The 57,671-nt window shown below is 54.5% G+C and carries 53 protein-coding genes and 1 pseudogene (2 of these 54 running past the window's edge); 17 read left to right on the top strand and 37 right to left on the bottom strand.

What is annotated here, in order from left to right:
* Nucleotides 1-756, top strand: the 3' portion of a protein-coding gene (locus tag SynMEDNS5_RS01085) for an autotransporter outer membrane beta-barrel domain-containing protein (RefSeq protein ID WP_186583929.1). 22,377 nt of this gene lie to the left of the window's left edge; 756 of the gene's 23,133 nt are visible here — the last part of the coding sequence; its start codon lies off the left edge, out of view; it ends in the stop codon at nt 754-756.
* A 16-nt stretch (nt 757-772) separates the two neighbouring features.
* Here the strand turns inward: SynMEDNS5_RS01085 and SynMEDNS5_RS01080 are convergent, their stop codons facing one another.
* From SynMEDNS5_RS01080 to SynMEDNS5_RS01065, 4 genes are read right to left on the bottom strand one after another with little or no spacing between them, the layout of a single operon-like run.
* Complete coding sequence (locus SynMEDNS5_RS01080; RefSeq protein ID WP_186583928.1) at nt 773-1,522, bottom strand: YdcF family protein; 750 nt, start codon at nt 1,520-1,522, stop codon at nt 773-775.
* On the bottom strand, nt 1,462-1,749 hold the full coding sequence (locus SynMEDNS5_RS01075; protein WP_255440223.1) for a hypothetical protein: 288 nt from the start codon (nt 1,747-1,749) through the stop codon (nt 1,462-1,464). The genes SynMEDNS5_RS01080 and SynMEDNS5_RS01075 overlap by 61 nt, the downstream gene beginning before the upstream one ends.
* A complete protein-coding gene (locus SynMEDNS5_RS01070) occupies nt 1,715-1,894 on the bottom strand; it encodes a HEPN domain-containing protein (RefSeq protein WP_255440222.1) in 180 nt (59 codons plus the stop codon). The genes SynMEDNS5_RS01075 and SynMEDNS5_RS01070 overlap by 35 nt, the downstream gene beginning before the upstream one ends.
* 20 nt (nt 1,895-1,914) lie before the next feature.
* On the bottom strand, nt 1,915-2,808 hold the full coding sequence (locus tag SynMEDNS5_RS01065) for an N-acetylmuramoyl-L-alanine amidase (RefSeq protein ID WP_186583927.1): 894 nt from the start codon (nt 2,806-2,808) through the stop codon (nt 1,915-1,917).
* Nucleotides 2,809-2,861: 53 nt separating this feature from the next.
* On the opposite strand from SynMEDNS5_RS01065, the pseudogene SynMEDNS5_RS01060 reads away from it, so the two are divergent.
* A pseudogene (locus tag SynMEDNS5_RS01060) lies at nt 2,862-3,644 on the top strand (dTDP-glucose 4,6-dehydratase); the annotation flags it as partial.
* Nucleotides 3,645-3,690: 46 nt separating this feature from the next.
* Here the strand turns inward: SynMEDNS5_RS01060 and SynMEDNS5_RS01055 are convergent.
* Nucleotides 3,691-4,140, bottom strand: a complete 450-nt coding sequence (locus SynMEDNS5_RS01055) for a TA system VapC family ribonuclease toxin (RefSeq protein WP_186583926.1) — start codon at nt 4,138-4,140, stop codon at nt 3,691-3,693.
* Nucleotides 4,140-4,379: a CopG family transcriptional regulator gene (locus tag SynMEDNS5_RS01050; RefSeq protein ID WP_186583925.1), complete on the bottom strand. Its 240-nt coding sequence runs from the start codon at nt 4,377-4,379 to the stop codon at nt 4,140-4,142. Before SynMEDNS5_RS01050 ends, SynMEDNS5_RS01055 begins: the two co-directional genes overlap by 1 nt.
* A gap of 356 nt (nt 4,380-4,735) precedes the next feature.
* On the opposite strand from SynMEDNS5_RS01050, the gene SynMEDNS5_RS01045 reads away from it, so the two are divergent.
* Both SynMEDNS5_RS01045 and SynMEDNS5_RS01040 read left to right on the top strand, forming a co-directional pair.
* Entirely contained in the window at nt 4,736-4,864 is a 129-nt protein-coding gene (locus SynMEDNS5_RS01045; RefSeq protein WP_255440360.1) for a ribbon-helix-helix protein, CopG family, read from the top strand.
* Between the two features lie 11 nt (nt 4,865-4,875).
* Nucleotides 4,876-5,061 carry a type II toxin-antitoxin system PemK/MazF family toxin gene (locus tag SynMEDNS5_RS01040; RefSeq protein WP_186583923.1) on the top strand — a complete coding sequence of 62 codons (186 nt, stop codon included), beginning with the start codon at nt 4,876-4,878 and terminating at the stop codon, nt 5,059-5,061.
* Nucleotides 5,062-5,759: 698 nt separating this feature from the next.
* Here the strand turns inward: SynMEDNS5_RS01040 and SynMEDNS5_RS01035 are convergent.
* The 18 genes from SynMEDNS5_RS01035 to gmd all read right to left on the bottom strand — a co-directional run bounded on the left by SynMEDNS5_RS01035 (nt 5,760) and on the right by gmd (nt 26,534).
* On the bottom strand, nt 5,760-7,721 hold the full coding sequence (locus SynMEDNS5_RS01035) for a nucleoside-diphosphate sugar epimerase/dehydratase (protein ID WP_255440220.1): 1,962 nt from the start codon (nt 7,719-7,721) through the stop codon (nt 5,760-5,762).
* Between the two features lie 8 nt (nt 7,722-7,729).
* Nucleotides 7,730-8,713 (bottom strand): glycosyltransferase family 4 protein, encoded by a 984-nt coding sequence (locus SynMEDNS5_RS01030; RefSeq protein WP_255440219.1) that lies wholly within the window; start codon nt 8,711-8,713, stop codon nt 7,730-7,732.
* Between the two features lie 332 nt (nt 8,714-9,045).
* Nucleotides 9,046-9,663 carry a sulfotransferase domain-containing protein gene (locus SynMEDNS5_RS13245; RefSeq protein ID WP_186583921.1) on the bottom strand — a complete coding sequence of 206 codons (618 nt, stop codon included), beginning with the start codon at nt 9,661-9,663 and terminating at the stop codon, nt 9,046-9,048.
* Nucleotides 9,664-9,867: 204 nt separating this feature from the next.
* Complete coding sequence (locus SynMEDNS5_RS01020) at nt 9,868-10,545, bottom strand: sulfotransferase family 2 domain-containing protein (RefSeq protein ID WP_186583920.1); 678 nt, start codon at nt 10,543-10,545, stop codon at nt 9,868-9,870.
* Nucleotides 10,545-12,311, bottom strand: coding sequence for an ATP-binding cassette domain-containing protein (locus tag SynMEDNS5_RS01015; RefSeq protein WP_186583919.1), 1,767 nt, complete (start codon nt 12,309-12,311; stop codon nt 10,545-10,547). Before SynMEDNS5_RS01015 ends, SynMEDNS5_RS01020 begins: the two co-directional genes overlap by 1 nt.
* A gap of 95 nt (nt 12,312-12,406) precedes the next feature.
* A complete protein-coding gene (locus SynMEDNS5_RS13240) occupies nt 12,407-13,273 on the bottom strand; it encodes an NAD-dependent epimerase/dehydratase family protein (RefSeq protein ID WP_370593552.1) in 867 nt (288 codons plus the stop codon).
* Nucleotides 13,263-14,168, bottom strand: coding sequence for a hypothetical protein (locus SynMEDNS5_RS01005; RefSeq protein WP_186583917.1), 906 nt, complete (start codon nt 14,166-14,168; stop codon nt 13,263-13,265). The genes SynMEDNS5_RS13240 and SynMEDNS5_RS01005 overlap by 11 nt, the downstream gene beginning before the upstream one ends.
* A gap of 1,092 nt (nt 14,169-15,260) precedes the next feature.
* Complete coding sequence (locus SynMEDNS5_RS01000; RefSeq protein ID WP_186583916.1) at nt 15,261-16,013, bottom strand: FkbM family methyltransferase; 753 nt, start codon at nt 16,011-16,013, stop codon at nt 15,261-15,263.
* The gene (locus SynMEDNS5_RS00995; protein ID WP_186583915.1) at nt 16,010-17,125 is read right to left on the bottom strand and encodes a hypothetical protein; all 1,116 of its coding nucleotides are present in this window, start codon (nt 17,123-17,125) and stop codon (nt 16,010-16,012) included. Before SynMEDNS5_RS00995 ends, SynMEDNS5_RS01000 begins: the two co-directional genes overlap by 4 nt.
* Nucleotides 17,126-17,197: 72 nt before the next feature.
* Nucleotides 17,198-18,334 carry a hypothetical protein gene (locus SynMEDNS5_RS00990; protein WP_186583914.1) on the bottom strand — a complete coding sequence of 379 codons (1,137 nt, stop codon included), beginning with the start codon at nt 18,332-18,334 and terminating at the stop codon, nt 17,198-17,200.
* Between the two features lie 9 nt (nt 18,335-18,343).
* Complete coding sequence (locus tag SynMEDNS5_RS00985) at nt 18,344-19,636, bottom strand: glycosyltransferase (protein ID WP_186583913.1); 1,293 nt, start codon at nt 19,634-19,636, stop codon at nt 18,344-18,346.
* Entirely contained in the window at nt 19,633-20,628 is a 996-nt protein-coding gene (locus SynMEDNS5_RS00980) for an NAD-dependent epimerase/dehydratase family protein (RefSeq protein ID WP_186583912.1), read from the bottom strand. The genes SynMEDNS5_RS00985 and SynMEDNS5_RS00980 overlap by 4 nt, the downstream gene beginning before the upstream one ends.
* Nucleotides 20,609-21,496, bottom strand: coding sequence for a hypothetical protein (locus tag SynMEDNS5_RS00975; protein ID WP_186583911.1), 888 nt, complete (start codon nt 21,494-21,496; stop codon nt 20,609-20,611). The genes SynMEDNS5_RS00980 and SynMEDNS5_RS00975 overlap by 20 nt, the downstream gene beginning before the upstream one ends.
* A gap of 90 nt (nt 21,497-21,586) precedes the next feature.
* The gene (locus SynMEDNS5_RS00970) at nt 21,587-22,276 is read right to left on the bottom strand and encodes a sulfotransferase family 2 domain-containing protein (RefSeq protein ID WP_186583910.1); all 690 of its coding nucleotides are present in this window, start codon (nt 22,274-22,276) and stop codon (nt 21,587-21,589) included.
* A gap of 2 nt (nt 22,277-22,278) precedes the next feature.
* Nucleotides 22,279-22,962: a sulfotransferase family 2 domain-containing protein gene (locus SynMEDNS5_RS00965; RefSeq protein ID WP_186583909.1), complete on the bottom strand. Its 684-nt coding sequence runs from the start codon at nt 22,960-22,962 to the stop codon at nt 22,279-22,281.
* A 15-nt stretch (nt 22,963-22,977) separates the two neighbouring features.
* A complete protein-coding gene (locus tag SynMEDNS5_RS00960; RefSeq protein ID WP_186583908.1) occupies nt 22,978-24,171 on the bottom strand; it encodes an NAD-dependent epimerase/dehydratase family protein in 1,194 nt (397 codons plus the stop codon).
* Nucleotides 24,172-24,414: 243 nt separating this feature from the next.
* Entirely contained in the window at nt 24,415-25,389 is a 975-nt protein-coding gene (locus SynMEDNS5_RS00955; protein ID WP_186583907.1) for a GDP-L-fucose synthase, read from the bottom strand.
* Entirely contained in the window at nt 25,386-26,534 is a 1,149-nt protein-coding gene (gene gmd / locus SynMEDNS5_RS00950) for a GDP-mannose 4,6-dehydratase (RefSeq protein WP_186583906.1), read from the bottom strand. The genes SynMEDNS5_RS00955 and gmd overlap by 4 nt, the downstream gene beginning before the upstream one ends.
* Before the next feature lie 117 nt (nt 26,535-26,651).
* Between gmd and SynMEDNS5_RS00945 the strand changes: the two genes are divergently transcribed.
* The 7 genes from SynMEDNS5_RS00945 (at nt 26,652) to SynMEDNS5_RS00915 (ending at nt 36,143) form a co-directional block, all read left to right on the top strand.
* A complete protein-coding gene (locus SynMEDNS5_RS00945; protein ID WP_255440217.1) occupies nt 26,652-28,055 on the top strand; it encodes a polysaccharide biosynthesis/export family protein in 1,404 nt (467 codons plus the stop codon).
* Nucleotides 28,055-29,824, top strand: coding sequence for a Wzz/FepE/Etk N-terminal domain-containing protein (locus SynMEDNS5_RS00940; RefSeq protein WP_255440216.1), 1,770 nt, complete (start codon nt 28,055-28,057; stop codon nt 29,822-29,824). The genes SynMEDNS5_RS00945 and SynMEDNS5_RS00940 overlap by 1 nt, the downstream gene beginning before the upstream one ends.
* A gap of 8 nt (nt 29,825-29,832) precedes the next feature.
* Nucleotides 29,833-30,888: a UDP-glucose 4-epimerase GalE gene (gene galE / locus SynMEDNS5_RS00935; protein WP_186583904.1), complete on the top strand. Its 1,056-nt coding sequence runs from the start codon at nt 29,833-29,835 to the stop codon at nt 30,886-30,888.
* On the top strand, nt 30,888-32,234 hold the full coding sequence (locus SynMEDNS5_RS00930) for a hypothetical protein (RefSeq protein WP_186583903.1): 1,347 nt from the start codon (nt 30,888-30,890) through the stop codon (nt 32,232-32,234). Before galE ends, SynMEDNS5_RS00930 begins: the two co-directional genes overlap by 1 nt.
* The gene (locus tag SynMEDNS5_RS00925) at nt 32,231-33,067 is read left to right on the top strand and encodes a glycosyltransferase family 32 protein (protein WP_186583902.1); all 837 of its coding nucleotides are present in this window, start codon (nt 32,231-32,233) and stop codon (nt 33,065-33,067) included. The genes SynMEDNS5_RS00930 and SynMEDNS5_RS00925 overlap by 4 nt, the downstream gene beginning before the upstream one ends.
* Nucleotides 33,054-35,216, top strand: a complete 2,163-nt coding sequence (selD, locus tag SynMEDNS5_RS00920; RefSeq protein WP_186583901.1) for a selenide, water dikinase SelD — start codon at nt 33,054-33,056, stop codon at nt 35,214-35,216. Before SynMEDNS5_RS00925 ends, selD begins: the two co-directional genes overlap by 14 nt.
* A gap of 75 nt (nt 35,217-35,291) precedes the next feature.
* The gene (locus SynMEDNS5_RS00915; RefSeq protein ID WP_186583900.1) at nt 35,292-36,143 is read left to right on the top strand and encodes a sulfotransferase; all 852 of its coding nucleotides are present in this window, start codon (nt 35,292-35,294) and stop codon (nt 36,141-36,143) included.
* On the opposite strand, the gene SynMEDNS5_RS00910 is transcribed toward SynMEDNS5_RS00915, so the two are convergent.
* The 9 genes from SynMEDNS5_RS00910 to SynMEDNS5_RS00870 are packed head-to-tail and all read right to left on the bottom strand — an operon-like array spanning nt 36,125 to nt 47,648.
* Nucleotides 36,125-37,264, bottom strand: a complete 1,140-nt coding sequence (locus SynMEDNS5_RS00910; protein ID WP_186583899.1) for a hypothetical protein — start codon at nt 37,262-37,264, stop codon at nt 36,125-36,127. The genes SynMEDNS5_RS00915 and SynMEDNS5_RS00910 overlap by 19 nt on opposite strands.
* Complete coding sequence (locus tag SynMEDNS5_RS00905; RefSeq protein ID WP_186583898.1) at nt 37,261-38,094, bottom strand: hypothetical protein; 834 nt, start codon at nt 38,092-38,094, stop codon at nt 37,261-37,263. The genes SynMEDNS5_RS00910 and SynMEDNS5_RS00905 overlap by 4 nt, the downstream gene beginning before the upstream one ends.
* Nucleotides 38,084-39,211, bottom strand: a complete 1,128-nt coding sequence (locus tag SynMEDNS5_RS00900; protein ID WP_186583897.1) for a hypothetical protein — start codon at nt 39,209-39,211, stop codon at nt 38,084-38,086. The genes SynMEDNS5_RS00905 and SynMEDNS5_RS00900 overlap by 11 nt, the downstream gene beginning before the upstream one ends.
* A gap of 28 nt (nt 39,212-39,239) precedes the next feature.
* Complete coding sequence (locus SynMEDNS5_RS00895) at nt 39,240-41,627, bottom strand: UvrD-helicase domain-containing protein (protein WP_186583896.1); 2,388 nt, start codon at nt 41,625-41,627, stop codon at nt 39,240-39,242.
* A 25-nt stretch (nt 41,628-41,652) separates the two neighbouring features.
* Entirely contained in the window at nt 41,653-42,543 is an 891-nt protein-coding gene (locus SynMEDNS5_RS00890) for a sulfotransferase (RefSeq protein WP_186583895.1), read from the bottom strand.
* A gap of 2 nt (nt 42,544-42,545) precedes the next feature.
* Complete coding sequence (locus tag SynMEDNS5_RS00885; RefSeq protein ID WP_186583894.1) at nt 42,546-44,042, bottom strand: hypothetical protein; 1,497 nt, start codon at nt 44,040-44,042, stop codon at nt 42,546-42,548.
* Nucleotides 44,039-45,289, bottom strand: a complete 1,251-nt coding sequence (locus SynMEDNS5_RS00880; RefSeq protein ID WP_186583893.1) for a CCA tRNA nucleotidyltransferase — start codon at nt 45,287-45,289, stop codon at nt 44,039-44,041. Before SynMEDNS5_RS00880 ends, SynMEDNS5_RS00885 begins: the two co-directional genes overlap by 4 nt.
* Before the next feature lie 4 nt (nt 45,290-45,293).
* Nucleotides 45,294-46,376, bottom strand: a complete 1,083-nt coding sequence (locus tag SynMEDNS5_RS00875) for a glycosyltransferase (protein WP_186583892.1) — start codon at nt 46,374-46,376, stop codon at nt 45,294-45,296.
* Nucleotides 46,377-47,648, bottom strand: coding sequence for a hypothetical protein (locus SynMEDNS5_RS00870; protein WP_186583891.1), 1,272 nt, complete (start codon nt 47,646-47,648; stop codon nt 46,377-46,379).
* A 75-nt stretch (nt 47,649-47,723) separates the two neighbouring features.
* Here SynMEDNS5_RS00870 and SynMEDNS5_RS00865 point away from each other — a divergent pair, with 75 nt between their 5' ends.
* From SynMEDNS5_RS00865 to SynMEDNS5_RS00855, 3 genes are read left to right on the top strand one after another with little or no spacing between them, the layout of a single operon-like run.
* A complete protein-coding gene (locus SynMEDNS5_RS00865; RefSeq protein ID WP_186583890.1) occupies nt 47,724-48,710 on the top strand; it encodes an SIS domain-containing protein in 987 nt (328 codons plus the stop codon).
* Nucleotides 48,710-49,273 (top strand): HAD family hydrolase, encoded by a 564-nt coding sequence (locus SynMEDNS5_RS00860; RefSeq protein ID WP_186583889.1) that lies wholly within the window; start codon nt 48,710-48,712, stop codon nt 49,271-49,273. The genes SynMEDNS5_RS00865 and SynMEDNS5_RS00860 overlap by 1 nt, the downstream gene beginning before the upstream one ends.
* The gene (locus tag SynMEDNS5_RS00855; protein WP_186583888.1) at nt 49,266-50,135 is read left to right on the top strand and encodes a sulfotransferase family protein; all 870 of its coding nucleotides are present in this window, start codon (nt 49,266-49,268) and stop codon (nt 50,133-50,135) included. Before SynMEDNS5_RS00860 ends, SynMEDNS5_RS00855 begins: the two co-directional genes overlap by 8 nt.
* Here the strand turns inward: SynMEDNS5_RS00855 and kdsB are convergent.
* Together kdsB and SynMEDNS5_RS00845 are read right to left on the bottom strand one after the other, a co-directional pair.
* Nucleotides 50,126-50,944, bottom strand: a complete 819-nt coding sequence (kdsB, locus tag SynMEDNS5_RS00850) for a 3-deoxy-manno-octulosonate cytidylyltransferase (RefSeq protein ID WP_186583887.1) — start codon at nt 50,942-50,944, stop codon at nt 50,126-50,128. The genes SynMEDNS5_RS00855 and kdsB overlap by 10 nt on opposite strands.
* A complete protein-coding gene (locus tag SynMEDNS5_RS00845; RefSeq protein WP_186583886.1) occupies nt 50,944-51,648 on the bottom strand; it encodes a hypothetical protein in 705 nt (234 codons plus the stop codon). Before SynMEDNS5_RS00845 ends, kdsB begins: the two co-directional genes overlap by 1 nt.
* An 81-nt stretch (nt 51,649-51,729) precedes the next feature.
* Here SynMEDNS5_RS00845 and kdsA point away from each other — a divergent pair, with 81 nt between their 5' ends.
* From kdsA to SynMEDNS5_RS00830, 3 genes are all read left to right on the top strand, one after another.
* Nucleotides 51,730-52,581, top strand: coding sequence for a 3-deoxy-8-phosphooctulonate synthase (gene kdsA, locus SynMEDNS5_RS00840; RefSeq protein WP_186583885.1), 852 nt, complete (start codon nt 51,730-51,732; stop codon nt 52,579-52,581).
* Nucleotides 52,578-54,374, top strand: coding sequence for a hypothetical protein (locus SynMEDNS5_RS00835; RefSeq protein WP_186583884.1), 1,797 nt, complete (start codon nt 52,578-52,580; stop codon nt 54,372-54,374). The genes kdsA and SynMEDNS5_RS00835 overlap by 4 nt, the downstream gene beginning before the upstream one ends.
* A gap of 346 nt (nt 54,375-54,720) precedes the next feature.
* Entirely contained in the window at nt 54,721-56,190 is a 1,470-nt protein-coding gene (locus tag SynMEDNS5_RS00830; RefSeq protein ID WP_186583883.1) for a hypothetical protein, read from the top strand.
* Here SynMEDNS5_RS00830 and SynMEDNS5_RS00825 read toward each other — a convergent pair.
* Together SynMEDNS5_RS00825 and SynMEDNS5_RS00820 are read right to left on the bottom strand one after the other, a co-directional pair.
* Complete coding sequence (locus tag SynMEDNS5_RS00825; protein WP_186583882.1) at nt 56,157-57,026, bottom strand: sulfotransferase; 870 nt, start codon at nt 57,024-57,026, stop codon at nt 56,157-56,159. The two genes, SynMEDNS5_RS00830 and SynMEDNS5_RS00825, sit on opposite strands and share 34 nt — an antisense overlap.
* Nucleotides 57,026-57,671 carry the 3' portion of a glycosyltransferase gene (locus SynMEDNS5_RS00820; RefSeq protein WP_186583881.1) on the bottom strand. Its footprint extends 464 nt past the window's final position, so the window shows 646 of its 1,110 coding nt (coding positions 465-1,110); the start codon falls outside the window, past its right edge; its stop codon occupies nt 57,026-57,028. Before SynMEDNS5_RS00820 ends, SynMEDNS5_RS00825 begins: the two co-directional genes overlap by 1 nt.

Below are 57,671 nucleotides of genomic sequence, written 5' to 3'. Positions count from 1 at the left end.
CGCTTTGACAACCTCTGGACCACCACCGGTGAACCCAACACCTTTGGCGAAACAGAAGGCTGGAGTGGCATGCTCTACGCCAAGCAACGCCTCGGCTCCGCCACCTGGCTCACAGGCACCTTTGGCGCTGGTGGCTTTAACACCGACATCACACGCCAAGTCAATATCCCCGGTTACCCAGCCACTGAAAACGCCACCAGCAACAGCACCGCTCTCGGCGGCACTCTCCAAATCAGCCAGGTCATCAACACAGGCAACCGCGGCAGCCTCATCCCCTCACTCGGACTCAGCTGGTTGCAACTCAACCAAAACAGCTACTCCGAATCCACTTCCTCCAACAACCGCGCCTACCAGCAGCCAGGCAACCCCCTCATCGCCTACCCCGATCCAGGCAAGGCCAGCTACTCACTCCGCTACGACAACGTCTCCTACAGCTCCGTTCCTCTTGAGCTCGCCCTTGAGTTCAAGCAACCCTTCCAAACCAACGGCATGACCGTCATCCCACGCGTCTCCGTTGGTTATGCCTGGGATCTCGGTAACACCAACCGAGACCTCACCGCACAATTCACTGCCGCTCCAGGCTCCTCGTTCACCGTCGCAGGTGTTACTGCTCCTTCCTCTTGGTGGAACATCGGTCTTGGACTTGATGTCGTCATGAACGACAAGCTCAGCCTCTACGTCAACGGTCTCGGTCAGCTCTCTCCTGGCAGCACTGAATCCATCAACTACGGCGGTGGCTTCCGCTGGAAGTTCTGATCTCTCCTTAGGTCTCTCACCAAGCGCGATAAACCAACCGGCCCAACAGCTCACGCAAGGAGCGGGAGCTTTGATCGAGCGCATGGGCCGAGGGCAGCCACTGGGTGGGATCACGCCAGAGGGGGCCCACCCAGGCGCCCCGGGCCTGGAAATCCACCGGGAAGGGCTGCACCTCCAGGCCCTGGCGCTCGAACAGACGCTGGGCGCGGCGCATGTGGAAGGCACTGGTGACCAGGAGAATGGGCGCGCGCGCGGGGAGCAACCGTGCGATGGCGGCAGCCTCGTCCGCCGTGTTCACCACAGGCGGCGTGCTGGCCATGGCGGCCGCGGGAATGCCCAACTGCTGGGCTTCGCGGAGGTAGTGCTCACCCTCCGGGGGCTGACCCGGGCGAAAGGGACTGGCCCCACCGGTGAACAGCAACCGTGGCGCCTTGCCGGCGCGATAAAGATCGAGGCCTGCCAGGAAGCGATCCGGATCATGCCACTCGCTCACCCGGGCCGTCCCTGGGGCGGGATGGCGGCCGCCACTGAGCACCACGATCGCATCGGCGCTCGGCGCCGCCGTCACTGCTCGACGCTGCCAGGGAGCCTCGAGCCAATGCCAGAGGCCTTGGCTCACCACCCCAAGGGAGAGGACCCAAAGCAACAGCAGGGCAGTGATCACGGGCCAGCGCCAACGGCCGATCAAGCCGATCAGCAGCAGAATCAGGCTGAGACCGAGGGGTAGTAAGGCGAGCGGCAGCAGCTTGCTGAGCAGGTAAGCCATGGGGGCATCCGAGAGCCGTCATTCAGGCGTAGCTCCAGTTCAGCAGGGGTGAGCACCAGGGCATCACAACTGAGGGGAAGATCAGCCAGCGGCCATTGCTGCAGACGCTCGACTTGACCGCCGCCGAAGGCGGCCGTGCCCCGGCCGTAGCTGTCGAAAACACACCAGATCTGCACATCCTGAAGCACCTGCTCAGGAGCTGGCCAGCGCCAGACGGATTGCTTCATGGCCCCAGCTCTGCTGGCCGTTGTGGAGATGCAGAGCCTTCAACGCCTTTTCAACCGATGGATGGGAGGCAAAACAAGCCCATTCGTGGTGGCCGGCCTCCGCACTGAGACTGGCCTGATGCAACCGATCAGCCGAACGATTCATACGACCATTCCGAACCGGCTTCAGCCACCTCTGCGCTCACCCAGCACCAGAGGGTCGTAACGCACGGAGATGCCGAACTCCTCAGCGAATTCGAGCACCCGGCACCAGGCGCGATCACCACTGGGGGCTGGCCTGATGATGCCGGTGAGAATCACCGGGGCCTGGCCGGTCTGCAGGGTCATCTCCACCAGGGGCCAACCCACCGACGCCTGCACGGCGTCGTCGCGGTAGGTGGGGGCGACATCGAGCGAGCCGATCAGGATGCGGCGCAGGCTGGCGTCCCAGGCGTGGGGGATGTCGTAGCGGGCGAGCAGATCAGCAGCGATGGCCCAGGAACGGCCCTGGGCGTCGATCTGCACGGGCAGGTCAGCGCCGCGGGCCTGGATCGTGGTCTCGCCCTTGAAGGCCAACCGCGGGTCCGCCAACGGGTCAGCGCGCAGCAGGGCGCGGATGCGCTCGCGCAGCTGATCGCCGCCATCGCTGGGGCCGCTCTTCTCGAGCTGCAGCAGATCCCAACGCTCGCCGGTGCCGCCCCAGATCATCGGACCGTAGTTGTCGTGCATCACCCGACCGTCGCGGTTGGAGGCGGCTTCGGCGTGGGTCATCACCGAGCGGATCGTGATGTCGCTCTCGCTCCACCCCCAGCTGCGGGCGATTGCTGCGGCTTCCGCGCAGAGGCTCTGGAGCTGGGCGGACGTCGGCGGCTGAGTCCAGGGGTCGGGGATCCCGCCCATGCAGGCGCAGGAGAGGGCGACGCTGTTGCGGTTGCGGGCGTAGGTGTGGGCCGGCAGATCCACGCTGTAGGCATGCAGGCGATGGACGCGGCCATCACCGTCGATGATCGAGTGGTAGTGACCGGGGCGGATCCAGTCGTAGCCGGTGGCAGTCCAGTGCAGGTAGATGACGGCAGCCATGGGGAGCAAAGACCTCAGACCCAAGGTGGCCGAGCGCCCAGGATCCGTCGACAGGGCATCAGAGTGGGATTGGGGCTGTTCATGCGCAGCTTGAACAGCTGGGCGAGCGGGCCAGCACGCCAGAGGAAAGGTGCCGCCACCAATTGCTGCGGGTGGACCTGGCGGATACCCAAGCAACGGAGGAAGCGGTGCGCCTGGCCGACCCGGACCTGGGGCTGCACCTTGCGGCTGAAAGCCATGTGGACCGCTCGATCAGTGGCCCGGGAGCGTTGCTGTCTAGTAACGATAACGGTACGCTTTCGTTACCAAAGGCGGTGCAGGCCATTGGGAGCAGCTGCCGGAAGAACGCCAGCAGCGCTTCCGCCTGCACCACATCAGCATCGATGAAGTGTTCGGTTCGCTTGGCGCGAGCGGGCGCTTTTCAGAGACCACGGCCTACGACCCGCGCAGCCCACACTCGGCCAGCAAGGCCGCCAGCGACCACCTGGTGAATGCTTGGCATCACACCTATGGCCTGCCTGGGCGCGCTGGGGCGCAGCTACTGCGTGGGCGGCTACGGCGAACGCACGAACCGGCAGATCGTGGAACTGATCTGCAACAGCCTGGACCAGGCACAACCCAAGGGATCCCCCCACACCCAACTGATCAGAACAGTGAGGGATCGCCCCGGCCACGACCGCCGCTACGCGATCGATCCCAGCCGCATTCAACGCGAACTGGGCTGGCAACCTCGCCACAGCCTGGAGATGGGGCTAGCCGAAACCGTGCAGTGGTACCTGACGGAGCACGACTGGTGCCGCAAGGATCCAAGCATCAACCTTTCCGGATTCGAGTGAAACGCCGATCAAGCTGATTGGACGGCATGACGCGGATGCCACTGATTCACACCTGGGAATCAATCAGGCAAAGCGCGCCGCCACCCCCAGGCACCGCACATGTACTCAATCGTGCATCAAAGCTCATCAGGCAACCCCCTTGGTGCACGGCCAGGGCCAGCAAGTAGGTGTCGGTGATCTGGCCGTGATGAAGAAGCAGCTCAGCCTGCAGCTCGCCATCAGTGGACCACGAGAGAAGGTCAGGCCAGAACTGGTGGCCTGGATGGGAAAGCATCCCCTGCAGCAACGGCATCACCGAAGCCGGACCACCGGGGCTGTTGGGATAGCGAGGATTGCTGAGGATGCGCAGCAGGGCATTCTGCGTTAGTGGACATGTCGCCCAGCCATGGCTGGCGTTGGCCTGGAACCAGCGATGGGCAGGCTCGTGATGCACATGCTGGGGATCCAGCAAGGCGATCAACACGTTCACATCCAGCAAAGCAATCGGCGCGTCCATCAGCGATCCTCATCACGCAGCTGATTCACCAGATTGAGGTCAACCACGCCACCTGAGGACTTGATCGGCAAGAGAGGCAACCCGGACCGCTCCGATGGCGGCTCCTCCAGCCCAGCAGGGCGGCGCAACGCCTGGCGCGCCAATTCACTGATCACCTCACCAACACTGAGGTGCTGCTGGCGGGCGAGAACGCGTGCAGCATCGAGCACATCGTCGTCCAACTGGAGCGTGGTACGCATCAAACATCACTCATCTGACATCACGCTAGCCTCAGCCACATCAGCGCCAACAGGCCGCCCATGAGGAGAGTGATCCAAACCTGGAGTCGAACAACAAATCCCTACCCACACCGGGCCATCCACGACGCACTCAGAACAACGGGAGGCTCAAGGGCCACCAGACCAGGGCTGCTTTTACAGGTGACCAGGAGGACATCGACTCCCACAGCAGATCGACAAGGTGCTGGGCGGCGACAACCAGGCGCCAAGGCAAGACGCTAGAGCGTTGGACAGAGTGTTAGATGCCTTGAGATTTAAGAGATCTGATGGCCATCGGTGTATGGATTGAACCGGAGCTGGAGTAGCAGCTCAACCAGCTGGCGCGCAGCATGGGCAAAAGCCGCAGCGCTTGTGTGCGGGAAGCCATCACGCAGTATTTGGAGCGCTTCAGCACCAGCGATGAAGCGCTGCGTCAATCGGCCTTGATTGCGGCCTTGTTCTGCTGAGGGGGCTGATCGTGACCGTTGCCAGTGCTGGGGTGTATTCCGGCAAACCAAGGCCGGCGGTGGTGGTGCAGGCCAACCGCTGGCTCCAGGGCCATCCGAGCGTGACGCTCTGCCCAATCATCAGCACCCTGCTGGATGCACCGCTGCTGCGGATTCCCGTGGACCCCAATGACAGCAATGGGCAGCTGAAGCCTTAGCAACTGATGGCCGACAAGCTGTTCACAGCACCGACGGCCGCCATCGGCACTGTGGTGAGGCAGCTCGAAACCCCAGCCTTGGCTGAACTGGATCTGGCCCTGCGCAGCTGGCTCGAGTTGAGCTGAACCACTCGATGTCACAGGCCTGAGCGACGCGGCAGGGGGTGATCAAGGGAATGGACTGCAGGCCCTGAAGCCAGAGGGCAAATTTCAGGCGTCGCTTGACAGGAAGCAGGTATTAGCCACCACGGCCTCGCAGTTGAGCAGAGACTCTTTCTGCCAGGGCAGCCGAGGAATCACGGACTGGAGCACTTAGCAGACGAAAGCATGAAGGAGCTCCCCTCGGAGCCGCAAACAGCTGCAGCCTTGGAGCGGCCTTGTCACCCTCACAACCAGTGCGCCAAAATCAGCGACTACGCTTTATGCGCATAAACGCATAACAAAGGCACAAAAAAAGTAGTTTTATATCCACAACCCCTGCTGCGTGCGGGGCAACTGGGATTTGGCGGACTTACCAGCGGGGTGAACTTTGCTCAGCAGCTCTATTTCCCGTTCAGCAACGGCAAGTTTTTTGAAGTTTGAACAAAAAACGGGGCAAGCAGACCCTCAGCTCTCAGACCTGAGCGGAGGGACACGGCGCGCAAGGTCGCAAGATTCATCATTCGACTTCCTGTCGCATTATCTCCCTAGAATACTAATCAAGCCTGGCTGTCGTTTGCGCACAGAGCTACTGAAGACAAGGGCTTTGTATGAGAACCGCCGCGCTGCCATTCGGGCACCATCTCCGCCAGCAAAGTCAGCGCAGCTTCCACATCCTGCGCGGCAATCGCAGCGTCAAGCAGATCCAATCGACGGTACAGCTCCTCTGGCGGCAGGGCTCGTTCCTGGGCACGGAAGATCAGGGGGTGCTTCGTGGGTTCGGATTCGGCATCGATCAGCAGTTCTTCGTAAAGCTTCTCGCCGGGGCGGAGGCCGGTGCAGACAATTTCGATCTCACCGCTGGGGTTCTGAGCATCGTGAAGTGATAGGCCGCTGAGGCGGACCATCTGCTCAGCCAGGGCTTTAATTCGGACCGGTTCACCCATATCCAAAAGGAAAACATCACCGCCCTTGGCGAGGGTGGCAGCTTGGAGCACCAGCTCGGCCGCCTCCGGGATCGTCATGAAATAGCGGATGATCTCCGGGTGAGTGAGGGTGATCGGTCCACCGGCGGCGATCTGCTTGCGGAACAGGGGCACCACCGATCCCGACGAGCCCAGCACATTGCCAAAGCGCACCATCGCCAAACGGGTGCTGGTCTGGCCAACGACCTTGGCTCGCTGAGAAAGCTCAAGCGCCGAGGCCTGGACCACCAGCTCGGCCAGGCGCTTGCTGGCTCCCATCACATTGTTAGGGCGGACTGCTTTATCGGTGGAGATCAGCACCAGTTCGCTAACGCCCGCGGCAATGGCGGCCTGACACACCACCCGGGTGGAGCCAACGTTGTTGGCGAGACCCGCCAGCGGATTCGCTTCCACCAACGGCACGTGTTTGTAGGCAGCGGCGTGGAACACAGTCTGTACACCACGGTCTGCAAAAAGCCGCTGCACCAGAGCAGAATCAGCAGCACTGCCGAGCACCGGCAACATCTTCACCGAAGCGGGCAACTGCTGGCGCAGCTCCTGATCCAGGGCATAAAGCGATGGTTCACTGCTCTCGAGCAGGATCAAAACCCTGGGGGCTAGCTGCAGAATCTGACGACAGAGCTCCGAACCAATTGAGCCTCCGGCACCGGTGACGCACACCACCGCATCGCGCAGGCCGGGGCCGAGCAGTTCTGACATAGGCGGTACGGGATCACGGCCGAGCAGATCTTCAATGGCGACGGGGCGGAGCGCATCGATTTGGGCCCTTCCAGAGGTGAGGTCATCAACAGAGGGGATCTGCAACACCGGGATCGCCTGGCGTTGCAACTCAGCCACAATGCGGCGGCGTTCACTACGGGGTAGGGAGGGGATTGCCAGCAACACTTGATCGAGCTGGTTCTGGATCTGGCTCAGAACTTGGGGCGGCTGAATCGGGATGCCGTTAATCGTGCGCTTCCAGAGACTTGGGGCGTCATCGAGGAAGGCGACGATCTGGTGGTTGCCAGCCAGGCGGAGGGCAGCAGCAAGCTGGGCACCGGCCTCACCAGCGCCGTAGATCGCAACATGCACCATTTGCCGCTTATGCGCCACCGAGCGCAATGACAGGAGCAGATCACGCAAAGCAAAGCGCACGATTCCGGTGAAGCCGGTGAGCAACAACCAGAGCAGGATCCAGCTGCTGCGGGGCGGCATCGGCAGGCGCAGCATCACGCCGATGCCCGCCAACAGCAGCACCAACAATCCATTGCGACCGGCAAGGCGGTAAAGAGCCCGGCTCCCGACGTAGCGCGTGAGGCCTTTGTATTGCCCAGTGAAGGCATACAGCGGCAGGCCGACCAGCAACGCCGCTGGCAGCAACCACAGGCCGGCAGCCTGAAAACTGGGATGGAACGGATGGGCCAGCCGCAACCAGAAGCTGAGCCACACCGCTAGAGGCAGAAGCAGGGAGTCGGTGCCGATCAACAGCAGCCTGCGGGCCCTGGGCGGAAAGCGAACAACTCGTTCGGCGACTTTGGTCGAATAGGAACGTGACAACTCAGGTTTCAAGAGCGAGATGCCACAACAAAAGGAACAGCCACCTGTTGATCCAACCAGATGCCGATAAGGAGCTCAAGGACGGCAAGAGGGGTGACCCAAGGCAAGCCACCCCAGAGGAAGGCCATGGCGAGTACTGCAGTGGCAGCAATGTAAAGACTGGAGACGCGGGAATGGGACCAGCCGGCCTGATTTAGGCGCTGGAACAGATGCAGGCGATGGGCCTGGAATATCCGCTGTCTGTCAAACAGACGACGCAACACACATGAGCAAGCATCGCCGAGGAGCGGAGTGCATGTAAGCAGCAGAGCTAGAGCATGGTGCCAGTTAGGAGCTTTAAGAACTAAAGCTGCAAACACAGTCCCCAAAAATGTGCTACCAACATCTCCCATAAATACTTTAGCTGGAGACCAGTTCCAAATAAGGAACCCCATCAACGAGCCCACTAAAGCCCAGATTGGCCATGGAGCAACAAGTTGAATAGAGCATACAGAAATTAGAACAATCATACAACCTGCTACTAATCCATCGAGGCCGTCCATGAAATTAGTAAAATTGATGACCGCAGTCACAGCGAACAGCAGAAACAACAACGTGGGATAAAAATAAAACGAATGAGCCAGAAGCGGGCTACCCAGGCTTACTAAAAAGGCTGTCAACAGTTGAACGACGTAACGAAATCCAGCCGGGAGGCTTTGAAGATCATCAATAAAGCCCACCAAGGAAAGCGGAAGTCCCATCAATGGCACTAAAATGAATTCGTAAGAATTGCTATGAGAGCTGTAATTCGCCACAAAAGCTATAAAGCTTGCTGAAATCGAAACGAACACAAAGACTGCACCGCCACCACGTGGTGTTAAACGAGAATGGGAACTACGAGAATTTGGTTGGTCAATGAGCCGAAATCGGAATCTAGGAATTAAAAAAGCCAACAAAATCCAAGAAGCAAAGGCGCTTAATAAAATAGAAAGCAAAAGCGTAGGGAAGGCCAAAGAATAAAGTTACAATAAAGTTCTTACAAATAGATAGTCGTTAATTGGCCAGTAAAAGCGTCTAAACGAATAATTATAGTAGAAAACTCAAGGGAAGTATAGACGAAGAAACAAGAAGTCAAGTACGTAGGCGTTACAAGCAGAATTGATAAGATACAAGAAAAGCATCAACAAAGCACAAGATCAAACAATATGAATATATATGACGCATGTGAATCGCTGGAATAGATGTTGAACAAAGCATGAAGAATAAACAAAGAAAAAGTTACTCAAAAGCCAAATGAATCATGGATAAAAACAAAAATTATCCAATGGCAGCAAAATATAAGAATTTATTTAGCCCAATACCTAGATGAAATTGAATTAAATACATCCGACTTAAATCTCCAATCATCATAAGCATTGTAATCAGACTCAGAAAAAAACTTCTGATACGAAGGCTGTCTCTCTGATGAGACAAAGGGCACATGTGAAGAGGTAAAACTACTATTAAAACTTGGCCTACAATCATAACGATAGTAAATATCTTGAATTTTATAATATGATTGCTTAGAATGACGGGCACATAAAGATTCCAGAACAATTGTAGGAAGCTTTTCAGCATAGAAAATCAATGCTAGATCCGATACAATAGAATAGAGATCTAATAAGATCTGCTCGTAGCAGATAAAAATAATTTTTGAATTTCTTGGAGTATTTAAATATGAGCGATAAAATTTCTCATATAATTTAAGGCCAAAAGGAGACTCAAAGAAAAAGTATGAAAAACTTATAGATGATGAAACTCTCCCCTGGGACAAAAGCTGATCATAGTAAGAAGAGATCGCAGATAAAGGATTCCTATATAAACAAATTACGTTTTTAAATGAAGTCATGAAACACTTGTGGGTTTTAATAATAGGTTTATTAGCATAAAAGAATGAAAGCAATGATTGATCAATCAAATACATTTGAGAAAGAAGATGAAAGCAATGAAGGTCTAAAAGTTAGAGGATCAATTGGCCTAGGAAAATGATAAATGGATTGATATACATCTGACAAAACATTAGAGAAAAAAGAGCCCCCAGACTTCGGATACTCTGCAAGAATTAATTGAGACTGAAAGTTTGCAAATGATAGTAAAAAATTTTGCGAGGAAGAAAACAGGTAAGATTTCATTGAGAAGAATAAAAGAGATAATCTTTATGATAGAAAAATGAGACTAAGAAACGAAAAGAATTTGTTTTAGGATGCGGCTTTGAAATACTCTTTCTTTCATGAGTAATCGAAAGACAACCAAATTTTTGAAGGAATAAATCTAGCTCAAATATATCCAAAATAGAAAAAGTATGGACTCTAATATTCGCAAAGTTAGCTGGGAGTTTTACAAAATCTAACTGTGATCTAAGATGCAAGTACTGGGGATAGACAAAACGTTTAACCTTATGAAGAGAATCCGGAAGGAGTACATCAACAAAACGGACGAAAACAAACTGCAAGCAAAATAAATACTCTTTCAAAGCAGATGTATAATTTAATTGATTCACCCATGCCTTATTACGTGCATAATAATGAGAGACTAGGCGATCATAAGGATCCCTGACAACACAAAAAAAAGTAAAGTCATTGGGGTTATGATTAAGAACGACTAGATGTTTGATAATTTTATTAATACTCCAATGCTGCATATCAGAGCCAAAAAGAGAATCATAGGATTGAGAATTTGCGCCAGCTTCCAAAATTGACTCATCGGCACTTTTTTGAATAATGACACCCATGGATTTTTCAACAGAAGTCCCAGCACATTTTGGAATGTGCACAAACACAAGTTTTTTATTATAATCAACAGGCATTATGATGAACCCAAAAGGCCTGAAGAAGTCAACTCATAAGACTTGGTAGCATATTTCAATAATCCTCGATTATGGGTGATGGACATAAATAGTTTTGTGTGGGACAAACTTTTAAGGTTTTGGAAAAGCATAGTTTCAGTGTATGGGTCAAGAGCGCTAGATGGCTCATCCATTAATACAATAGATTTATCTTTATAAAGAGCACGGGCAATCCCTAGGCGTTGTCGCTGACCACCACTGAGTAAGTTACCATTCTCGCCAACATTTAAATAGAGTCTATCTTTTGCAAAATCCTCAAGACAAGCCAACTCCAGACAATTAACAACTTTATCTACATCAATATCATCAAGAGACTGATCAAAAGCAACATTTTGCAAGATGGTTGAATTCAACAACATTGTTTTTTGAGGAACGAATGCCAATTGAGGCAAATAATTAAAACTACTAAAATCATGGTCAGTAGAATCAAAAAGACAATTGTTGTACAAGATATTTCCAACAGTTGGCAATTGAAAGCCTGCTATTAAATCCAGCAAAGTACTTTTTCCAACACCAGATTCACCCGTAATAATAAGAAAATCTCCTTTATTCATTGCAAGAGAGACATTTTTAAATATAAAATTGTCATCAATGGCAAAACCACATTGTTGAATCATTACATATAAAAGTGGCTCAGCATCAACGGAACATTTGAAGGTATTAAAACTACGATGCATTGTTAATTGGCAGGCTTGATCTTTTTGATATTTCAAATGATAAAGTAAAAGCTGTAGCGACTTGCTATTAGAATTAAGTGAAGACCAAGTTGCATAAAGTTCTGTAATCCTTGGCATTAATTTCTGCATAGAAAGCCCATATACACCAAGCAAGGGTATAAAATAAGTAGAACTATCCCTAAAAGAATCATCAGCAAAAGAAAGAAATATAAGAAAAAACGAGATGCTAATCATTACAAGTAATTCTAATAATGGCTTGGTGTACGAACCAAGAAATTTATTGACCGCTCTTGCTTTGCGCAAATTCGTATCAACCAATGCAAACTTGTTAATAAACCACGAAGAATCATATAGCATAATTTCTCTTTTAGAATTAAAAGAAAACTGCAAAATATCAATTGAAGAAAATAAATTTTCTTGAATTATAGAACTATTTGCTCGCAACCTAAAAGTATTAATCCAAGCAAAACCAAAAAATATAAAGGTAAGCAGGAGGAGGATAATAGAGGTGGATAAAAAATTAAAAGAAAGCAAAAAGATAGTTATAAACGCTATCGATATAAGATTTGAGAAAGCATTTAAAGTATCATTAAGGAAATTCGTTGTATGTGCAATCGAATTGGTAGCAAGAGAAATCATCTCCTTACTAGTAATCTTAGTAAAATAATTTATAGGAGATACTATCCAATATTCGTATAAAACATGACTTATTTGTGATCCAATTGTAGAACACACTAAGGGGAACAGTTTTTTATTTAAGATCTTTAGTGCACCGCTCAAGGTGTTCAAGAAAAGAAACAATAGCCCAAGCTTAAGCCCGGTACTAAAATATATTCCAAATAAACTATCATTTTGTTGATATGTATCTAAAAAGTTATCGTTCGTAATCGACTTAATAAGGGGAAGTGAAATTTCTAAGGCATACAAATCCGCAAACGTGGACAAAAGGGCAAGAAGTAAAACTAAAAAATACTGTACTTTATACTTATTAGGAATAAAAAAGTAAAGTACGCGTAGCTTCTGGCATGATTTAGAAAGCTTAGAAAGCATAAAGAGATAATGAATGAATTTTTGTCGTAATTTGAACTGAGAGAGTCACCTGATGAGCAGAGAACAATGGTGAAAAACTAATATAGTAAAATTAGCTAACATGTAACTATATAAGAGGAATTAAACTTACTTGTTAAAGATTTGAATAGTCCAGTGCGATATATAAAATTATTTTCTTTTAAAATTGGTGAATCGCAATTACGGAATGGAAGCATTAGATCATGCTTAATGTCACTTACAAAACGATAAGTCGAAACCGGGGGGTAAGGAAGATTTGTAACATTTAGGCACTTGTCAGAGGTGATTTCATTCAAGAGCGTGGCAACAAAAGAATTAATAGGGAGAAAACTTCTTAAATTACTATTTGAGAAAATACATAGTGGAAAACCCTTTCTTATTAGACGTCTTAAAGTATCATAAGATCCCGGAGCATTAGGTCCGTATATCAATGGAGGCCGATAAATAGTAAGAGGAAATGAATATAAAGAGTGAGCATTTAAGAGCATTGACTCAATAAAAAGTTTTTGAAGTCCATAGTTCGTATTCGGGGAGACAGGAGATGTATTAGATACAAAACTAGCATCAAACAAACGATCTCCAAACACTGCTATAGAACTGATAGCTATAAAACGAGTTTGAGGGTGTAATGAGCAATATTTAATAAAATATTCAGTTATAAGACATGTTGATCCACGTACCAAGGATGATTTGTATTTAGTATTATGAGCAGAAAATGCAAAATTAATTATAACTGATATATCTAGTGTTTCAAGGATAGACCTATAATCACCCAAAAGGAGGCGAGATGTATCTAAAAAAATGTCTGCTAACAAAACAGGATATCGGGAGACGGCGATAATCTTAAAACTTTTAGATAGTGGAGATGAAAGGAAACTTTTTAGAAATGAGGATCCTAAAAAACCCGAAGCACCTGTGATCAACAAATAAGGTTTATCTTGCATTTGAAATTCGCGCGACTAAGCGTAAGTAACTTGATAATGATTGATGCTTTGAAAATTTACTTTGGTACAATTCACGACAATTAGCCCTCATTGTAGCAAGCGATTCTTCAGTTAATGCAGCTAAAATCTCAGGGAAAAGATGTATGTTTATTTCATTAAGAACTAGGCCTATATTGTATTGACGAATAAGCGTGCAAAGCTCTTCATCACTACCTAAGTACAAAATCGGAAGCCCTCTAGATAGATATCCGAAGAACTTACTTGGATAAACGATTCCACTAAAAGATTTGGACATAGAAACAATACCAAAATGGAATCTTGCAAGATATTCATTATAATTAGAAGAGGGAATAAAATTAGTGAATTCAAAGTTTCGAGGGTGATGAATATTCGCAAGGTTGTGCTTAAGCTGATTTAAGGCTGAACCCGAAGCAGCAAATTCAAAGAATACTGGCAGATGATGGGAATATCGAATTACTTTAGAAATAAAAGCAGAATCATGTGCAGAACCAACGTTTCCAGTATAAATAAAATTACAGGATTTTGATAAATCAGAAGAACTTAATATTGGTTCTTTTATATTTTCTAAAGACTTATCAAGACCCAGTGCCCAATTTGATATAATGGATATTTTATTATCTGGAACATTATAATTGTTAAGTCTATATTTCATAGACTCTCCTAAAACAACAAAATGAGTACAAGAAGAAAAGAAAAACTTATAAATTGTCCTAAAAGGAAAAGCAATATAGGTTAAATAAAATTTTGGCAAATAGGCAAATATGACATCGGGATAAAGATCCTGAACAATGAAAAGCCACTTAAACTGATTGCAAAATTTACTTAGAGCTACAAATATTGGTAAAATAGAAGGGTTTGATTGAGTGATAACCAATTGATAGTGATCACTATAAATTATATATAAATACTGCAAACAAAATAAGAAAGAATTTATCAACCTGAATATTATTTTGTTTTTGCCATAGGGTAATTGAAAAGCGTAGACCACTTTAAAAGACTTTGAAAAGCAAATTGGATAATCTGGTAAAACTTTGTTATGATATGCCTGAGAAGAACATAGAATAGTTAGATCATAATCATGATTGATTAGTGAACTAATTATTTCTTTAGGAATTTCGGTTCCAACCCATGTGTCGCCGTAAACAAATTCCTCAACATACAATATATTTTTCATAGCTTGTTAACATGTAAGCAATTAGAAAGAGATAGCAAAATGAACCGTATATATATTCGAAAGAAAACTATAAAATAAAATAGAGCATTCGCATAAAAACTCTTATCGGTTTTATGATTTCGAAAAGCTTTGATAGTTTCTTTGAATAAAAGATTAGGTTTTTTTGAGGAAATACCAGTAAGATCAAATCTTGCCCAGGTATAATCAGCCTGAGATAAATAAGTAAATGTAGGCAACCTAAGCAATGTTAAATAATTATCGTAATCTCCACAGATTATATAAGATTCATTGAATAAATGTGTCGTCAAAAGTGATGTAGAATAAATTAAAGATTGGTGAACTGATGGCATCCTGTAACTAGTAAGATTATTCGGCAAAACTGGAGATCTTTTTACATATTGATTAGACAAGAAATTAAATTGTGACCAACTAAAAGAAATCATGTCAACTGAACTACTGCTTAGTAAATCAATGATACACGAGTATTCAGCTGGCTTTATGCAAAGAAAATCACCAGCATTTAAAAAAGTCAAGTATTTGGATTCCGTACGTAAGATACCCTTGTTCATGGCATTGTAAATACCACTATCGCACTCTTGAATAATAGATATATTATTACAATTACACAAATGACCCAAATTAGAACGATATTCAGAACCGTCAATTACCAACCAATTGATTTTATGTTGAGCGTAGAATAAAAAGGGTTTAAGTGAATTATAAGAAGCAGAAAGAGAAGAGTAATCATCTCTATGCACGGTAATGATTGTAAGAAGATTCATTTTACCGAAATCAGAGCTCGAACCATAAGTAGCGTTTAAATGGCTTCATAGGTGGCCTTAAGGCATGTTGGTAGCGACTATTGACATAGATTAGATCACACTGCCACATGGAGAAGCCATAATTACATTTATCAACTAAATCAAATAGTATAAAGTTATGGTCGACTAGAAAAGAATTTAGTTTAGAAAAATTATACCAGGAAGCTTCGATAATTACAACAGAAGCTTTAGAAATAACCATTGATGAGCCTAATAAAATTAATAGCTCAGATCCATCGACATCGATTTTCAATAAAAAATTTTCTTGTAAATCGTTATGATAGACATCAAGGGTAGTTTTTTGTATTTTTGTACATCTTTTTATATGAATATTATCGACTAAAACAGGTTCTGAACAAATTTCAGAATGAGTCGTTAAACTAGAATTATAAAGTGATCTTTCAACCAAGTAGGAAACACCTGAACAATTTGACAATGCAACTTGATGTAAGACGTTAGAAGTCTTTGCATAGCTCAATCTTATTGATTTCGAGAATTTCTCGACGGGTTCAAAAAGTATGTGGTGAAGTTTAGGGAATAGATTAATGAGTTCAATCGTATTATTTTTAACACCCACGTCGACTATTTGTGTAATAGGAATTTTCAGCTTAATTAATGCCTGTAGTGCAGAGGTTTTGCTAGAAGAAATCAAAAGTCGAGCTAAGGGCCTTAGTAAAATTGATTTAAGAGCATGCTTTACTCTACTTGAAAAAAGAATATTCATTTTAGAGAAAAAATAGAGAAAAGGTTTGATTGTATCTTTTTTATAATCACTATCATACTCCAAGCGATTCGAATAAAAGAATATCTAAATGAATCAAGAGTAGACATTTGAGATAAAATTATGGGTGTTGAAGGAAGTTTTGTTTTGTAGCTAGAGACCCATAGTGTGGAGTCACCGGGAAAATAACGGGAGAGTAATCTTATAGAAGATTCACGATAATAAGATTCATAGTCTTCAACTTGAGCGAGCGTTGGTAATAATTGATCTTTTGAATTGAGTATTTTTTGAATAAATGAGATAAGCCCAACGCGAGCATCATTACGCTCATACTCTTTAAATGGTGGGTATAGTTTGTTCAAAAAATACAAATACCTCATTTGTGAAACAGAAAGCGAGGGGTTAGAAGCTCTATGTCTTTGAACAGATTTAAAGTCATTATTCTCTATACCAATTGAGAATAAAAAGTCTTCAATCAAGTCATTCTTATAGAAAGATTCACCTTGAAATCTTCGGAGTTTAAATTGTGAATGACTAAAATTTGTTTCCCATAATCTACATCTTTGTTCATGATCGCAGAGAGATCTCGAAAATTCGGAAGAAGCATTAGGGATACGATCTAATTTATTTATTCGACTGCCTACCTTTAGATTTTGGCTTATGCAAGATATCATATATGATAGTGGCTCTCTAATATACATGATTATAGTAATATCATCAAAAAGGTTGCTGAGAAACTCTGATAAGCTTTGGATGTTGTTTGGCGATTGCAAAAACGAAGAAAACTGTTCGGAAGATATAATAAATGTAGGATTATCAATAGTTTTGCAAATAAAATCAATTTCATTTGTGAATTTATCTAGAGTATCCTGACAAAAATCATAATAATCACGATTACTCATGACTGAAAACTTGAATGAAATACTCCTATTCAACATATCCCCTGGATCTCCAAAGCAATATGGCAGAATAGCCTGGTTGTTGTTCTTATAAATTAAAGATTGAGGAATAAAATAATTTTTAGTTTTAAGGTTGTCAGCATTAAGCTTTAACCATGATTGGATATAAGATGTTCCGGTTTTATTCGTCCCTAGATGTAAAATTAGTTTAGACATGTCAATTAGTTCGACAAAAGGGTAGAAAAATTAAATAAGCTTGGGCCTGAAGTCAGGCGCTTCATATTATCGTTAAATACGTGATGATTTATTCTTTATAGCAATGGAAATAGCTTTGTTGCACAACAAAAGCAAAGGATAATTATAAATTGAAAATGATCCCGAGCTCATAAATGATACTAAGAAGGCAAAGGACAAGCCAGGAGTTGTAAAGGGGGAAAGAAGTAATAAATACATAGATATGATAAATATACTCCCAAAAAACCATCCATAAGCAACAAGGTAAAGCAAAAATCCATTTAAAGCCCCTAGGTCTTTACTACTTGCCAGTCCGCTGATGGAGAAAAGTGTAATATCCGGTACTTCAAGTCTAGTTGTCATAGCTTGCATTGATTTAATATAAGTCAAATAGTTAGAAGGCAAAAAGAATTCAATGTTGGTAAAAAATAAAATTCCTGATACTATAAGCATTATTGCTCCTAATTTAACAATTAATTTCCAGGGAAGGCCAGGCGAGGCAATAAGTATTTTTAGTTTTAGGTTTGATTTTTTTATTATTTGAAGTGTAATGATTAAAACTATATATGGAAAGTAAATCAGAGCTAACTTGCTTCCTGTAAAAAGAATTAAACAAATATTTATAAGTAAAGATAAATATATTCTTAATGATGGTTTTTTAGCCGTACGCCAGTGAAAAAGAAAAAATTCATTCACTATTATAAGAGCATTGACCATTGGACCATTTTCAATAAATAATCCTGGTAACCGTGACATATTTGGAATGAAACCTAAAAGAGTTGGACTACTCTTTGCACCAAATAAAAATGGTTCAATGCTAAAATTTTTGATAAAAAACTGTATTGTGCATAAAGTAGCATTTGCGTAAGTAAATAGAGTCAGCAGCTCTAATAGTTTTTTAAATGTATATCGGGGTACTATATACAGAATTTGCGGAAATGCAAATAATAATGCAATAGTATACAAGCTACTCAGAATTGGATTTCCTGATAATAGAGAACCTATAATTCCAGAAGAAAGTGCTATCCAATAAAAAATTGGTAATTTAGTAAATACATAAGAACGGAATTCAGGTGAATTTACTAATGAAAATATCGTGGTAAGCCATAGTATAAAGACATTAGGAAGAAAGGGTATTACCCTTACTCCTCCGAGAAGAACATATGCTTTAAATAATGCAGATATTTTCAAGATACGACTTTAGTGATAAGAATCAAGACAGGATTGGTATGCAAGCTCATATTTTTTTGAAATTTTAGGTGGTGAAAATTCATTAATTACGTATGTCCGTGAACTTTCTTCTAAAGGACGTCTTAGATTAGTTTCAAGTAAATAACGAGAAATAATTGATGCGAGTTCATATGAGTCAAATGGCGTTGCTAAAAAACCAGATATATTCGTTTTTACAATATCTGATAAACCGCCTGTCTTAAAACCAAATACTGGTAATTTACAGCTCAAAGCCTCTAGAGCTGTATTAGGGAAATTGTCAACACGCGAAGTGACCATAAACAAGTCGGAAGCAGAATAATATTCGCGTACTTTCTCGTAATCTGATGTGTATTGAAAACATACATGTTCAAATGGCATATTTATATGATTAGGAATTTTTTTGCACCCAAATATAAGTATTATAATGTTGGAGTAATTTTTATTGCTAACAATTTCCTTTAAAAAATTAAGAGTTTCCAGGAATATATCAAAACCTTTTCTTTTATCATTAAAATCATGACAACCGAAACAAATAACTTTTGAATCCGGATCTATACCGAGACGAAAGCGAGATTTAAACTTATCTAATGGATACCATTTTGCAGTATCTATAGAGTTTGGAATAACGTGGAGAGTTGCATTTCGGAAGATTGAAGAAGCTCTTATTTTTGAACTTAGCCATGTACTTGGGGTTACAAAATGAAATTTTTTTTCCGATAAATAAGTAATTTTTCTTCTATATGTATCAGAAGATAGCTTTAGCAATGCATCAGGAGCGAAAAATTTTAACCTGCTTACAAAAGATTTATTTGATTCAGTCTTCAAGTCATCAGTCGAATAAGAATAATGCTCCGAACCAGAATATATCCACTCATCAGCTAGTTTCCATACTATAGGATATTTTAATTTCGCAATTGATTCAATTGTCAACAGGTCAGATCCTAGCCAATGAAGATTTAGAAGATCTGGTTTAAGTGAATCAATAAATTTATTAGATAAGAAATTGTACTTAGCGGTGGAGTGATACATGCGTGAGTATTTACATAGCCAGTGAAGTTGCGAAAGCGGCGAATGATAGCTATAAATTTTGCTGAATTCTTTTATATAGAATTGAAATGATCTTGGTATCTGTATAACATTTTCATCGCCTGTCGTTTTGTATTTAACCAGCATTTTTATATTTACCAAAGTTGAATTATCACGAATGATTTTAAAGGATCTATAACCTCCTATCCCTGCACCATTTAATCCGTCATATGCGTTAATGTATAAAACTCTCATCTTTTAATGATCCTACTTGATAAATACCAAGCGTAAAACTCCGCTACCCCTTTTTGAATTGATATAGTCGGCGAATATTCAAGAGCTTGTAATGCTCTTGAATAGTCTGCAAAATTTACTTCTACTTCTCCTTTTCTCTTGGGCAGATATGTTACTTTGGGTTTGCGATCAGAAGCTTTAATAAAATAATCGCAAAGTTGATTCAGAGATGTTTGCACACCGCTTGACAGGTGAAAACAGTTGTACGCTCTTAAACTATTACTCAACAAACCATGACATCCTGATATGATGCCCATGCATATGTCATATACATTGACATAATCTCTTGTAGATGATCCATCACCGTAGATAACTATTTCTTGCTCATCTAGGAAAGCATTGGCAAACTTATTAAATACACCTTGTTTATGAAGACAATATGGACCGTATACATTCCCGAATCTAAAAATACATGCATCAAGATCATATACGTGAGAAAAACTTTTTATATACCCTTCACAAGCAAGCTTGCTTGATCCGTAGGGAGATATTGGTGATGGCAAACTCATTTCGTCGACAGGGGGCTCTGTATTTCCCATTAGTGCACCCCCTGTTGATGAAAATATAAGTTTATTACAACTTGAATTTCGTAAACAATCGAGAATATGCAAAGTTGAAACAACATTAGAGTTAAAGTTGTCAATTGGAAGCTCAATAGATTGAACAACATTTCCTTTTGCCGCCAGATGAATGACAATATCTACTTTATCGAAGACTTCTGTAAGATCGAGGGTAGATATAGATGCTTTTATCCATGTAATACGGCCCTTTTCGATATTATTATTAGGAAGAAAAGGATCGTTTAAAGTGGAAGAAGACAAGTCATCAATTATGTAAAAAATGGGTTTAATAAATTCCTTTTCTAACAATAACATTAAATTATAGCCTACGAAACCCGCTCCACCGGTAATGGCGAATTTAACACCAGACTTATTAAGCTTTGATTTTTTCATAGTTAGATAGCTCTCTGATTGCATGTTGGAGTGTTGGTACAGCCTTCGATGGATAGGCCATTAGTTGTGGTTTTAAATTTGTTAAAAATTGTACATAATGTGCGTAAAGAGATTTTGCATTGTCAATTTCTTCTAAATTTAAGAATTTCGATAGTAAATGAGATTCTTTGTTTTGATCGACTGATAGATCACAGTTGATATCTTTTAATGCTATCTGGCGATTTTGCACTGCTAAGAAAGCATGTAGCTTCAAACGATTGGGTAGGATCCCATTCTCCAACATTTGTTTGGCAATTTGTTGGTCAGACTGTTTAAGACTTTTGAAGCGACTGAAAAATATTTTTAACAAAGTATCTTCGATGCTTCTACTCCAATAATGAATAAGAAAAAAGTTTGAGCAGTTGGTGGGAACAATAGGATGTTTTCTAGTTGTCAAGACGCCATAGACACGCTTCAGATATGAGTACCTTGTTTTAAACTTATGATCACCCAACAGTCCTTTTATATTTTTAGTTACACACAATGGCTTTGAAGTATGACCCAAAAAGCAAATTTTTCTATCATCAAGAGCATTATCCAGTGGATTCATTAGCCAAGGAATACTGAGTGAATCTATTTGAATATAATCATCTAGGCAGCCATCGCTATTTAGGCATACGAAATATTCATCTGAATCAACCATCAGCGTATATTTAGCCCCCGATTTGCGTAAATTTTTTACCTGAAAATATTTTATGGCTTCATTTGGTGGGATATGTAATGGAAGAAGGTATGAATAAATAGATGTTAAGCCCTTAGATGCAAAGCTTTCTAGTTCATCTATTTCTTCTTGTGTTTGGCAGCACACATGAAACTGAGATACACCCATGTTCTCATAATGCATAATAAATGACTGCCAATAAGGTGAATCTATTGTGCAATAACGAGTTAGTATTTGAGTGTTTTTTAGAATCATAATTCAGCGAGTCAAGCTTTTGATAAATTTATAGTCATCACTGTACATTTTTTTCAATTTGCATATGGCATTATCGCTAATCCAAAGAAAATTTTGTAAGCTAGATTTTCTTGTATGTATGTTTTCAAGAGTTGCATCGAAAGTAGTTTCTAAAAAAGGTTTTAATTTCGATGACATCTCATCTGTAAAGAAGTAATTTGTAAAATATTGTGGGTCATAGCCAAAGTGCCGCACTTGAGGGCAAAAATGATAAAAAATATATGATCTTTGCAAGTCATTATTATACGGCAAAATTCTTTTTATATTATTTTTAAATTTGAATTGATAAGACTCCAAAAAGTTAATAAAGCCAGGTACATCGTCGCATGCTTTCATTTGTCTAATATGTTTCCACCGATCTTCTCTAATAAGTTTATCTACAAAGCAGCTCTTGAATCGTCTGATGGGTTCGCGAATTATGCATGCCTTATGAATTGCTGAAGGGTAATTTACGAAGTAAGAATGTTTATAGCCTATTTCGTCAACTATTTTGCGGAATTCATGATCTCCTTTGATGTAATTGCCCGCCAAAAGGTTCTTATTAGGGTCTGAAGATGTCAAGCACATTATCAGCCATGTACGAAGAGTGGTTCCACCTGCCTTTGGCGCATCGTAGATTGCACATCTATGTTGATGGGAATAAATATGACCCATTGTTATGATTCAAATCGCTGAGCTAGTTTCCAGTATATAGATATGTCTTCAGCATAGTATTTTGACAGGTTTTTTTGTGCGCGTCGAGAGACTTCGTAATGTTCAATCTTTCGTGAATGCTCGACTTTTGTGTTAGACGGAATCTCTGATAGGCCAAGTTTTTGTAGAAGCATGTTATATGATGCTTCATATGTCTCTTGATAACCCACATGAAATAATTTTTCAAAGTTATCTGACATTTCTGAAATTGAACCTATCCAGTACGAGAGTGGACGGTTTACATGCCGAATATTTTTCATGGCTTTAAAAGCCAAATATTTTTTTACGATATTCAGTGATGATAATGCCTCAGCAAGAGATTCAGGTGACCGAAATATACGAAAGTATTTTTGCTCTTCAGGAGTCCAATCGCAACTGTAAGAAGGTTTTCCTCGGTTGTATCGACTTAAAAAGCTAGAATAATATCGTGAAATTGGGTGTCTAACAAAAAAAACAATTTTTTCTGAGCTAGGTACGTCAGCAATTCTTGTTTTGTGACGATGAAAAACTAAATCATATTTTGAATTATCATCATCATACGCTGAGAATCTTTTTTTTAAAGATGTTCCACCTGTTTTGGGTATATGAAGAAAATGAATTTTCGGCTTTCTTTCTTCGATGGTTAGATTGTTTTTCATGGGATACATTCTTTTTTTTATTCATCATTTGCTTTTTATCGCTTCTGCTTCCCTCTTGGTCCAGGCCGAGGTGCAGAGGATGCGGTTGCGATCGCAGCGGTCGGCATAGCGCGTCGCGATCTCCACCACTTCCTTGAGCAGGCCGTCATCGAGGGTGGTGGGATTGAGTCCCAGCTCGATGAAGCAGCGGTTGTCCACAATCAGATCGTTTTCAACGGCTTCGTTGCGTGGATTAGGAAGATTGTTCACCTGAGCTCCGGTGAGGGCGGCGACCTTCTTGGCTAATTCACCCACCTGATGGCTTTCGGTCATCTGGTTGAAGATCTTCACCCGCTCGCCCTGGGTTGGAGGATTCTCCAAGGCCAGCTGCACACACTTCACGGAATCGCGGATGTGGATGAAGGCGCGGGTCTGGCCGCCGGTGCCGTGCACGGTGAGGGGGTAACCGATCGCCGCTTGCATCAGGAAGCGGTTGAGCACCGTGCCGTAATCGCCGTCGTAATCAAAGCGATTGGTGAGGCGCGGGTCGCGGTCGGTGGCATCGGTGTTGGTGCCCCAGACGATCCCCTGGTGCAGGTCGGTGATGCGGACCTTGTCGTTCTTGTTGTAGTAGAGGAAAAGCAGCTGATCGAGCGTCTTGGTCATGTGATAGACGCTGCCCGGGCTGGCGGGATGGAGGATCTCCTCCTCGAAGCGGCTGCCGTCGGGCTGGGGCACCTCCACCTTGAGGTAGCCCTCAGGAATCGTGGCGCCGCGGTGGGAGCCATAGCCGTAGACGCCCATGGTGCCGAGGTGCACCACGTGGATGTCGAGCCCGCTCTCCACGATCGCGGCGAGCAGGTTGTGGGTGCCGTTGACGTTGTTGTCGACGGTGTAGCGCTTGGTGGCGCTGCTCTTCATCGAGTAGGGAGCAGCGCGCTGTTCGGCGAAGTGCACCACTGAGTCGGGCTTTTCCTCGATCAGCAGATCGAGCAGTCGCTGGTACTCATGGGCGATGTCCATGTGCTCGAAGCGCATCGGCTTGCCGCCGATCTGCTCCCAGGCCTTGAGACGCTCGCCGATGGTGGTGATCGGGGTGAGTGATTCCACCTCCAGATCGATGTCGATCTTGCGCCGGCTGAGGTTGTCCACGATCAACACGTCGTGGCCCTGATCAGCGAGATTCACGGCACAGGGCCAGCCGCAGAAGCCGTCACCACCAAGAACGAGAACTTTCATGAATTTAGAGTTTCTTCGATTGAAATGATCTAGAAAAATCTGTAAACTCGTAAACTATAGCATTTCTGCAATTGATCAATGCGAAAAGCATATGCTCTTTAATATTTTCAGGAATGCGATCGTATTTCAAAAATGCAAAGTCCGCTGGAGTGAAACTTATTGACTTCTAGTGAAATTTTTATTTGTAGAATCTGGCACCATTTTGCATTAAGCAAATGTATTTTATTTGTTTAAAAAATAAAATCACCCTATCCGTAAAATTTTATTGTTGATCTCGTTTTGATATGTTTTTATTGTACTTAACAGGCCTTCTGAAAGGGTAATTTTTGATTTCCATCCCAGTAATGAGAATCGACTTATGTCTAACTGCTTTTTGGGTGTCCCGTCTGGTTTTGTAGTATCCCAGAGTATTTCACCGCTATATCCAGTAAGGTTGGATACAAGTTGAGCTAGCTCTCGGATGCACAGGTCAACTCCAGTCCCCACATTTAGATAAGCCTGTTCTTCTTGCGATGGACTCCAGTTCTCTAGGGCAAACATGCAAGCGTCGGCGAGGTCGTCCACATGCAAAAACTCACGGAGCGGTGAACCAGTGCCCCAGCAGGTCACACTTGGAGAATCGGCTTTTGCAGCCTCATGGAAGCGGCGGATCAGGGCTGGTAGCACATGGCTGTTGGTGGGGTGGTAGTTATCGCCCGGCCCATAGAGGTTTGTGGGCATCAAGCTGATCGCATCAAAGCCGTGTTGCTGCCGCAGGGCTTGGCATAGTTTGATGCCTGCGATCTTGGCGATGGCATACCACTCATTCGTTGGCTCCAAAGCTCCGGTGAGTAGCGCTTCTTCCTTGATCGGCTGATCAGCGAACTTTGGGTAAATACAGCTGCTGCCCAGAAACAACAGCCGCCGCACCCCAGAACGCCAGGCCGTTTCGATCACATGGGTCTGGATCTTGAGGTTCTCCAGCAGAAAGTCCGCCGGGTAGCTGCTGTTGGCCCGGATACCGCCCACCTTGGCAGCTGCGAGCACCACCACCGTGGGTTGATGCTTCTCAAACCAGGCCTCCACGGCGGGGCCATCGAGCAGGTCAAGTTCAGAGCGGGTGGCAGTGAGCAGTTGGGGATAACCACCACGCTCGAGAGCACGGCAGATGGCACTACCAGCCATCCCCCGGTGGCCGGCTACATAGATGCGATCAGCTGGGGTGATCAGGGAGCTCACGCTGCGCCTCCAGCAGCCTTGATCGCTTCAGGGTTGGTGGGCGGGTTTTCCATCGAACCGACCACTGCAAAGCCCTTGCGTTTGAGATAGGCCTCTTTTTTGGCGTCGTCCCGGTCTGCGGTCACCATCTCTGCCACGAGTTCTTCGAGCGTGGTGGTTGGAGTCCAGCCCAGCTTCTCTTTGGCCCTGGTGGGATCACCCAGCAGCGTTTCCACCTCAGCAGGGCGGAAATAGCGTGGATCAATGCGCACCACCACCGCGCCGGTGTCGGCACGGCTGCCGGTTTCTTCGAGGCTCTCGCCCTGCCACTGGATGCCGCCCCAGCCCAGCTCAGCTGCTGCCAGTTCAATGAAGCGCCGCACCGACTCCTGCCGACCGGTGGCGATCACGAAATCTTCCGGCGGACCTTCCTGCTGAAGCATGCGCCACTGCATCTCCACATAGTCGCGGGCATGTCCCCAGTCGCGCAGGGAATCGAGGTTGCCCATGAACAGGCACTGCTCCAGCCCCGCATCGATCCGCGCCAGGCCGCGGGTGATCTTGCGGGTCACGAAGGTTTCGCCTCGGCGCGGGCTCTCGTGGTTGAACAGGATGCCGTTGCAGGCATACATCCCATAGGCCTCGCGGTAATTCACGGTGATCCAGTAGGCGTAGAGCTTGGCTACGCCATAGGGACTGCGCGGATAAAAGGGGGTGGTCTCCTTTTGAGGCACCTCTTGCACCAGTCCGTATAGCTCGCTGGTGCTGGCTTGATAGATGCGTGTTTTGTTTGTAAGTCCCAGCATCCGCACCGCTTCCAGGATGCGCAGGGTGCCGAGCGCATCGGAATTGGCGGTGTATTCCGGCGCCTCAAAGCTCACCGCCACATGGCTCTGGGCGCCGAGGTTGTAGATCTCATCAGGCTGCACCTGCTGGATTATCCGAATCAGGTTGGTGCTGTCGGTGAGATCGCCGTAATGGAGGACCAACCTTGGATCGCTCTCGTGAGGATCCTGGTAAAGGTGGTCGATCCGGGTGGTGTTGAAACTGCTGGCCCGGCGTTTGATGCCATGCACCTCATACCCCTTTTCCAGCAACAACTCCGACAAGTAGCTGCCGTCTTGGCCGGTGATGCCGGTGATCAGGGCGGTTTTGGCGGGGGGCATAACGGAGGGCATTGAATATTAAGACAGTCGTGCAGGGACAACATTTCTGCCTGCAGTCACAGCGGACGGGAGCGGTGCTCAACCGTCTCTGCTGTGACGTGGTGTTGAGAGTGTGCCATGGCTTCGGAGCCAATCCAAGACACGGCACCGCAGAATCGCAGCAGAGCAGGCGCAGACGGCTGTGCACCCGACCCCAACGCAACCCCCGGCAGCTGGGTGTCGCGTACGTTCGGCTCCATGAAAACGTTGATCCATCAACGACGCCGCACAGCAGCGTGGCTGGGAAGTGCTGTACTGGCTAGCAGTTTCGGGCTGCCGGCAGCCATGGCGCAGCAGCAGTTGCAGCAGACCCTGGAGCTGCGCGAATCGGTGAGCGAAACGGTCACGACCACTACCCCAGGGAAGTCCCCAGCGCCGCGGCCGATCCCCACCGCCCCCATCCAGGACGCCTACATCCTTGGGCCTGGGGATGCGGTGGTGGTCGAGCTGCTGGATGTGCCCGAATACTCCGGGGTGTTCTCGATCGGCCCCGACGGCACCCTCTACCTCCCCCGCCTGCGCTCCCTTTACGTTGAGGGGCTCACTGTGGAGGAGCTGCGCTATTTCCTCACCCAGCAGTTCAGCGCCTACGTGCGCGATCCCCAGGTGTTCGTAAGCCCGGCCGCCTACCGGCCGATCCGCGTGTACATCGGCGGTGAGGTGCAACGACCGGGCTATTACTACCTCTCCGGCCAGCAGGGGGTGGTGGGCTTAGAGAAAACACTCGCCACCACCTCGCCCGGCGCCACCAATCTGGCCACAGGCCAGGTGGGAGTAGCCGGCCGTGCTGCGACCGCAGGCATCACAAACAATCCAGCTAATCAAGTGGGTCCTCAGATTCAAGGCGTGAAGATCAATAGAGGCTTGCGCCTTCCCACCGTGTTTGATGCCCTGCGCACCGCCGGCGGCGTCACCCCTTTCTCCAAGCTGAGCGAGGTATCCGTCACCCGCAAGCGCCCCCTCAGCATTGGCGGCGGCAAAATGCGAACCCAGCTTAATTTCCTCGAGCTGATCACCGACGGCAACGAAACCCAGAACATTCGCCTCTTCGATGGCGACACCGTGGTGGTGGCCCGCTCGCCGGTGGAGTTGCGCGAGCAGATCATCAAGGCCGGCCAGACCAACCTCAGCCCCGATTTCGTGCAGGTGTTCGTCACCGGGCGCGTCCGCTCACCCGGCTCCAAGGTGCTGCCCCAGGGCGCTTCCCTCGATCAGGCCCTCGCTGCCGCAGGCGGCCAGAAGTTGTTGCGCGGCCGGGTGGAATTCGTTCGCTTCAATCGTGACGGCAGCACCGACAAGCGCAAATTCTTCCTGGGTGGAGCCAATCCTGCGGGGTCTTACAAGAATCCGATCCTGATGGCCGGCGATGTGGTGCGCGTGAACGAATCACCCCTCTCAGCCACCGTCACCGTGCTCAACGAACTCACCGGCCCGGCCGTGGGGATCTATTCGGTGTACAGCCTGTTCCGCGATTTCCAGTGATGACCAGCGCCCCCGCCGACCAAACCCTGCTCGCCCAGCCCGGCACCGATGACGAGATCGACCTGCGCCAGGTGCCCGGTGCCCTGGTGCGCCGCTGGCCCTGGATCGTGGTGGGAGGTTCTCTAGGCCTCCTGATCGCAGGAATTCAACTGGCCCGCACCAAACCGGTGTATCAAGGCGAATTCCAGATCGTACTTTCAGGAGAGAAGGCTGGTGGGGCAGCCGCCCTGTTCTCCCAGAATGCAGCCCTGGCAGGTCTCGGTGGAGCCGGCGGCAACGATTCGATCGCCACCGAGGTGCAGATCCTCAACAGCCCCTCGGTGCTGCTGCCCGTGTTCGATGCCGTGAAGGCACGCAAACCACCTGAGGTAGCCAAGGCGATGCGTTTTCAGGATTGGGCCAACTCCGCGATCACTGCGGAAGAGGAGAAGGGCACCTCCGTGCTCAACGTGGAATTCCGCGACACCGACGAACAGCTGGTGCTACCGATCACGCGCATGATCTCCCAGGCCTACCAGAGCTACTCCAACCGCGGCCGCTCCCGCGAGCTCAACAATGTGATCGCCTACCTCCAGGCCCAAATTGCCCAGATCAAGCCCCAGGCGGAAGCCAGCAGCCGCGCCGCCCTCGACTATGGCTATGCCAACGGCCTCGGCCTGCTCGATGGCCTGCCCCTCGCTGGCAACGTGGCCGGTACCGGTGTGTCGAAAGATGGCGTTGGTTCCGGCGCCTCGGTGGGACGCAGCGGCGGCAGCGTCGAAGCCGCCCGCACCGCCGCCCAGCAGAAGGTGAAGGCCCTTGAGGTGCAGATCCAGGAGGCCACCAAGGCCGGCGCCGGCTCCCTCTACTTCGCCTCCCAGCTCGCCTCCCTCACCGATAAGTCGTCGACCTTCGACCAGCTCACCTCGGTGGAAACCCGACTGGCCGAGCTGCGCTCCCGCTTCAAAGACAGCGACCCCCTGGTGCAGAAGCTCCAGCGCGAACGCAATACCCTAGTGCGTTACATCAACCAGCAGACGATCGCCCTGCTCAAGGGGGAGCTCGACCTGGCCAAGGCCAACCTCCAGGCCCTCGATCGCCCCAAGGATGTGGTGAGCCGCCACCGCGAACTCACCCAGCAGGCCCTGCGCGATGAAGCCACCCTGGTGACCCTGCAGAACCAGCTCAAGCAGTTCGAGTTGGAACAAGCCCGCGCCACCAGCCCCTGGGAGCTGATCTCCACCCCCACCCTGCTCGACAGCCCCGTAAGCCCAAGCAAGAAGCGCACCCTCGCCCTCGGCCTGCTCGCAGGCCTGGTGCTGGGCAGCGGTGGTGCCCTGGTGAGCGATCGCCGCAGCGGCCGCGTGTTCAGTAGCGACGAACTATCTCGCGACCTGCCCGGTCCCCTGCTCGAACGGTTGCCCTGCCAGGGCGAGCTCGCCCCGCAGGCCTGGAGTGGCCCGATCCAGCTGCTCGCCGATGGTCCCCTCGCCGCTTCCAGTCTTGGCAGTGGTGCGGTGGCCCTGATCCCCGTGGGCAGCCTTGATCCAGCCGCCCTGGAGGCCTTCAGCGCTGAGCTGCGCCGCGCCCTCGGTAGCAGCCGTGAGTTACTTATGAGCCGCGATCTGCTCGCGACCCGCGCCTGCAGCACCCAGCTGCTGCTCACCGCCCCTGGCGCCGCCAAGCGGGAGCAGCTGAGACAGCTGCGCGAACAGCTCTCCCTCCAGGCTGGGCCCGTGGCCGGCTGGGTGTTGCTCGACACAGAGCTCGAGTCCGGGCTCGACGCCTGAGATCGTTCATGGCTCGTTTACTCATCACCGGTGGTGCCGGCTTCATTGGCAGCCACACCTGCCTGGTGATGCTCGACGCCGGTCACCAGCTGCTGGTGCTCGACGACTTCTCCAACAGCTCCCCCATCGCCCTGGAGCGCGTGCAGGAGCTGTCGGGAATGCCTCCCGGTACAGATCGCCTCGAGCTGGTGCGTGGCGATCTGCGCGATTCGGCCTTACTCGAGCGGGTGTTTTCAGGCGCCTCGGCCGCCGGCTCCCCGATCGAGGCGGTGATCCACTTCGCCGGCCTCAAGGCCGTGGGTGAATCCGTCGCCCAGCCCCTGCGCTATTGGGATGTGAACGTGGCAGGCTCCCGCGCCCTTTTGAGCGCCATGGACGCCCACGGCTGCACGGTACTGGTGTTCAGCAGCACGAGCACGGTCTACGGCGAGCCAGAGGTTTTCCCTCTCACTGAAACCAGCCCCACCAACCCCATTCACCCCTACGCACAAACCAAGCTAGCCGTGGAGCAGATGCTGCACGCTCTGTCTGTGTCAGCCCCCTGGCGCGTTGCTGCCCTGCGTTATTTCAACCCCGTGGGCGCCCACCCCTCGGGACGCATCGGTGAAGACCCTCTGGGGATCCCCAACAATCTCTTCCCCTTCATCACCCAGATCGCTGCTGGACGACTGAAGCAACTCAAGGTCTTCGGCAACAGCTACCCCACCCCCGATGGCACCGGCATCCGCGATTACCTTCATGTGATGGATCTGGCGGAGGCCCATAGCGCTGCTGTTGAGCACCTGCTTCAGGCCAATGCCCCCACCTCCCTCACGCTCAACCTGGGCACAGGCCAAGGGCTCAGTGTGCTGGATGTGGTGCATGGCTTTGAAGCCGCCACAGGCATCACCATCCCCTACGAAGTGGTGGAGCGCCGCCCCGGCGATGTGCCCAAGCTGGAAGCCTGCCCCAAGCAGGCGGAAGCATTGCTCGGCTGGAAGGCACGGCGCTCCCTGGCCGACATGTGCCGCGACGGCTGGGCCTGGCAATCGGCCAACCCCCAGGGCTACCGGGGGCCGGCTTGATGACGACAGAGAGGGTGCGGTTGGTGGGGCGCGCAGGACGCCCCCAGCGCTGGCTCGCTTCGGTGGGGGCCGGGGCCCTGCTGGGGGCGGCAGCGGGAGCTGTTGCGGGTGCCCCCCTCCGCGCTCAGGTGGTGTGGGAACCGGTGACCCCCAAGCAGGCGGAGGAGTCGCAGATCCTGGTGCCGGCCGTGGATGGTGGTGGGCCGGTCGTTTGGGAGCCGGTGGAGGAGCCCAACAGCGACGCTCTCGGGAGCCGGGCACAACCCTCGGCGTCAGACATCCCTCAAACCGTGGTCTGGGAGCCGGTGCCAAGCAGCGACAGCGAAACCCTCGCTGGCGAGCCCACCACCATCACCACCCAGGTGGTGTGGGAACCGGTGCCCAGCAATGAAACGATCGCCGAAGACGCCGGAAGCACCGAAAGCATCACCGTTGAAGAATCCACCACCGTGGTGGTGGAACAGCTGGAAGCACCGCCGCCTGAGGCGCTTGCGATCGAGCAGGACCAACCCAGCCGCGTGCCCGAGCTGCCTCCGCCGCCTCCACTACAGGCACTCAATCGCTCGATTGCCTATGGCGATGGGCTCGTGGGGCCGGATATCAGCTGGAACATTCCAAACGGCTTTCGCTGGAGCCAGCGCTGGTTTGGGGATGCCACGATCAGAGGTTTTAGCCGCAGACCGGAAGGCAGCGATTTCTTTGCCTGGAACAACGGTGATGCCAACGCAATAATCAGCGCAAACATCATTCAAACCACAAACTGGAGCTTGGGGCTCAACACCTCGTTTCGAAGTGTTTTTCAGGGTGAAGGTGCAGCCGGCGGCACGACAGCTCTTGGTGAGGGCGTTTCAAGCGGGTTTCGAATCGCGCGGCAGATCGGGGACACCGGCGGCATCGCCTTTGGCGGTGAACAAATCCTGCAGTGGGACGAATTCACCGATACAGGTAGAAACTTCTACCTGATGGCCTCGAAGGGTTGGTGGCTGGGCAATGACGGCAAGGATTATCCGCTGGTAATCGCCAATGGTGGCTTCGGCACCACCAAATTCGCCCAGAACGAAAACCTGCAATTTGCTTGCATCAACAACGTGCAAGATCGTGAAGGTTCGTTCGCGATAGACAACAACATCTGCTGGGGGCCGATCGGCTCGGTTTCAGTTGTGTTCAACGAATGGTGGGGTGTATTTCTGGAGTACAACAGTTCTGAATCCATTCTGGGGACATCCCTGAACCTCACCGGTGGCATCCCCATGCGACTCACATGGGGCGTGAATTTCGCCCGCAGAGACCAAGTCATTCCAGCCGACGAATGGAATTGGGTGTTTCGCGCAAGCGTCGGCTTTTGATTCCCCGCACACTCTGGATCGCCTGGCACCAGGGTCTCCAGACAGCCCCGTCTCTCGTGCAGGCCTGCAGCCGGCGCTGGTCCGCGCTCAACCCCTCCTGGTCGGTGCGGGTCGTCACGTATGACAACTGGTCAGACTGGCTTCCCGCAGCTGCCTTGCAGCGTTACCACACCCTGCCCGAGCTCAAACCAGCCCATCAGGCCGACTGGTTGCGCTTGCAGTTGCTGCTTCACCATGGCGGGGTGTGGGCCGATGCCACCGTGCTCTGCCGCCAACAACTGGATGCATGGCTACCGAACCGTTGCGAAGAAAGCTTCTTCGCCTTTGCCAACCCGGGGCCCGATCGTCTGCTCTCGAACTGGTTTCTGGCCAGCAGCCCCGATCACCCCCTGATTCAGCACTGGAGCAAGCGCTACGAGCAGTTGCTGCGATATCCGCGGCCCAGGTGGTGCAAGCCCCTGCAGAAACCGCTGCGGCGGTGGCTCAAAACCCATCTCAAACATTCGCCCCACGCCGCGCGCATCTGGTGCCACCCCCTCACCCATCGGCTCAGCGCCCATCTGCCCTATTTCGGCCAGCACTACTGCTTCGCAGAGATCATCAGAACCCAGCCGTCCCTGCGGGTCCTCTGGCGCTCGGTGCCGACGCTGTCCGCTGGGCCCTGTCACTGGTTGCAGCACCATGCCGATGGAGGCGACGCCGGGAGCGGGGCAGCACCACGCAACAAGCCCACCCTGGATCAGGCACCTGTGTTCAAGCTCAACCGTCGGATCAACACCCCCGACCAGGCGGGAGTGCGAGCGGAACTGGAGCACAACGATGGCGGCGTCTGATCAGCATCTGCTGCTGGCCGGTGGCGGCCACAGCCACGCCCTGCTGCTGCGCCGCTGGGCCATGCAACCGCAACGCCGGCCGTCGGGGTTGATCACCCTCGTGAGCCGAAGCCGCACCAGCCTTTATTCCGGCATGATCCCAGGCCTGATCGCCGGAAACCACCAGCGAGACGAAGTGAGTCTCGATCTCGCCGCCCTGGCCGATCGAGCCGGCGTCGCCTTCGTGCAGGCGGAGATCACGGGGATCGATCCCCAAAGCCAGCAGCTGCTGCTGCAGGACCGCCCCGCCCTTCACTACGAGCGCCTCAGCTGCAACCTCGGCTGCATCACCCCGGCACTGGACGACAGCCAGGCAATCAACACCGTGGCGATCAAGCCCCTGGAGCCAGCCCTGGTCTGGCTGGAAAGCCAGGATGCTGAGAGCGGTGCTGCTGCTGATCTCGTTACTCCGGCACAACCCTTCACGGTGGTGGGGAGTGGTCTGGCGGCGCTGGAGGTGGTGCTCGCCCTGCGCCGGCGCTGGCCCCAACGCCGCCTGCAGTTGCAAGCCCGCAATTCGGGTCGCCTGCCGGCCTCCCTGCGCACCGCCCTGAGGCGCGCCCGAATCCACCTGCTGCCTGCCGATCAAGAGCGCCGCGGCCCCGTCCTCAACTGCAGCGGCAGCCGTGCCCCCGCCTGGCTCGCCGCCAGCGGCCTGCCCTGCGATGGCCGAGGGCGCCTGCGCACCAACCCCAGCCTGCAGGTGCTCGGCCATCCCGAGGTCCTCGCCGCCGGTGATTGCGCCGTGATCGACGTGGCTCCCCGGCCGCCCTCCGGCGTCTGGGCCGTGCGTGCTGCCCTGCCTTTGGCCCGGGTTCTGGAGGCCCTGGCGGCTGGCCGCAGACCACCCACCTGGCAGCCCCAGCGCCGTGCCCTGCAACTGCTGGGAAGTCGGACTCAGGCCTGGGCCCTCTGGGGGACGCTCTGGTTTGGTCCGCAGCGCTGGCTCTGGCGCTGGAAACAACGCATCGACCGCCGCTTCATGGCGCGCCTGCAGCCGCGCTCAGCCATGGCCAGTGCCGCAAAAGGTGGGGAACAAGCCATGCTCTGCCGCGGTTGTGCCGCCAAGCTGCCAGCCCAGCCCCTGCAACGGGCGCTGGCCAGCGCCGGCCTCGATCGCCTCGGCCACCTGCCGGAGGATGCCCAGTCTCTGGGCTTTGATCATCAGGGCCAGTTGCTGTTGCAGAGCGTGGATGGCTTCCCCGCCCTGCTCAGCGATCCCTGGCTCAACGGCCGCATCACCGCGCTGCATGCCTGCTCAGACCTCTGGGCCTGCGGTGCCCTGCCCCGCTCGGCCCAGGCGGTCGTGACCCTGCCGGCCGTGGCCGAAGGCCTGCAACAGCAAATGCTCAGCCAGACCCTGGCTGGCATCCGCGACTCCCTCAGCGAACAGGGCGCCGACCTGATCGGCGGCCACACCCTGGAAGCGCGCACCACTGGCCCAGAAGCCACGCCAAACCCGATCAGCCTGGGGCTGCAGATCAGCCTCAGCGTGCAGGGCGCCGTTGCATCCGAGCGCTTCTGGCCCAAACGCGGCCTGCAAGCCGGTGATCACCTGTGGTTGAGCCGTCCGCTCGGCACCGGCGTGCTGTTTGCCGCCGCCATGGCCAGTGCCGCTGCGCCCACCCACCTGGAGCAGGTGCAGCGGCAAATGAACCGAAGCCAACATGAGCTGGTGGAGGCACTCCAACAGCTGATGACCGCCAACCCCGGCTCCATCCATGCCGCCACCGACATCACTGGCTTCGGGCTGCTGGGTCATCTGTTGGAGATGCTGCCGCCCGATCGCTCACGCCGCCTCCAGCTCCATACCGAACGAATCCCGGCCCTGCCCGGCGCCCTCTCCCTTTTGGAGCGCGGCGTCGCCAGCAGCCTCGCCCCTGCCAACCGACAGGCCTGGAGCGCTCTGGACCCAGCCGGCGATCAACCAGCCGCCGTCACGCTCCAGCTGGGGGCGATGACGGCAGGCAGCAATGCCCACCGAGCCCTGCTGGAGCTGTTGGTGGATCCCCAGACCTGCGGCCCGCTGCTGATCGCCTCGGATCCTGGCCTCAATGGGGCCCTAACCTCACTCCCAGCCGATCTCCATCCCATCGGCGTGGTGATCTGAACGCAGAAAACGCATAAAAAAACGATGCAGAGGCCGGATCACAAGACAAACAACCAAAAGCTGTTCGTCCTCGGCGTGGGCGCTCAGCGTGCCGGGACCACCTGGGTGCATGAACAACTCCAACGTTGCGCCGGCGTAGATATGGGCTTCACGAAGGAGTACCACATATTCTCCAACAAAAAGAAACGTATTCGCAACGAATGGCGCCGCTATCGGCGTCAGCAAGAGCAACTCAACGCCACCTTCGGCTCAACGCGCCGCTTTAGCCATGAAGAGTTTCTGACTCTGCCAACAGAGCAAAAACAACTGCTGATGCGTGTTCGCCATCACCACTATTTCGAGTATTTCGATCGCTTAGTGGCTGAAAACCCGGCCATCAACGCAACCGGCGACATCTCCCCTTACTACGCCCAACTCCATGCCGAAAGGTTGCGCGACATCCGCAGCCATCTGCGCCGCCGTGGCTTCACGGTGAAACTGATTTTTCTGTTGCGCGATCCAGTCGATCGGATTCAGTCGCAGCTGCGTTTGATCTGGCGCGATCAGATCCAGGAATCCATTGGCCGCCAGAAGGATCCAGACATCGCTCTTGCCCTGCACTTCCGCTCCCCCGGCATCGAACGCCACACCCGCTACGAGAACACCCTGGCCGCGATCGAAGCCGCATTCCCGCCTGAGGATGTGCTGGTGGAGTTCCACGAACGCCTGTTTCAAGCCGACTCCCACAGCCGTCTTGCCAGGTTTCTGCAGCTCGATCTCCCCTTGCCGGAGTTATCCGAAAAAGTAAACGCCGCACCTGGCCCGATGAGCCACAACCAGGCCTTGCTGGAGGAGGTAGCCAAGCATTACAGCGCCACCTATGCCGCCTGCCGCGACCGTTTCGGCACTCTGGTGGATGAGCTCTGGCCCTACGCCCGATTCGCCTGAGCCTCAGACTCAGCCAGAGTGAGCACCCTGGGCAACCGCTCCGCCACAGCCAGCAGCGACAAGGCCGGATAAAGCGGCAGGCTGGGGCCACATCGGCGTAACTGGTCGCAGTAGCGATCAAAACTCTGCCGGCACAGGGTCTCATCCAGCTCAGACACGCAACGACGCACGAGGCGATCTTCCAGCTCCAGGTCCACCTGGGGTCGCAAGCTGTCAGGCAGGGGCACATAGCCGCTCTGAACCATCAGATAGGCCAACAGCCGCAGCCGCATCGGCAGCCCACCGGACTGGATCAGGGTCAGAGCATCAGCCTGATCCACGCTCTTGGCATCCTGAATGCGGCTGTGGAAGGTCTTCACCAGGCAGTCGCGAAAGCTGCGCGACCAGAAATGCACCAGAGCAAACCCGAACAGGCCTGCGGGTGCTGAGGTGGCCCCCGTGGAGCTACGCCTTTTCTGCAGCCGGAAGCTGTGGTCGTGGGCGACACCCGCCATGCACTGCGATCGGATCAACGGCTTGCCCACATGGCCCCAAAAGCCACCTCTGCCGGCATCGCTGGGCTGCAGGCAAGGGCGCAACAGCCAAGGCAGATACCACTGGCTCACCGTGGGGAACACCTGGGCGAGCTGTTGGATCGAGAGGTCAGGACGCAAAGGCAGCAACCATTCATCCGCATCCAACATCAAGGTGAAGGGCGCTTCCTCAGCGAACAGCGCCACGGGCAAAGACTGCAGGGCGGCGCTGGGATCCTCATCAGCAGGCAGCTGATGCAGCCGCAACGTCATCCCCTCCGGCACCGGGATCGACTCCAGTTCCCTTGCTTCCTCCCGCTGCTGCACCCCCACCTGAATGCAACACACCCCAAGGTCCCGATAGTGCTGCAAAAAGCCCTGCCAATAGGGCCGCTCCATGGCGCAGTAGCGGGTAAGCAGTTGCACCCCCTCCAGCACCGAGGCGCGGGGCAGTGTTCCGGGATCCCCACCAGGGGCAAGCGGAGAACACAGCAAGCGCCGGGCACCGAAGCCATTGCTCAGGTCACCATCCGGAGAACGCCGTGGTTCCTTCGGGGGATCGATCGAGCGAAACCACCGCTTCAGCCAGCCCGCCAACCTCCGGCTCATCGCCGCTCCAGCAGGCCCGTGAAGCGATCCTGCAGCCACCAGCGCCAGGCGGCACGGCCCCGCAACCGTGTGTAAGGAACGCCAAGGCAATGGAACAGATCAGGGTGCTGGCGCTGGCACTCCCCCAGAATCGTTTCCTCATCGTGGCCGTAGGCCATGAGGCTGGCTTGCTGCGCCAACCCATCAAACAGGGGTGCCAGCTTTCTCCAAACCGACGCCGGGGCCGAGAGATAGCTGGCATTCACCGGCAATCCCTGGCCCAGGTAACGCATCGGACTGGCGTAATGGCAGAGCTGGCCAGGGCGATCCTGCAGACGCCAGAACCGCCAGTTGCTGCGCTGCCGCTGAAAACGGGCGACGCTGCTATCCACCCAGGCCAGGCTCCGCTGCTCGGGTTCTGTGGAGGCCCGTTGCGCCACCAGGGCGATCTTGCTCAACCACACCGCCAGCAACTGGCGGTAGGTGTCGGCCCCCGAGCCGTGCAGATCGCGCCAAAAGTGATTCACGCCTTTCTCTCCAGCGGAGCGTTTGGGCTGCGGCCAGGCATCCAGGCCCATGCGTCCACAACTGGCTACCAGAGCCTCTGCCCGATCCCATTGCGGTAGCTGCTCAACAGGCATCACCTGGCCCTCCAGGGTGATCTGCCAGGTTCTGCAGTGCTCCTGCACCAACACCAGGGTCTGGGCATCACCGGCAAAAAAGAGCAGCTGCTGCCCGCGTAGCAGCGCCAGCGTCTGGGGCAGCAGGGCCTGGTAGTAAGAGAGGCCACGTTTGCCGTTCCCAGGCAAGGGCCAATAGCCCGACACATACAACCGGGCCTCAGGCGTCATACAGCTGCCTCAGCTCATCGGGGGACGGCAGCGCCGCAACGATGTCGGGAAACGTCGTGGCCGGATAGGTCGGCAAACGCCGCACGCAACGGCCCAACAGGCGCCGGTACTCCTCAAACACCTCCCGCGCCAGGCGCAGATCCGATTCGCCCAGACAGCTCTGCAGAAGACGGGTCTGCGCCGCAAGATCAATCGCCCGCAGCGAGGGCACCGGCACATCGAGATACCGCTCCTGAAGACTGAAATACGCCAACACCCGCAAGCGGATCGGCAGATCACCGGATCGCACCCGCGACACGATCTCGCCACGGTCGGTGTTCTTCACGCAGGTGAAGCGGGTGTGCAACTGCCGCAGCAGGGTGTCTTCAAAGCTGCGCGAAAGGCAGTGCACCAACACCCATCCCATCGAGGCCATCGGTGTGGAGAGGATCCGCCCCCCGGGCTTCACCGGTGGCACCTGAAAGTGATGGTCTGACGCCACAGCCTCAATCTGATCGGAGCGGGCAATCGGCTTGCCATGATTGCCCCAAAACCCCCGCGGCTGCTCCTGCAGCGGGTTCAGCACCGGACACATCACCCAGGGAATGGAACACTGGGCTCGCTCCGGGAAGAGCTCGAACAGGCGGCGGATGCTCAGGTCCGAGCGGAGTGGCTGGAGATACTCATCACAATCGGCCAGCAACGTGAAGGGCGCATCGTGGCGGTAACTGCTCGGATCCAGCTCGCGCAGGCCCTCATCGGGGGGCAGATCAGAGCGCAGGCGCTGCACCTGGATCGTCATTGGTTCGGGATAATCCCAAGCCTCCACCTCCTCCGCATCCCGGTCGTTCTGTACGCACACCTGCAGCCGACGAACGCCGATCCGGTGATAGTGGTTCACAAACAGGCCCCAGTAGGGCGCTTCAATGCCGCAGTAGCGGGTCAACACCTGCACCCCAGCCATGGGGGCATCCCCCTCTCCATGAAGGCGATCGTCCACCGGCGGCATGGCGCGATGGCTGATGGATCGCAGCAGACCCTTGGCCCCAAAGCCGTTGATGGTGTTCAGCAGTTTGAGGTCACGGTTCTGGACCCGCGCCTCTTCGCGGCAGGCATCAAGCTGCCTACGACCAAACATTGCGCGGATTCTGCGTTTCCACATCCGCTCAACCCCCCAGCGGCTCAATCGGCGCCAGGCGCGGATCAAGAATTTTCGGTCCCATCCCAGGAAACTTCACTGCAATCGACACCTTCTCGCCACTGCCGAAGGTGTGGGTGACCTCCCCTTCCCCGAAGCTGCTGTGCAGCACCCGATCGCCCACGCTCCAGCTCTTGCCTGGGGCCGGACCGGCCTGACGGCGACGCACGGCATTGGCCGGGGCACTGCTGGGTTGTTCCCGATCAACACGGGTGAGACGATCGAGCCGCTGCTCCCGACGGATCGCTGCACCGCCACTGCGAGGGATGTCCCCTTGCACCAGCGCCTCCGGCAGCTCAGAGAGAAACACACTGGGCACAGCTGGCTCGCGCATGCCACCCCACAGCCGCCGCTCGCTGGCATGGGAGAGGAACAGGCGCTCCTTGGCGCGGGTGATGCCCACGTAACAGAGCCGCCGCTCCTCCTCCAGCGACGCCGGGTCATCTAAAGAGCGGTAACTGGGGAACAGACCCTGCTCCAGCCCCACCAGACACACCACCGGGAACTCAAGCCCCTTGCTGCTGTGCAGGGTCATCAAAGTCACGCGATCAGCCGCCGTGTCCTTGCTGTCGGCATCGCTGGCGAGAGCCGCGGAAGCCAGAAACCCTTCGAGATCCCCCTCCTCGTTTTCCTCCTGGTATTGGAGTCCAGCATTCACAAGCTCCTGCAGGTTGCGCCGGCGTTCTTCCGCCTCATCGGTGCCTTCCGTGATCAGTTCACTCACATAACCGCTCTGCTCCATCACCTGCTGAATCAGCTCCGAGGGCGCTGCGCTCGTCAGACGCTCCCGCAAACCATTGATCAGCTCACAGAACTGCAGCAAGCCCTTAGCGGAACGGCCGCCCAGGGAGCGCACTGCCTCGGGATCACTCACCACATCCCAGAGGGGAATCCCCAGCTGGTTGGCGGCATCGGTGAGCCGCTGAATCGTGGTCTTGCCGATGCCGCGCTTGGGCACATTGATCACCCGCAGCAGGCTGACGGTGTCGGCCGGGTTGATCAGCAGGCGCAGGTAGCCGAGCACGTCCTTGATTTCCCGCCGGTCGTAGAAGCGCAGACCGCCCACCACCACGTAGGGGATCCGCCAACGCACCAGGGATTCCTCCAGCGCCCGTGACTGGGCATTGGTGCGGTAAAGGCAAGCCATATCCCCCCAGGTGAGCTCAGGGTTGGCCGCTTCCATCATCCGCAGCCGATGCACCACCGCTTCGGCCTCGGCGATCTCGTCATCACAGCGGGTGAGTGAAATCAACTCCCCCTCTCCGCGGGTGGGACGCAGCACCTTGTCTATGCGCTCGCTGTTGTTCGCGATCAAGGCATTGGCAGCCTCGAGGATGGTGGCGGTGGAGCGGTAGTTCTCCTCCAGCTTCACCATCGTGCGGGTGGCCTCATCGGGCTCCTGGTCGCCGAAATCGTCCTGAAAGCCCATCAGGATCGTGAAGTCCGCCGCCCGGAAGCTGTAGATGCTCTGATCGGCATCGCCCACCACAAACACCGAACGGCCGCTCCAGTTGTCGTAGTTCTGGGGATCCTTACCGTCGGTGACCAGCAACTTGATCAGGTCGTACTGGGTGCGGTTGGTGTCTTGATATTCATCCACCAGCACATGGGCGAAACGGCGGTGCCAGTAGCCGCGCACCTGCTCGTTCTGCTGCAGCAGCTGCACCGGCAGCAACAGCAGGTCATCAAAATCGAGCGCGTTGTTCGCCGCCAGGGCCTTGCGATAGCGCCGGTACACATCGGCGGTGAGCTTGCCCCGCTGCCCCTCGGCATTGGCCTCGAGCTGATCGGGCAGCCACCCCTGATTCTTGGCGTTGCTGATCGCCCAACGGGTTTTTTTCGGCTCAAAGCGCTTGGGATCGAGCTGCAGCTCCTGGGTCACGATCTCCTTCACCAGGCTCTGGGCATCGGCCTCGTCATAGATCGAGAACTGCTTGGTCCAGGACAAGCCCTCGCTGTCCTTGAACTTATCGATGTCGTAACGCAGCATCCGCGCAAACAAGGCGTGGAAGGTGCCGATCCACAGCTCCTTGGTCACCTCCCGGTAAATGCGTGAGCGCAGCTGCCGCTGCTCCACCGCCGGCAGGGTGCTCCAGGGCTGGCCGTACTGGCTCTGAGCCAGTCGCTGGGCGAGCAGGAGCTCCAGACGCTCCTTCATCTCGCGGGCGGCCTTGTTGGTGAAGGTCACCGCCAGGATCTGGGCTGGATCAGCACCGTGCTCGCCGATCAGATGGGCAATCCGGTGCGTGAGCGCGCGAGTTTTGCCGCTGCCTGCACCAGCAACCACCAACAACGGACCCTCGTGGTGATCAACCGCCCGTCGCTGGGCGTCGTTGAGGCCGGCAAGAAAGCTCATGGAATGAGGCTATCGCTCACGATCCTCAGGGGAATGGCCGCAACCCCGGCTCAATCAAACGCTTGGTGCGCTCGAACACCCAGCGTGACCGCAATCGCACTGGCAAGGTCCAAACGAGCACCCCCAGCTTCTGGGCCCAGGTGAGTTGCTGGCGCCAGCTCTGATCCACCCGGATCTGATCTGAACTGCCAAAGCGCATCTCATTGCCATGAATGTCACGGCGGACGCCATCGCGCCAGTGAAATTGCCCGTCCTCAAGAGGCAATTGAAGCCAGGCCATCACCCGCGCCATCTCCGCTCGAGGGTCAGCTGCCAGCCGCTCGTAGTACACCCGCAACGCGTCGACACCCTGCAGTCGCTCACGGGTGAGGAAAAACAGACGGGTGTAGTTGAAAGCTGACCGGCGGATCATCTCCCCTCGTTTACGGGCACTGTTCATGGAGCCGAATGGGCCGCGGTGCAGATGCACAGGGTGCAACGCAAACGCAGCCCCTTGGGTCTCAACCAAAAGCAGCCGAGACAGCCGGGGCAGGGATTTCGAAGAATCGACGATCAAGGCACTGCCGCTCACCTGAGCGATCGCTGTGAACAAGGCCTCGTTGTGGCGCATGAAGGTGGTGTCATCGCCGCCGTCCACCAGCAGCAGTTGATCAAGGGAACAGCCCACCTGCTCTTTCACGCGCTGTTCCACGGCCCCCCAGAAGGGGCACTGCGATGGAACCAGCCGGTGACAACTGCAGAGGCGCCGCTGCGGGTCGGGATTGGAGAGCATCTTCAACTCACCGGCGCTCACCACCTGGCTGTGGCCACTCACCAGCAGCGACAGCAGGGTGGAGCCACTGTGGCCCCGACTGGTGATGTAAAGCACCCGTGGTTTGATCGTCTGCTGGCTCTGCAGCGGCATCAGTCCGGGCATGGTCAGCGGTGCTCTGAATGTAGGGGTGCCTCCAGTTGGCACTGCTGCACCTGGGCATAGGGAGCAGCTTCAGAGCCTGCGATTTCAGCCTTTTGGCAGCGGTAACCCGCCGCTTCCGCTCGCCGCCGCAGCGCCTTCAGCCGCGGCCGAGTTCCCTCAACATCACCGCTATCGGCCAGCCAGAGCTGGACAGGCAAGGCAGACGAAGCCAGCAGTTGATCCAACGCGGAAGCCCCGCCCCAGGGGTACAAGGGCTCTGTCATCCGACCGGCCGCCACCTCCATGCGGTCGCTGAGGTTGAACAGCCGTTCTCGCCGCGAAAAGCGGTGGGGCTCCGCCGCCAGGGCGCGGCTCACCAATTGGAACTGATCCGCCTCCCGAGCCCCATGGCCATTCACGGCCGGATCCAACTCGCGGAAGCTATGCCACCACCAAGTAATCACCAGCGCTGCAGCCGCCAAGGTCACCACACCACGGCCATGCTGCGTCAACGGCAATGCCGACAGGCGCACCGCCAACCAGGGAATCAACGCTGGCAGCAGCACCACGAAATAACGACTGAAAGCCAGCGGTTTCCAGAACGAAATCACCACCACGCCGCCAACCATCAACAAGCTGGGCGTCAGCCCGCTGAGCTCAGCCAAAGCAGGAAACTCTGCGGAAGACTTGCAATCCGGTTGGCTCGCCTGCAAACCCGCCCGCGCAACCACCACCGCTACCAGCAGCAGCAAGCCCAACTTGGGCAGCGGCCAAAGACCCAGAGCTCTGGCCAGGGTGTCTTCCAGCAGGGCGAAATCCGGGCGACCGATCCAGGCGCCGGTTCCACTGCGCATCAGATAGGCCGAGGCTTGCGCCATCCAAATCAGAGCAGGAATCAGCCCAACAGCAGCGATGAGGGAAGCGCGACGCCGTCTGCGCCAGCAGTCCCACACAGCGGCGGCCGCAAACAGAAAGAGCCCGTAGTAATGGGTGAGCGCCGCCAGCACCACACTTGCGCTATAGCCCAGCCACTGCTGGCGCTGCCGCCACCACCAGGCCAATGCCACCAGCAACACCAACAGGGCATAGCCCTTGCCCTCGATCGCGAAGCGCACGGGGTAAGGCGAGCAAAAGGCCATCAGCGCTGCGGCGGCTACCGCCAGCCGCGGTCTGGCCGAAGACCACCGGCTGGCCAGGGCACCAGCCTGCGCCGTGATCAGCAGACCTCCCGCCAGATAAACAATCCAGGAGAACAGCCTGAGCGTGACGGCCGACGCAGGCAGCAGCTGCCCCCAGAGCCACACCAGCGAGTAATAGAGCGGCGGATGGGTATCCAGCCGCAACATTGCCAGCAGCGCCGCGTAACTGGGCTGAAAACTCTTGCCCACGGTGTAGAGCTCATCGCTCCACAGGCCGGTGGCATCCAGCAGCAGCAGGGCCCGCAGCGCGAAGGCGCTGCACACCAGCACCACAACGGCCCCTCCCCAGCGGCCTCGCCAACCCCCCGCCTCAGCACTCATCGCATCGACTCCAGTCGTTGCAGCCGGGATTGGCGCAAGGCCTCCCCGAGCTGAGGACCGGGCTGCAGGCCATTGGCGATCAAATCACGCGCCGACTGCGGCGGTTTCACGTGGCGCCAACGCCCCCACCAACGCAACAAAGGCCGCCAGCAGGGGCTCATCAAGGCCACCTCTAGCGCCACCACCTCCGCGCTCCAAGGGCGCGTTTCCAGGGCTTCCGTCCATCGGGCCGCAGACCAGCCTTGCCAGGAATCGGGCAAGACCTGCTCCGCTAACCAGGCCTGAAACCCCATCCGCTCATCAATCCACCGTTGCTGCTGCAGGGGCAACTGCAACCGCTGGGCTAAGGCCAGAGGCGACGCGGAGGCCGCCACCAGGGCGCAGAGCAGAGGAACACCCAACCGCTCGGCCCAGTGCAAACGACGCAACAACAAGCGATCGTTCTGCAGCGATGGGTCCAGCAAGGGCAAAGCACCCCAGGCCTGCCAATGACCCACCGCCTGCCGCCAGGGCTCCCGGCCAAACAACAACTCCATCTCCATGCGCAAACGGGTGCCCAGAGCAGGCGGCACCCCGTCGAGAGCATCTCCATGACGCCAGGGCCATGGCCAGGCCCCCACCGTGGATTGCACTTGCTCCAAGGCTTGGGGCGCCAGCTCAAACCCAAGCCGAGCGGCATAACGGGCGCCGCGCACGACGCGGGTGGGATCGTCCTGCACACTTCCCACGTGCAGGAAGTTCAGCTGACGTGCCGCCAGGTCGTCCTGCCCCCTATGCAGATCCAACAACTCAGGCTCGGCCTCTCCAACGTCAAGCAACAGCGCCATGGCATTCACCGTGAAGTCGCGCCGCGCCAGGTCATTCTTTAACGGGCCTGGCTCCACCACGGGATTGTCTCCAGGGGAGAGGTAACGCTCCTGGCGGGACTGGGCCAGATCCAGCAGCACGCCATCCACCATCATCTCCACCGTGCCGAAGCTGCCGTGCACCCGCAGCTCCGGCACCCGTTCAGCCCCTAGCCGTTGGCGTAACCCCTGGGCCAGGGCTTCTGTGCTTCCCTCCACCACGAGATCCAGATCCGGAAGATCACGCCAGGGATCCCGGTGGTTGTGATGCAGCAGGGCATCGCGCACCGCGCCCCCCACCAAGGCCAGTCGCACCCCACCCTGAAGACGCGCCTCGGCCTGCAAGGCCAGCAACACACTGTCTGGGATGCCTGGCAGCTGCACAGGGGGACCATCAGCCATGAGGTCACTCCATGCTGCCGGCTGCCACCGGCTGATCACAGAGCTGGCGCAATTGCCCTGCCAACGGCTCGAATTGCGCGCACTGAAGATAGGCCTGCCGTGTGGATGAACCTCCACCTCCCGCCAACTCGGCATCCTTCTGAGCGATCTGCAGGCACTGCTGAATCTGCTCACACCACTGAGCAGCTTCAGCCGACAGCGGTAGATGCCAGATGCCATCCACCCCGCACTGAAAGTCGGCGGCAAACCCAGTGGCCACCGACAGCATCAGGCAACCACTGGCCAAGCCTTCCAGGAACGACACCGGTCCACCCTCCTGGGCTGAGACGGAGCACACCAACCGGGCCTGCCGATAGATCGCGCCGTAGTCGCGATGGGGAACATCCCTCCGTTCCACCGCTGTGGGCAGGGGGTACTCACAGCCCTGCCAGCCGCTGCCAAGCATCACCACCCGCAGACCCTGCCCAATCAGTAGCCCAGCGAGCTCACACACCAAGGCAAAACGCTTGCGCTCGTGATAACTCGGGTTCGCGATCGGCACATAACGCCCCACGAGCAGCACATCGATCGCGCGTTGGGCCAGAGCAGGACCTGGGAAAAACTTGCCGGGGTCATAGCCCGCAGGGAACCAGTGCAACCGCTGCGCCTCCACCCCCGCAATACGCAACAGCGCCTGTTCCTGGCCATTCAGCGCCAGCACCGCATGGAGCCGGTTGAGATCGGGAAGCGCCAATCCAATGCGCGTATGGCTGAGATAAAGGATCACGCGCTCCGCCGGGATGCCATCGCGCAACAAGCGCTGGAGATGACCCTGGAACATCACCAACACCAGAGCATTGGCACCATCCATGGCTGCAGCCAGGCTGTCGCGATCCGACGCCACCAGCAGTTCAGGCGCGTCCTGTTCGCCCCACACCGCCGTCGCCGTGAGATCCCGCCAGAGGAACTCAAGAATCCAGCCCTGGGAACCTCCGGTGAGATAAGCGATCAGACGGCGAGGCCCGTTTGCTGAACAGCGCACTGGTGGTGGCCGGCGCGGGGGGGCCGGCAGACCGAGAGCGAGGCGCAGTTGGGCACGGATCCCCATTCAGCTGCGGGCCCACACCTTCCAGTTATCGCTGGAGCGTTTGTAGGCCAAATCTTTGCCGGCGCCGACCACTAAGCGCTCCCCACTGAAGAGCGACAAGCGAAACGTTGGAAACTGAATCTGCTGAAGCAACGGCAAATGCTCATGGCAGGCCAGAGCAGGCCGTCGGTCTGAACAGACCTGCTCCAACGTCTTGGCATAGGTGGCGGGCCCGAAGGAGAAGTCGTGGATCAGATGCAAGCGACTGACGCCGGCCCACTGCGGATCGGCGTAATCAAATCCCCGCAAGGGCTCCGCCATGGCCTGGAAATAGGGGCATCCCGCCCTGGCCACAAAGGCACTGCTCTGCAAATAGGGCACCTTGCGCTTGAGGAACAGCAGGCTGGCGTCTTGGCGCAGCGCCAGAGCAAGCACAGCAGAGGCCTGGGCTGCCGGAAGCAGATCACTATCAATCCAGAAGGTGTCGCCGCCCATCGCATAGGCGAGGCGAAAAACATCTGATTCAGCGGCGTAGTGAGGAGCTGAATCAAAGGCCACCAGAAAATCGGGCTGATGGGCAGCGATCCAGGCGCGGGCCGCCTGCTGGCTGAACACCTGCACTGGCGGCAGCCCAAGGCCCTTCAACAGCTGGTTCCAGCGGGCGGTGAGGACCTGCACATCAGCCGGTGGGGTGCCCTGACTCCAGTACTGAATCGCCTGAGGCCTGCAGCGCAGATCACCAGGAAGCGCCAAATCCTGTACTTGTTCTGGCGCCAAAACCGCCGCGCGCCAAAGGCTGTAAAGGGGAAACCACTCACGCTTCTCATAGGCCTGCAGGTGCCTCTGCACATGGCGCGACCGCCCCTGGTCAGCCGTCGACCCATTGGCGACACAGCGATCCAGCCCTTGTTCCAAAAGCCTGATCGCCTCCTCGGACCGCCCCAGTTGCTGCAGGCTTTCGCTGGCGAGGTGATAACCATCGAAACTATCGGGTGCAGCCGCAATCAGCTGCTGGGCATGGTGCAGCGCGGCATCGAACTGACGGCCTGCGAGATAGGAATCCGCCACCACCAGGCGCAAGCCTGTGAAGCTTGAATCGCGTTGGAGGCCGATTTCCCCGATCTGCGTCGCCGCGGCAAACCAGCGCCGCTTGGTGCAGAGCCGGGCCACCAGCAATGGCCCCCGCCGCCAATGGGGAGTGCAGGTCACAAGAACCCGCAGGAGTGTCTGCGCGAAGCCAGTGCCACCAAGGCGTTCCGCCACCAGCACCAGAGCCTTGAGCGCCTTGTTCACGAACCTGCCTGACCTTTGCAAAGCCTACGGGCAGGGCAAGGGCTCAGAATCGGCAAACGCGCGACGTCCTCTGCCTTGTCTGCCCTCACCCGCTGCCTGCAGGAGGAAGCGGCCGCCATCGCTGCCGCGGCTGATCGTCTGAACGCTGATCAAGTGGAAGGGGCGCTGGCCCTGCTGGAACGCTGCGCAGATCGCAAAGCCAAGCTGGTGATCACCGGCGTGGGCAAAAGCGGCATCGTCGCCCGCAAAATCGCCGCCACCTTTTCATCCATCGGCTTAATGGCCTTGTACCTCAATCCCCTCGATGCCCTGCACGGGGATCTGGGGGTCGTCGCTGCCGATGACGTCTGCCTGCTGCTCTCCAACAGTGGCGAGACAGGCGAGCTCCTTGAGGTGCTGCCCCACCTCAAACGTCGGGGCACCAGTCGCATTGCCCTGGTGGGTCGGGCGGAATCCTCCCTGGCCCGGGGCAGCGATGTGGTGCTGGAAGCCTCCGTCGATCGGGAGGTCTGCCCGCTCAACCTCGCCCCCACCGCCAGCACGGCAGTGGCCATGGCCATCGGCGATGCCCTGGCGGCGGTATGGATGGAACGGCGCGGCATCTCCCCTGCTGATTTCGCCATCAATCACCCGGCCGGCTCTCTGGGCAAACAGCTCACCATGACCGTGGCCGACCTGATGGTGCCCGCCCAGCAGCTGCCAGCCCTCAGGCCCGAGACGCCCTTACCGGAAGTCATCAGCCAGCTCACCCAAGGGGCGATTGGCAGTGGTTGGGTGGAAGATCCAGACCATGCAGGCCGCCTGGTGGGACTGATCACCGATGGTGATCTCAGGCGGGCCCTGCGGGACCACAATCCTGAGCGTTGGGCCACATTGCAGGCCAAACACTTGATGACCGCGGATCCGATCACCGTGACGGCCGAGCTGATGGCTGTGGATGCCATCCAACGAATGGAACACAACCGCCGCAAACCGATTTCCGTGCTGCCCGTGGTGAATGCCGCTGGCGAGCTGGACGGTCTACTGCGACTCCATGACCTGGTGCAGGCAGGTCTGGCCTGATGAGACGTCTGCTCAACGCCCTCCGCTGGCAACGCCAACGCCCCACATTGCGCCAGATCGAGTTGTTGGTGCTGGATGTGGATGGCGTGCTCACCGACGGCGGCCTCTGGTTCGACCCCAACGGGCTGCTCCAGAAACGCTTTGATGTGCGCGATGGACTGGGCATCCGCCTGCTGCAACAGGCCGGCCTGCAGCTCGCCTTCCTGAGCGGCGGCAAAGGTGGAGCCACCGAAGTGCGGGCCAGGCAACTGGGCATTGACCACTGCCTGGTGGGGATCAAGGACAAACCCACTGCACTGACCCAGCTTCAACAACAGCTGGGGGTGACATCATCCAGCACAGCCTTCATCGGCGACGACCTCAACGATCTGGCCGTGCGCCATCAGGTGAGGCTGCTGATCACCCCAGCCGATGCCTGCCCTGCCGTGCGCCGGCAGGCCGACGGAGTGCTGCGCCGGCGGGGTGGCCATGGCGCCGTCCGCGAGCTGGCGGAACACATCCTCAAAGCCCGAGGCCTCTGGACTGACCTAAGCCGCAACGGCTGGAAAGACAGCAATGACTAAGTCCAGCCGCAACCCTTCAGGCGTTTTCCTGCTGGGGGTGGGGGCCCAGAAAGCAGGCACCTCCTGGCTGCATCAGCAACTGCACAACCGCCCCGATGCCGATTTCGGCTGCCTGAAGGAGTATCACGTGTATGACGCGCGCACGGTGCCCGAACTCGCCCGCTTCCGCCGCCTCGACGTCGACATCCGCCGTCCCGGCAGCTGGATTCAGCCCCGCAGCTGGCTGCGCCAGTGGTTCATTCGCAACCCAGAGCATTACACCGACTATTTCGCCTGGCTGTTGCAGCGCCCCCACCTGAGGGGAGCTCAAATCCGCTTGACAGGCGACATCACCCCCTCCTACGCGCTGCTCAGTTCGGTCACCCTGACGAGCATCAACACCAGCTTCCAGGCCCGCGGCATCCCCGTGAAACCGGTGTTTCTGATGCGCGATCCGATCGAACGACTGATCTCCAGCCAGCGCATGAAACTGCGCAAGCAGGGTCTGCGGGATGCCGCCACGGAAGTGGCCACCCTGCGCAAACGGGTGGCTAAAGGCCGCGGGCTGCGCAGCGACTACGGCCAGACCCTCGAGGCGCTCGATCAGGCCTTTGGATTGAAGCACTGCTTTGTTGGCCTGTTCGAAACCCTTTTCACAAGGCCCACCTACTCAGAGCTCTGCCACTTCCTTGACATCCCCTACCGAGAACCCGCCTGGGGCGAGAAAGTGAATGTGAGCGCCACCAAAACGGTGATTCCCGCTGACCTGCTGGCGGAGATGGGCCGCCAGCACGCCGACGATCTCAAGCGGGCACAGCAGGCTCTACCCAACCTTGATCTTCAACAGCTGTGGCCCACCACCAGCCGCTGGGCTCAAGCCTGAGCCAGCGCCATCTGGCGGGCCTGCTCCAGCTGCTCTGCGGTATCCACCGACAGCGAAGTGCCCTCCACCTGAAACGTCGCAATCGTGTGCCCCGCCTCAATCAGGCGCAACTGCTCCAGCCGCTCCAGATGCTCCAGCGGCGACGCCGGGAGCTGATCCCAAGCCGCGAGCACATCGCCCCGAAAGCCATACATACCCACATGACCCCAGTAATCGGTGTGCTCATGCCACTGGGCAGGGTCCACATCGCGCACATGGGGGATGGCGGAGCGGGAAAAATAGAGCGCCCGCCCGTCATGGGCCAGCAGCGTCTTCACCACGGCGGGGTTGTGAATGGTGTTGGGCTTGAGCCGATACACCGGTGTCACCACCGCTGGCACCGGATCACGCCGACCGAATTCCTCCACCATCGCGCTGACCACATCCGGCTCCAAAAACGGCTGGTCCCCCTGCACATTGATCACCGCCGTGCTGGCCAAGCGCTGCGCGCGGGCACCTGCCTCCCAGCGGTCCGCAGACTCATCCCAGGCACGGGCCACCAGCTGATCGGCCACCGAGGCAATCCGTTCACTGCCGGAAGTGCAGTCCGCCGAAGTCATCAGCACAGGGAAGCCCCAGCCTTCCGCCATCTCTTGCAGGTCCGTGCTGTCGGTGCACAACACCACTGCCGCAGGCCCCTGGGCCTTGGCGCATTGCTCCAGCACCCGCTGAATCATCGGCTTGCCGCCGATCTCCGCCAGCACCTTGTCGGGCAGACGCGAGGACGCCAGGCGGGCCGGTACCGCCACCACAGACCGCTGAATCCTCATCAGTCCCACAGCTTCATGGCGTCATCGCGGGCGGAAAACCATTCCGCCGCCAAGGGGCCACCCATCGTGCGCTGCTCCCGGAACCAAGGGCCGCCGAGCGTCCAATGGAGCATCGGGGATGCGTCCTGCGTCTCTGGAGGGACCTGCACATCCACCAGATGGTTCCATCCCCCCTGAATCGCACCGATCTCGTGGTCGCCCTCCAACCAGTGGAAGCGATGCAGCTCCAAGCCGGTGGCGGTGTTCACGTAGTCCACGGTGAGCTTGGTGCAGCGGCTGCAGTTGAGCAGCATCAGCGAACTCCAGTTCTTCTTGGGGTAAGCGCTCTGCACTTCGCCAAGGAATTTCACCGTCTCGCCGGGCACATGCTCGTGCTGCACGCACATGGCGCCATAGCGCTCATCGCGCTGATCCCACAGAGCTTTGACGTCGGCGCGGCAGAGCATGTCGCAATCCATGAACAGCGCCCAACCCTGATAGCCCATTAGGTGGGGCACCAAGAAGCGGGTGAAGGAAAAGGCCGTGCTTTGTTTTGGATCGCGCTCGCGCTGGTACAACCCCTGGGCCTCCAACTGGGGCGTCACCAACGGCGTGATCGCCAGGGGCACAGAGCTGTGTTGATAAAGGCTGTCGATCAGCACATTGGTAGCCGCCCGCTCCCGCGGGTCGTATCCGATAAAAATCGGGATCGGAGCGACGGCCATTCGCCTGCATCTCGGCTGTGAGGGGAGATTAAGGCGCTCCCAGAGCCAGCTTTAGGCTTCGGTGCACCTGAGCTGCATCCGATGGCCGCACGCTGCGTCGCCCTGGGCGACATCCGTTTCGCCAACGATGCGCCATTCGTGCTGATCGGCGGAGTGAACGTGCTCGAATCGCGCGACTTCGCGGTTGAAATAGCCGGTCACTACAAAGCGGTGTGCCAGAGCCTCAGTATTCCTCTGGTGTTCAAGGCCTCCTACGACAAGGCCAACCGCTCGTCGATCCACTCTTATCGCGGCCCTGGCCTTGAGGAGGGTCTTCAAATTCTCCAGGCGGTGAAAAACACCCATGGCATTGCGGTGATCACCGACGTGCACAGCCCAGACGAGGCAGCACCGGCCGCCGCCGTGTGCGACGTCATCCAACTACCGGCCTTCCTGGCTCGCCAGACCGACCTGGTGGAGGCGATGGCCCGCACGGGGGCCGTGATCAACATCAAGAAGCCCCAGTTCCTCAGCCCGTCGCAGATGGCGAATGTGGTGGAGAAATTTCGCGAATGCGGCAACGAACAACTGCTGATCTGCGAACGGGGCAGCAACTTCGGCTACGACAACCTCGTGGTGGACATGCTCGGCTTCGGGGTGATGAAGCGCAGCTGCAATGACCTGCCGCTGATTTTTGATGTCACCCATGCATTGCAATGCCGTGATCCCGGGGGAGCAGCCTCCGGTGGTCGCCGCAGCCAGGTGGTGGATCTGGCCCGGGCCGGCATGGCGGTGGGCCTGGCGGGCCTGTTTCTGGAATCCCACCCTGATCCCAACACGGCGCGTTGTGATGGCCCCAGCGCCCTGCCGCTCGAGCAATTGGAGCCTTTCCTCACCCAAGTGAAGGCCATCGACGACGTCGTCAAAGCCATGCCAGCGCTGGAGATTCAATGACCAGCAATCTGCCTCCAAACAGGATTGGCGCTAACCGACCCTGGCTGCTCTGGATCAACTCAGTTTTGGCATTACTGAGCGGGCTCGGGATCGGCATCTGGATCTGGCTGCTGCAAAACAGGGCATGGTTGCCTGCCCCGGATAGCGAAGCGGGAAAACGACTTCTCAAGTCGTATAGCGGTACAAGCGGAGACGTCGTGCTCGCGCTGCTAACCCTCAGCGTGATCACACTCGTTGTGCTGATTCGGAGGACACAGGAACCCCCAATCGAAAGCTGGAACCCTTGGCGCTGGGCCCAATGCCATCCGCTCGTCATCGCTCTCTGGGCTGGGTACACCGTGGCCATGCTCCATGGCAGCAGCTGGTTCTACCCGGAGCTCGTGGGCTGGTACAAGGATGTCATTAGCGACCATTTGCTTAACAACTTTTCATTCCGAAGCGACTTCCTGAGGGAAACACTGAAACGCGATGATTTCCGTTTCTTCCCACTCGCCCACCAGGACCTGCACATCCTCAGCTGGTTCACCGCCTACATCAAAGTCTGGATGCTGATAAGCGCGGCTGAATTATTCACAATTGTGGTCGTGAGTGCTCGCTTTGTCCGCAGGCTCACAGGACACGAAGCGATCCCCGGCCTGCTTTTAATCACCAGCCTGCTGCTGCTGTTCCAGCCCAGTACAGGCACAGCATTCTTCCAACTGATCTACAGCGAGCGCCTGCTCACGTTTCTATTCAGCCTGTATTTCGCAAGCTATCTCCATCACCAACAGACTCGATCAGCCCAAACATTCTACAGCACAATTCTGTTCGCACTACTGGGCATTTTTGTCAAAGACATTGCGATTGTCCTGTTCCTTGCACCACCACTGGTCACGCTGGCACTGGGCAGCATCGGACGCATGGAGGGATATCCTCGCCTCAAGCTGAACAATCAGAATGAGCTCAACAACTCCTACAAACTAGAACTCTGGCTCTGCAGCCTCATTCTTGTTTTTATTACGTCCTACATCGCCCTCTCTCTGTTGCCGAGCAGCTATGCATCCAGCGGGGCCTACAGCAAAGGCGCGGAATTGACACTCCGCCCAGACTTAAGAATCTGGCTAATGCTTGCTTACTCGACATGGCGGGGCTGGAACATCACAACGGGAAGGAGCCAAGCCAATCTTCTCGACTGCCTAAACCTGGCAGCCTTGATCTACGCAGGCTCTCTTTTCCTACTGATTGGCTACCACAGCAGCAGCTATCTAGCCTTGCCAATCCAATTGATCACAGTTCTAGACGCACTGTGGATCTGGTCGGAAACCATCTCGCCATTCCTTGGATCTCGCACAGGACAACGCGCGACAGCAGGGATCGGTGTGGCCGCATGCCTGGGCTTGATCGGCATCGAACACCAGGCAGGCTTCTCCTTCCTGAATCAAGTCTCCAGGATCAAAATCAGCCAAGACTCCTGGCAGCAGACCTACTCACGCTTGCAAGAACTCGCTCGCGAGCGCAAGGAAGACGGACATCCCGTGAACATCATTCGCGATCGTTCCACTTGGTTCTCCCGGAAGCGCCACCTAGGCCGCCTGAACTACGACCGCCTCATCATTCACGACCCCCAAGAAGGTACATACACAGTGGAAGATGGCATCAAAGAAGGTTCCACCTACACACCCAGAGCTGGCGATCTACTCATCAACATTGATCGCCAACCTCACGACTTCACACCGCCATCAACGAGGGATTACAACCTGATTTATCGCTATGACCCATCCCTTCATAACGGCAGGATCTACATCAAGCGATGACATGGATGCTGCCTTACGTCCCCCGAAACTGCCTGCCCTGATCAAGCGCTATTGGCTCAACCTCTGCATCGCCTCCGGGATCGTCTGCCTCCTGACCCTGATCGCGATCTACTGGGTCAGCCAAAACAGAGAACTTCTGCCAGCTCCACTCTCATCTCAGGGATCTCAACTCCTTGAGACTTACAACGACTGGGGACACGGCCTGTTCATCGCCGTTCTCCTCGTCAGCATTGCCTTTCTAGCCAAATCAGCTCCCTTCCAGTGGGGAAGCCCATTAAAAACAACCCTCCGGGCTATACGTCGCCACCCCCTGCCCAGTGCATTACTGGTCAGCTATGCACTGGTGATGATCCATGAAAGCAGCTGGTTCTACAAAGAAATCCTGACCTGGTACGACGACGTCAACCAAGGGCATCTTCTCTCCAATTTTTCATTGCGGGACTCGTTCATCAGCGAGTCCATGGGACGCAACGATTTTCGATTCTTCCCTCTCTCCCATCAAGACCTGCATATCCTCAGCTGGCTGACGCCATACGTGAAGGTCTGGTCTGCCGTCAGTGCTGTTGAGCTGTTTGCAACCATTGCGATCGCGATTCAACTCATCAAGAGGTTCGCCATCAGGGTCAACACCACCAGCCTGACCTGGATCGCTTGCCTGATCTATCTGTTCACTCCTTCAGCCGCATACAACTATTTCCAGTTCATCTACAGCGAGCGGCTGCTCACCCTGTTGCTGGCTGTTTTTGCACTGTCTTACGACCGCTACCAACACGACCGTCAACAGCGCGACGGGCTCATTGCCTTAGCAGCTGCCCTGCTGGGATCCTTCACCAAAGACACCGCCATTCTTCTCTTCGTTACTCCAGCAGTCGTGACGCTGCTTGCAGGCTCACTGGGCAATCAGCCCACCAACAATCACGGGCCACAAAAAGTCCCAGAACCATGGTGGGACAGCTATCAGCTGGAAACGATGCTGATCGGCCTCATACCGCTTTGGATCGCGTCATTACTTGCGCTAAGCGTGCTGCCCAGCCTGTATCTCGGCGAAGCTAGCTACGACGCCAGCCTGCGCTTCTCCACCTTCGAGTTTGATCTGCGCACCGCCTGGCTCTCGGCCTTCATCCTTGGCCGCGCAGTGTTGTTGGGCCGCAGAACAATCCGACTGCACCTGATCGACTCCCTCAACATTTCAGCCTTGCTCTACAGCTTCGCCCTCTTCGCCTTGGTGGGCTTCAAGAGCACCAGTTATATGGCCTTACCAGTGCAGTGGGTTGCCCTACTGGATCTTCTTTTTCTGTGGAGCACTTGGCTAGAGCCACGACTTCAGAAGCACTGGCCACAAGCAGCGATTAACGGCCTAGCCATTTTTACCAGCGGCCTGATCCTGGCCATCGAGCATCGCTTTGCCCAAACATTCATCAGCCGCTGGAGCGACATCCACGAAACCCAGAATTCGTGGCGAGCCACGCTCGATCAAGCTGACGCATTCGCACGCAAGGCACGCCGCAAAGGTGAGCCCGTCAACCTGATTTTCACTAAGTCCTGGTTCAAACATTCAGACACAATCAAGAAGCTGCCGTTCGACCGCCTTGTTTATCTTGACCCAGAAAAAAAAGAATACAAAATTCTAGAAGGTCGCAATCGAAAGCAAATTTATAAACCGCAACCAGGCGACTTTTTTCTAGACATTGGGTCCGGCAACAAACTAAAAAAATATGGGGTTGACGTCAGCCGTCTTGAGCTCCTCTACACCTTCAACCCCAGAGTCAGCAATGGGAGAATTTATCGCTGGCCTCTGCTGGCTCGACCGGAATAAACCAACCGCTGATTGAGATCGGCCAGTGCAGGCCAGGCAAGGGCCAATTGGGCCACCCCACTCCCCACCTGCATCCAAGCAGAGTCGTACTGGATGGCACGACCACGATCAAGATCAAAACGCACCCGATTACCGGCCAAAATATGACTTCCTGATTGCAGCACCGGTTGCAACATTTCGGGGGCAAAGTCGAGACCCAGCCAGGCACAGAGCCTTCGCAAACTGGCCTCTGGCTCCAGTGCTAGCTCCTCATAACCGAGCCGAAACACAGGCTTTCCGCAACGCTTTAATTGTCGTTCATGGCGGGCACTGAGACGCCACCAGCGAAATAGAGGCTGTAATCCCGGAAGCCAACGGCCCCGTTCACGGCCATCGCGAGATCGGGAATGAACCCAACTGCGCACATCGCGAGTGAGATGAAGAACCCGAATCTCCAGAGCGGGATCCTCAAGAAAGGGCAACACGAAATCGTCTTGATAAGACTCCACCACCCAGGACTCTTGACTTGAGAGAACACCGGTAGGTTCAAGTTCTGACACCAAGCGCTTGAGCTTCTGCGGCAACGGTTGATCGTCATGATCCGGCAGCCAACGCAGCATGGGCCCCCACACCGGACAAGCATCAGCAACCAAACCGCAGGTGCAGTGGCGCTGATGACGCAGATCGCCTCGCAACTGAGCCGGACCACGATGACCATCTTCTGGGGCAGGCTTTTCAAGCAACCGCACCGCCTCGCCAAGGCCCGTGATCTGAGGATGAGCCCCCAGAGCCAGATCCAGAATCGTTGTGCCGCTGTGGCCCAAGCCTCGAATCAGCAGCAATTTGCGAGCAGCCATCACTTGGCTCTCCCAATAACAATGTTGTCTAAAAAACCCATCAAATCGCGAAGGTGATGGTCAAGCGTGAAACCGGCCAACACTCTGTCCCGCCCTGATGCACCCAGCCTGGCCGCCAGATCGGGGTCATCCAGGAACCGCTCCATCGCATGCGCCATCCCTTGCTCATCACCTTCATCAACCAACACCCCAGTCACGCCGTCCAACACAACCTCCGGGATTCCTCCATGGCGTGTCGCCACAACAGGTAGACCACTCAACTGCGCTTCCATGACCGCAACCGGATTCCCTTCACTGTCCCCATCAGGTGCCACGAGGGAATGCTGAACAAAAACACGAACCTGGCGCATCAACTCCGCCACCTGAGCTTGAGTGCGGGTCCCAAGAAACCGCACTCGGCCTCCTAAATCCAGCTCTGCCACAAGCCTGCAGGCAGAGTCACGCAACGGCCCATTCCCCACCATCCAGAGCTCCCCACTCGGCACACGGGAAAAGGCTCGAATCGTATGGAGAGGCCCCTTCTTCTCCACAAATCGGCCAACCGCAAGACAAACGGGTGGAGCCAACGCAGGATCACCAGCACTGAAGAGGGCGGGATTCGCCCCAGATGCACTGATGAGGATGGAAGACGGCTCAGCTCCCAGA

Origin of the sequence: Synechococcus sp. MEDNS5, assembly GCF_014279875.1 — a bacterium.
Classification (GTDB): Bacteria; Cyanobacteriota; Cyanobacteriia; order PCC-6307; family Cyanobiaceae; genus Synechococcus_C.
The sequence above is the reverse complement of the archived record's forward strand: the minus strand, read 5'-3'. Positions and strand labels throughout refer to the sequence as shown.

Bases quoted from the DNA above. Each gene is read 5' to 3' on its own strand.
- SynMEDNS5_RS00945 (WP_255440217.1), top strand. From the start codon at position 26,652: ATGGCTTCGGAGCCAATCCAAGACACGGCACCGCAGAATCGCAGCAGA.
- SynMEDNS5_RS00965 (WP_186583909.1), bottom strand. From the start codon at position 22,962: ATGTATCCCATGAAAAACAATCTAACCATCGAAGAAAGAAAGCCGAAA.
- SynMEDNS5_RS00970 (WP_186583910.1), bottom strand. From the start codon at position 22,276: ATGGGTCATATTTATTCCCATCAACATAGATGTGCAATCTACGATGCG.
- SynMEDNS5_RS01080 (WP_186583928.1), bottom strand. From the start codon at position 1,522: ATGGCTTACCTGCTCAGCAAGCTGCTGCCGCTCGCCTTACTACCCCTC.
- SynMEDNS5_RS00900 (WP_186583897.1), bottom strand. From the start codon at position 39,211: ATGTTTGGTCGTAGGCAGCTTGATGCCTGCCGCGAAGAGGCGCGGGTC.
- SynMEDNS5_RS00985 (WP_186583913.1), bottom strand. From the start codon at position 19,636: ATGAGAGTTTTATACATTAACGCATATGACGGATTAAATGGTGCAGGG.
- SynMEDNS5_RS13245 (WP_186583921.1), bottom strand. From the start codon at position 9,663: ATGTATTTGATTGATCAATCATTGCTTTCATTCTTTTATGCTAATAAA.
- SynMEDNS5_RS00905 (WP_186583898.1), bottom strand. From the start codon at position 38,094: ATGACGCCTGAGGCCCGGTTGTATGTGTCGGGCTATTGGCCCTTGCCT.
- SynMEDNS5_RS00835 (WP_186583884.1), top strand. From the start codon at position 52,578: ATGACCAGCAATCTGCCTCCAAACAGGATTGGCGCTAACCGACCCTGG.
- kdsA (WP_186583885.1), top strand. From the start codon at position 51,730: ATGGCCGCACGCTGCGTCGCCCTGGGCGACATCCGTTTCGCCAACGAT.
- SynMEDNS5_RS00980 (WP_186583912.1), bottom strand. From the start codon at position 20,628: ATGAAAAAATCAAAGCTTAATAAGTCTGGTGTTAAATTCGCCATTACC.
- SynMEDNS5_RS00825 (WP_186583882.1), bottom strand. From the start codon at position 57,026: ATGGCTGCTCGCAAATTGCTGCTGATTCGAGGCTTGGGCCACAGCGGC.
- kdsB (WP_186583887.1), bottom strand. From the start codon at position 50,944: ATGAGGATTCAGCGGTCTGTGGTGGCGGTACCGGCCCGCCTGGCGTCC.
- SynMEDNS5_RS01050 (WP_186583925.1), bottom strand. From the start codon at position 4,379: ATGCGTACCACGCTCCAGTTGGACGACGATGTGCTCGATGCTGCACGC.
- SynMEDNS5_RS01015 (WP_186583919.1), bottom strand. From the start codon at position 12,311: ATGCTTTCTAAGCTTTCTAAATCATGCCAGAAGCTACGCGTACTTTAC.
- SynMEDNS5_RS00845 (WP_186583886.1), bottom strand. From the start codon at position 51,648: ATGGCCGTCGCTCCGATCCCGATTTTTATCGGATACGACCCGCGGGAG.
- SynMEDNS5_RS01075 (WP_255440223.1), bottom strand. From the start codon at position 1,749: ATGAAGCAATCCGTCTGGCGCTGGCCAGCTCCTGAGCAGGTGCTTCAG.
- SynMEDNS5_RS00830 (WP_186583883.1), top strand. From the start codon at position 54,721: ATGATCCATGAAAGCAGCTGGTTCTACAAAGAAATCCTGACCTGGTAC.
- SynMEDNS5_RS00885 (WP_186583894.1), bottom strand. From the start codon at position 44,042: ATGAGTGCTGAGGCGGGGGGTTGGCGAGGCCGCTGGGGAGGGGCCGTT.
- SynMEDNS5_RS01065 (WP_186583927.1), bottom strand. From the start codon at position 2,808: ATGGCTGCCGTCATCTACCTGCACTGGACTGCCACCGGCTACGACTGG.
- SynMEDNS5_RS00960 (WP_186583908.1), bottom strand. From the start codon at position 24,171: ATGAAAGTTCTCGTTCTTGGTGGTGACGGCTTCTGCGGCTGGCCCTGT.
- SynMEDNS5_RS13240 (WP_370593552.1), bottom strand. From the start codon at position 13,273: ATGCAAGATAAACCTTATTTGTTGATCACAGGTGCTTCGGGTTTTTTA.
- SynMEDNS5_RS00940 (WP_255440216.1), top strand. From the start codon at position 28,055: ATGACCAGCGCCCCCGCCGACCAAACCCTGCTCGCCCAGCCCGGCACC.
- gmd (WP_186583906.1), bottom strand. From the start codon at position 26,534: ATGCCCCCCGCCAAAACCGCCCTGATCACCGGCATCACCGGCCAAGAC.
- SynMEDNS5_RS00930 (WP_186583903.1), top strand. From the start codon at position 30,888: ATGACGACAGAGAGGGTGCGGTTGGTGGGGCGCGCAGGACGCCCCCAG.
- SynMEDNS5_RS00890 (WP_186583895.1), bottom strand. From the start codon at position 42,543: ATGCCCGGACTGATGCCGCTGCAGAGCCAGCAGACGATCAAACCACGG.
- SynMEDNS5_RS00855 (WP_186583888.1), top strand. From the start codon at position 49,266: ATGACTAAGTCCAGCCGCAACCCTTCAGGCGTTTTCCTGCTGGGGGTG.
- SynMEDNS5_RS00875 (WP_186583892.1), bottom strand. From the start codon at position 46,376: ATGGGGATCCGTGCCCAACTGCGCCTCGCTCTCGGTCTGCCGGCCCCC.
- SynMEDNS5_RS00880 (WP_186583893.1), bottom strand. From the start codon at position 45,289: ATGGCTGATGGTCCCCCTGTGCAGCTGCCAGGCATCCCAGACAGTGTG.
- galE (WP_186583904.1), top strand. From the start codon at position 29,833: ATGGCTCGTTTACTCATCACCGGTGGTGCCGGCTTCATTGGCAGCCAC.
- SynMEDNS5_RS00975 (WP_186583911.1), bottom strand. From the start codon at position 21,496: ATGGGTGTATCTCAGTTTCATGTGTGCTGCCAAACACAAGAAGAAATA.
- SynMEDNS5_RS00860 (WP_186583889.1), top strand. From the start codon at position 48,710: ATGAGACGTCTGCTCAACGCCCTCCGCTGGCAACGCCAACGCCCCACA.
- SynMEDNS5_RS01000 (WP_186583916.1), bottom strand. From the start codon at position 16,013: ATGAATATTCTTTTTTCAAGTAGAGTAAAGCATGCTCTTAAATCAATT.
- SynMEDNS5_RS01055 (WP_186583926.1), bottom strand. From the start codon at position 4,140: ATGGACGCGCCGATTGCTTTGCTGGATGTGAACGTGTTGATCGCCTTG.
- SynMEDNS5_RS01070 (WP_255440222.1), bottom strand. From the start codon at position 1,894: ATGAATCGTTCGGCTGATCGGTTGCATCAGGCCAGTCTCAGTGCGGAG.
- SynMEDNS5_RS00910 (WP_186583899.1), bottom strand. From the start codon at position 37,264: ATGAGCCGGAGGTTGGCGGGCTGGCTGAAGCGGTGGTTTCGCTCGATC.
- SynMEDNS5_RS01020 (WP_186583920.1), bottom strand. From the start codon at position 10,545: ATGCCTGTTGATTATAATAAAAAACTTGTGTTTGTGCACATTCCAAAA.
- SynMEDNS5_RS00895 (WP_186583896.1), bottom strand. From the start codon at position 41,627: ATGAGCTTTCTTGCCGGCCTCAACGACGCCCAGCGACGGGCGGTTGAT.
- SynMEDNS5_RS00995 (WP_186583915.1), bottom strand. From the start codon at position 17,125: ATGTCTAAACTAATTTTACATCTAGGGACGAATAAAACCGGAACATCT.
- selD (WP_186583901.1), top strand. From the start codon at position 33,054: ATGGCGGCGTCTGATCAGCATCTGCTGCTGGCCGGTGGCGGCCACAGC.